This is a genomic window from Halomonas sp. GXIMD04776, assembly GCF_049808615.1.
In the GTDB taxonomy this organism is placed as follows: Bacteria; Pseudomonadota; Gammaproteobacteria; order Pseudomonadales; family Halomonadaceae; genus Modicisalibacter.
Window position 1 is genome coordinate 56,395 of the sequence record NZ_JBNCAN010000011.1, and the last position, 54,570, is coordinate 110,964.

A 54,570-nucleotide genomic window follows, 5' to 3' on the forward strand; every position below is an offset into this window, starting at 1 on the left:
GGCTATCCGGATGGCGTTGCCGCCGGGTGCATCGCCGCCGGCGGCACCTTGGGCATTCTCATTCCGCCGTCGGTCACCATGATCGTCTATGGCATCTCCACCGAGACCTCCATCGGTCGGCTGTTCATCGCCGGCGCCCTGCCCGGGTTGATGCTGGCCGGCTTGTTCATGATCTGGACATTGATTGCCTGCAAGTTTTCCGGCGGCTACGGCAACCCGCTGGCGGATGCCGCCGCGAGCGCCAAGGAAAACGTCGAGGGCAACCTCAAGGCACTGGTGCGAGTGTTGCCCTTCATTCTGGTGGTGACGGCCATCCTGTTCGCTCTCTACGGTGGTGTGGCTACTCCTTCCGAGGCGGCTGGCGCAGGCGCCTTTCTATGTCTGGCGCTGGCTATAATCGTCTACCGCATGTGGCAGGTGAAACCGCTCAAGACCATCATGCACGACGCGCTGAGTGAAAGTGTGATGATCATGCTGATCATCGCGACCGCAGAGGTTTTCGCCTTCGCGCTCTCTTCACTGTTCATCACTCAGACGGTGGCTGGCGCCATCGCGGACCTGGAAGTGAACCGTTGGGTCCTGATGGGCATCATCAATGTGTTTCTGCTGGTAGCGGGCTTCTTTCTACCGCCCGTGGCGGTGATCGTGATGACCGCGCCGATCCTGCTACCGATCATCCTGGCGGCGGATTTCGATCCCTATTGGTTCGCGGTAGTGTTGACCATCAATCTCGAGATCGGTCTGATTACGCCGCCCGTCGGTTTGAACCTGTTCATCATCAAGGGCATCGCCCCGGACATCGCCCTGCGGGACATTCTGCTGGGCAGCCTTCCCTATGCCCTGTGCATGGTGTTGGGCATCGTGCTGCTGTGCTTCTTCCCGGGCATCGCTACTTGGCTACCCGACCTGATTATCAACGACTAGGCGCACAGGATGAATACGAGCTTTCTACAGGAGTTGTTCAACACCATCACCCAACGCGATGTGCTGCGCAGAAAAGATGCCGACGAGCGTCGCAAGGTCGATCACACGCACCTGATAGAAGCCTGTCAGACACTGCTCGAAAGCGACGGTGAAGCCTCGAGCATCACTCTGGCCAGTCGTGCGCTGGCAATCTATTCACGGCTCGACGACGAACAGAAGCGGCGCTTCTTCGAGGGATTGAACAAGAAGTTTTCCGCAGATCCTTCGCAAGTCGACCAGGCCTATGAAACATATCGCGAGACCCGCGACGAGAGTGCGCTGCTAGCCTTGTTCGATGCCTGCGAGCCACGCCGTCAGGAGCTTCTGCGGCGTTTCAATCTGACCAGCGGCGGCACGCATGAACTGGTGCACATGCGCGAGGACCTGTTGGCCTTGCTGCCCGATCACCCCGAGCTCAAGGCCTTGAACGCCGATTTCGCGCACCTCTTCGCCTCCTGGTTCAACCGCGGCTTCCTGGTACTCAAGCGTATCGACTGGAATACACCGGCGGTCATTCTCGAGAGGATCATCCTTTACGAGGCGGTACATGCAATCCACGACTGGAACGATCTACGCCGCCGCCTGGATGCTCGGGACCGACGCTGTTTCGCCTTCTTCCATCCGGCGCTCGGCGATGAACCGTTGATCTTCGTCGAAGTCGCGCTGCACAAGGGGCTCCCGGATCAGATCCAGACCATCCTGGACACGCGTACCTACGACATCGACGACCCGGAGGCCGCGGACACGGCAGCCTTCTTCGGCATCAGCAACTGCCAGATCGGCCTGCGGGGAATCTCCTTCGGCAACTTCCTGATCAAGCAGGTGGTACAGGAACTCAAGCAGGAACTGCCCAATCTGCGCCACTTCGTGACCCTTTCGCCGGTGCCGAAATTTCGTCAGTGGCTGGAAATGCGGCAGGAAGATAACGACGCCTTTCTGGACGATGAGACTCGCCAGACGCTCGAAGGCCTCGCCGAACCCGGCTGGCAGCACGACGCCGGCAAGGCCGCGACGCTCAAGGACGTCATCATGCCCCTGGCGGCGCACTATCTACTCAACGAGAAGAACCGTCACGGCCTGCCAATCAATCCGGTAGCACGCTTTCACCTGGGCAATGGCGCCGAGCTCCATCGTATCAACTGGCTGGGCGACACCTCCGCTCAGGGCATGGGGCAGTCCGGCGGCCTGATGGTCAACTACCTCTATGTGCTCGACGATATCGAACGCAATCACGAGCAATACACCACCCAAGGCACGATCGCCCGCTCGTCGAGCGTGCGCGATCTCGCGCGGCGCGCCCGTAAACTGCTCAAGGGAGAGACGGCGAAATGAATCATAACCTGTTCGATATCTTCGAAAAGCGTATGCGGGCACGGGGCGACGCCGATTTCATCACGACTCGAGAAGGCCAGGGTTATTCCTACGCCGAGGCTCTGGACATGAGCGCCCGCTTGGCAGGTGCGCTAATCGGCCTGGGGGTGACGCCAGGAGATCGCGTCGCCGTGCAGGTCGACAAGAGTCCCGAGGCCATCTTGCTCTATCTGGCCTGCCTGCGCATGGGGGGTGTCTATCTGCCGCTCAATACCGGCTATACCGCCGAGGAGATTCGCTATTTTCTCGAGAACGCCGAACCGGCCCTGTTCGTGTGCCGTCCCGCCAATCTGGAGGAGGCTCAAAAAACCGCCAGTCAGGCAGGCTGTCCGCGGGCGACCACCCTGGGCGCGGACAGCGATGGAGAATTGATGGATCTCGCCCGTAGTGCCACCCCCCGGGAATCCATTGAGCCTCGGGATGCGGATGACCTGGCGGCTATTCTTTATACCTCGGGTACGACGGGGCGCTCCAAGGGCGCCATGCTCACCCACCGTAACCTGGGGTCCAACGCCGAGGCGCTGGTGAACGTCTGGCGCTTCACCGAGTCGGACCGGCTGATCCACGCCCTGCCGATCTTCCATACCCATGGCTTGTTCGTGGCCTGCAACGTCGTGTTGATGGCGGGCGCCAGCATGCTGTTCCTGCCCCGTTTCGATCTCGACATCATCATCGACGAACTGCCTCGCGGCACCACCATGATGGCGGTACCCACGTTCTATACCCGTCTGCTGCAGGATGAACGACTGACCTCGGAGCTGACCGCCAATATGCGCCTGTTTACTTCCGGCTCTGCGCCCCTCACCGCCGAGACGCACCAGGCCTTCGAGCAGCGCACTGGCCACGCTATTCTTGAACGCTACGGCATGACCGAAACCAACATGAATACCTCGAACCCATACGAAGGCGAGCGCATCGCCGGGACCGTAGGCATGCCACTGCCCGGGGTCGAGGCCCGGGTCGTCGAGCGGGAAACCCGTGAAATCCTGCCTCAGGGCGAGATCGGCATTCTCGAGGTGCGCGGCCCCAATGTCTTCATCGGCTACTGGCGCATGCCGGACAAGACCCGCGAGGAACTGCTCGAGGACGGCTTCTTCATTACCGGGGATCTGGCCATGTTCGATGAGAAGGGCTATATCCATATTGTCGGGCGGGACAAGGATCTGGTGATTTCCGGCGGCTACAACGTTTATCCCAAGGAGATCGAGCAGGTCATCGATGAGATGGACGAGGTGGCCGAGTCCGCCGTCATCGGTGTGGCGCACCCGGATTTCGGTGAAGGCGTGACCGCCGTCGTGGTGGCCCAGCCCGAAGCGCAGATCGACGAAGCCAAGGTGCTCGACTTCCTCACCGGGCGGCTGGCACGATACAAGCAACCCAAGCGTGTGGTCTTCATCGACAGTCTGCCCCGCAACACCATGGGCAAGGTGCAGAAGAACCAACTGCGCGAACGGTTCCAGGACCTCTACACCCCTGCCTGACGGCATCCTCTCGAGACGTGCACACCATGACGACCCATAGAACCTATCGCATCGGCCAGATCGTTCCCAGCTCCAACACCACCATGGAAACTGAGATTCCGGCCTTGCTGCACGCTCGAGAAGCGATTGCTCCGGAGCGCTTCACTTTCCACTCCAGCCGCATGCGCATGAAGCAGGTGACTCAGGAAGAACTCATCGCCATGGATGTGGAATCCGACCGTTGCGCATTGGAGCTTTCCGATGCCGAGGTCGACGTCATGGGCTATGCCTGCCTGGTCGCCATCATGAGCCAAGGGCCGGGCTATCATCGCAAGTCGCAGCGTCGCCTGCACGATGTCACGCAGGGCAATGGTTTCCCGACGCCGATCGTCAGCAGCGCCGGCGCCCTCGTGCAGGGGCTCGAGACCTTGGGCGCCCGTCGGGTCGCGATCATTACGCCCTACATGAAGCCCTTGACCCGGCTAGTGGTCGACTACATCGAAGCGGAGAATATCGAGATTGTCGACAGCATTTCTCTGGAGATCGCCGACAATCTCGAGGTGGGGCGCCGCGACCCTCTGGCCTTGGTGGATATCGTCAAACGCCTCGACTATCGCGATGCGGATGCCGTGGTGCTGTCAGCCTGCGTCCAGATGCCGTCGCTGGCCGCCATTCAGCCGGTGGAGGATGCCATTGGCCTGCCGGTGGTATCCGCCGCCACCTGCACCACTCATCAGATGCTCAAGGCTTTGAATCTGCGTCCGCAGGTACCCGATGCCGGGCGGCTCCTGCAGGGATCCTGAAGCCGTCAGTTGTCCGGATAACATTCACGCAGCTCCGCATCATGAGCGCCATAGCCGCGACCCAGATACACCTTGGGTAGCCACTGCAGGTCATGCCCCAGTCGGTAAAGCCAATCGCGCAATTCAAGATCCTCGATCCACTGGGTAGGAAGGCCTGGAAGACCAAAACGCAGCCCTAGCAGGTTACCCGCCAGCAGGCCGGTACTATCGCTTTTACCACTGTGATTGACCGCCCAGAGGACGCCTTGTTGATAGTCGCTGGCGGCCAGCGCGCACCACACGGCAATGGCCAACGCCTCTTCCGCGGATTCACCGCGTCCCAAGGCATCGATGCCTTCCGGGCTGGGAGCCATGCGCTGAGTATGGAAATCAAGCACCGACTCGAGCAGAAAACGAATGTGTACCTGACTGCGGGGCAACGCCTCGCGCTCTTCCGCGCTTTCAATGAAGAAATCGAGCCAGCCACCGCTGTCCATGAAATCCAGGGCGTCAGGTATCAGCGATTCCAGCGTACGCTCGTTGTCGATCATGCCGTTGACCAGGTAAGCAAAGACACCGGCGCTGAGGTAGGCGCTGGGATGGCCATGGGTGCAACGTGTCAATTCACAGGCAACAGAAAAGGCACGGTCGCGATGATGCAATAGAAAATCGCCCCAAGGAAACAAGCCGATCGGTGCCACACGCACCAGACCGTCACACTGCTTGCTACTGTTGCGTGCCTCACCACCAAGGGACGGTGCCTGGGCCAATGCCTCAAGGCTCGTCTTGGCGGGAGAACGCCGAACATGCAAACGGGGATCATTGACCAGGCCGATCTTCGTATCGATCCGGGAGTAAGCGGGTTGCTCCCCCTGGGTGATCAACCAGCGAAGCAGCGCATGATGCAAGACCACGATAGGCGCATAGATCTCGCACTCCTGAATGCGCACATAGGACCGCAGCGCTCCCTCAGCGGTGAAGAGCATCATCTGGGTGTCATCCGTGACGCATCCTACTCCGCCATAGGCGGGCGCGAAGGTCTGCAACCCTTCTTCCCCGAACTCATCGCGAATGGCCTGCCAATCCAGTGACTCGATCGGTGCACCCAGTGCATCACCGATCGCGCCCCCGTACAGACATGCCTGTGAACGTTCAATCCGTTGTACGTTTTTCATACTTCCCCCTTATCCGGGTCCCGCTTGTCTGCTCCCGGATAAGAAAGAGCATACGGCAATGTGATCGTCAGGCCATGCCTGGTTGGGAATTTTGATGATGACGGCATGCCATCCGAATTATATTTAAAGCCATGATGTAGCATCAACATAAGAAAAGATTACGAGAAAAAAGCGATAGAAGTTAATTATTTTACTGAAATGAACGCCTTGGGCAGCCTATCTGTCTGTGATAGGGAGCGTGTCACTTGCTCTTGGGTACGGCTCTGCCGACAGCGTCTAGACAGGCCCCTCGTTCCATGGGCATCGTCTTTCCATCATTGTCGAACGGCAGGGTTCCGAAATGGTCCAGCAGAATGTGGTTGTTTTCGGGGGCTCCGGCTTTCTTGGCCGAGCCATCGTCCAGCGATTAGTCAAAGCCGGGAACAGGACCGTCGTCGCGGCACGCCATCCTCGGGTAGCCCGCTGTCCTGAAGCGACCGGTGCCATCGAACACCGAGCTGTCGATGTGCGTGATGACGCAAGCGTAGCCCGGGTCCTGCAGGGCGCCGATGCTGCGGTCAACGCCGTCAGCCTGTATGTCGAGCGGCGTGATCTGCGCTTCGCCGACATTCACGTCGATGCCGCCGAACACATCGCGCGCCTGGCGTCCCAGGAAGGTGTGAAAGCCCTGGTGCATGTGTCTGGTATCGGTGTCAGCACCGACTCCGCCTCCGCCTATGTTCGCGCCCGAGCTCACGGCGAACAGGCGGTGCGGGAAGCCTTTCCCCAGGCAACCATCCTGCGCCCCAGCGTGCTGTTCGGCCCCGAAGACGCCTTCCTCGCCAATCTAAAGACCATCACCCGGCTACCGGTGATCCCTCTGTTCGGTAATGGCTCCACCCGGCTACAGCCGGTGCATGTCGAGGATGCCGCCATGGCGGTAGCGCGGGCGTTGGAAACACCTTTGGCCACTGGCCAGGTATTCGAGCTCGGTGGCGCCAATGTCTACCGCTACCGAGAGCTTCTCCTGGCGGTAATGGAACATGCCGGACGCCATCGGCCGTTGTTACCGGTACCATTTGAGTTATGGAAACTACTTGCCGCACTCATGTCGATCTTGCCAAATCCACCGCTGACCCATGACCAGGTCATTCTCATGCAGGAAGATAACGTCGTAGGTGACGGTGCCAACACCTTCAAGGATCTCGGTATCGAGCCATGCGACCTGATGGCGATGCTGCCGCGTTTGGCCAGCTCGGACACGGCGCTATAGAGGGCAGGAGGACTCAATGGCGAACCCCGGTTGGTACGACAACTTCGCTCCCATTTATGATGCGGGTACGCTCTGGGACTGGTTCTATCGCGCGCCCAGAGAATGCGCCATCGACAGCCTCGAATTGCATCAAGGCTCCTCGGTCTTCGATATATTCTGCGGCACGGGTATCAACTTTCCCCTCCTCATGCCCGCCATGGGCACAGGCGGACGCATCTTCGCCATCGATGGTTCGAGTGGCATGCTCGAAAAAGCCCAGCGCCGCGCAGACCGCTTGGAGCTGATGGAAAGCCAGATAGGCTTCTTGAAGACAGACCTCTCGTCAGGAACCGGAGTGGCGGCCCTATGCACCGCTGTGGAGCAAAGGCGCCCGAGCCATCTGCTGTTCACACTCGGCCTCACCTGCCTCCCAAACTGGTGTGAGTTTACCGACGCAGTCATCCAGGCATCCCCGCAGGGCGCGCGGTTGTCAATCATGGACGTGTACAGCGAGAAGTCGACACAGGGTGCACGCTTCATCAACTGGATCGGCGCAGCAGATTGTCGTCGTCCCATCTGGCAACCCCTGGAGCGACAATGCGAGTCGTTCGTCTGGCGTGAGTTTCGCCCCTTCAAGATACTCGACGTCTCCGTGATAGTAGCCAGTGGGACCATACCGGCAAGGGTGTGACAACATCTTTGCAGCGGCCCATCGCTCGGGCACCATAGGGCGCTATCTGTCCATGACCGCCCGCCGTGCGCCTGTCCTGTAAGGAATTGCCATGCCATTTGCCAGCACCGCCCCTCTGCAGCCCGGCTTCATGGTCATCCAAGGAAATCGCCTGGAGGATTTGCGCGGTGTGGCGGTGGAATGGATGAAGCGCTACCCGCTTGCACCGCTGGAGAACGAAACGATCCTGGTGCAAAGCAACGGCATCAGCCAGTGGATGAAGCTCGCCCTGGCGGCGGATGTGCGCGAGGACGGCAAAGGCGGCACCGGCATCGCTGCGGCGCTGGACGTGACCCTGCCGGCGCGTTTTCTGTGGCAGGCCTATCGGGCGGTGCTCACCCATTGCGAGAATGATCCACAAGCAGTACCGGCGACCTCACCCTTCGACAAGTCACGCCTGATCTGGCGTATCCTGCGGCTGCTGCCGGCACTGCTCGAAGAGGACGCTTTTGCCCCTCTCAAGCAGTTTCTCGACGGCGACGACGACCTGCGCAAGCACCATCAGCTGGCGGAACGTCTGGCGGACCTGTTCGATCAGTATCAGGTCTATCGTGCCGACTGGCTGGAGGCCTGGGGGCGTGGCGAGGATGTGCTGATCGGTGGTCATGGTGAGATCACGCCATTAGGCGCCGAGCAATGCTGGCAGCCCGCTCTCTGGAGAGCGCTGCGCGAGGACGTCGGCGGCGACGGCATCGACTCCAGCCGCGCCATGGTGCACCAGCGTTTTCTTGCCGCCGCAGAGCAACTGACCGTGGATAATCGCCCGCCTGGATTGCCACGCCGGATCATGGTATTCGGCATTTCCTCCCTACCCCAGCAGGCCCTCGAAGCCTTGGCCGCTCTCGCCCGTTGCTGCCAGGTCGTGCTCTGCGTGCACAACCCCTGCCAGTATTACTGGGCGGATATCATCGAACATCGCGACCTGCTGCGAGCAAGCCGCTATCGCCAGGCACGCAAGGCCGGCATGCCGGAGCGCCTGGATGTGCTGGGAGACGGCGATGGCGAAGCGGATCTGCATCTGCACGCCCAACCGCTGCTGGCGGCCTGGGGCAAGCAGGGGCGCGACTACCTGCGCCTGCTGGATGAACACGACGAGCGCCAGCAATACGAAGGCCTGTTCAGCGCCGAGTCGCTGCGTATCGACCTGTTTGAAACGAATGGTGAGGACTGCCTGCTGCATCAGTTGCAGGACGATATCCGCGAGCTGCGCCCACTACCCGAGACCCGGGAGCACTGGCCGGCGGTGGATAGCCGGGTCGATGACTCCATCGTCTTTCACGTTGCCCACAGCCCTCAGCGCGAGGTCGAGATCCTCCACGATCAGTTGCTTGCCGCCTTCAGCGCGGACCCACAACTGCGCCCTCGGGACATCATCGTCATGGTGCCGGACATCGACCAGTATGCGCCGCATATCAAGGCGGTGTTTGGTCAGTTTGGGCAGGGCCAGATCGATCGCGATGATCCGCGCCATATTCCCTACACCCTCTCGGATCAGGGCCAGCGCCATCGTCTGCCGCTATTGATCGTCCTGGAAAAGTTGCTGCGCCTGCCGGAACTGCGGTTGTCCGTCAGCGATCTGCTCGATCTGCTGGAAGTACCTGCCCTGCGGGCGCGTTTTGGCATCGTGGAAGATCACCTGCCGACCCTGCGGCGCTGGATCGAAGGTGCCGGCATTCGCTGGGGCCTGAACGGCGCTCAGCGCCAGAGTCTTGATCTGCCCGGCGACATGGAACAGAACACCTGGGCCTTCGGCCTGCGTCGGCTGCTGCTGGGCTATACCGTGGGCAGCGCCGCCGAGGGTACCTGGCAGGGCATCGAGCCCTTCGATGATATCGGGGGCCTGGAGGCGCAACTGGCCGGCCCCTTGATGGCACTACTCGAAACCCTGGAACACCAGTGGCGCATCCTGCGCGAAGAGACCGACGCCAGCGGCTGGGCCAGACGGCTGCGGGAACTGCTCGAGGCGTGTTTTCTTGCGGAAGACGCCCAGGATAGCCTGGTGCTGTCCCTGCTCGAACTCGCCCTGCAGACTTGGCAGGAGAGCACCGAAGAGGCCGGCCTGACCCGCGATCTGCCGCTATGCATTGTGCGGGAACACTGGCTGGCACAGATCGATGAGCAGGGTCTGTCCCAGCGGTTTCTGGCCGGTGCTGTCAACTTCGCCACCCTGATGCCGATGCGGGCGATCCCCTTCAAGCGCGTCTGCCTGCTGGGCATGAACGACGGCGACTACCCGCGCAGCCATCCGCCGCTGGATTTCGACCTGATGGGCAGTGACTACCGCCCGGGGGACCGCTCGCGCCGGGAGGACGACCGCTACCTGTTCCTCGAAGCCCTGCTCTCCGCCCGGCAGCAGCTTTATATCAGCTGGGTCGGTCATAGCATCATCGACAACAGCGAGCGCCCGCCCTCGGTACTGGTCGGCCAGCTTCGCGATCATCTCGAATCAGGCTGGCGACTGGCGATAAATGACAGCGATGAACAAGGCTCGGATAAACAAAGCTCGGCCTTGCTCGATGAACTCACCAGCATACATCCGCTGCAGCCGTTCAGCAGCGTCTACTTCCCGACGCAAGCGCAGCTCGCTGCCCGGCCCGTGCCCGACCAACGCCTGGTGACCTATGCCCGTGAATGGCGCGAGGTACATGGCCAAACGCTATCCACTCCAAACGCCGGTGAACTTGGCGAGTTCCTGCAGGAGTCACCGCTAACGCTTCATCAGTTGGGGAGCTTTCTGCGCGACCCGGCCAAGGCGTTCTTCAACACCCGGCTCAAGGTATTCCTCGAACAAGAGGACGTGACCAGCCTCGATCAGGAACCCTTTACCCTGAACGGCCTGGAAAACTGGCAGCTGCAAAATCTGTTGATTCAGGCCCAGCGGCGCGCCATCGACGACGGCGAACCTCGGGAAGTTGCGCTACATACGACGCTGGAACGGCTGCAAGGCCAGGGCGTACTCGCCTTCGGCGCCTTTGGCGAGCGCATGCGTGAAGCGCTGGTCGAGCCCATGGGCAAATTGTTCGAGGCCTATCAGGAAGCGCTGACCCAGTGGCCCCAGGCGGTCGAGGAACCGGAGACGATACGCCTCGCGCTGCCGGGCCTGCCCCCTCTGGAGGACTGGCTGGATAATCTGCGCCTGAACGACAACGGCCAACGCTGCCGCTTGCTACTGAGCAGCAGCAGCCTGATCAAGGACAAGAAATATCACTGGCGCCATCTCTTGCTGCCCTGGGTCGCGCATCTGGCGGGGCAGCTTACGGGCCAACCGCTGACCACGCGACTGCTGTCCAAGGCAGGCCACGTGACGCTACCGCCACTGGAACCGGAGATCGCCCGGGCGCATCTGCGCGAACTCATCCTCGCCTGGCAGGCGGGCATGAACGCACCGCTGCCGTTGGCCATCGATACCGCCTTTGTCTGGCTCAGCAAGAAAGGCACGCCGGAAAGCGGGCCGGACAGCGAGGCCTTCAAAGCCGCCACCAGTACCTTTGAAGGCAACGGCTTCGGTGCCGGCGAATGCGGTCGCAACCCTTACCTGGCGCACCGCTGGCCGAGCTTTGCCGCGCTCATCGATGCTCAACGGGGAACGTCCTGCTGCTTCGTTTCACTGACCGATCGCCTGCTGGCGCCGGTACATCACGTGGTGAAAGGAGGCGATAAATGAGCGATGCCACTCAATTAAACCCGTTGAAGCTACCGCTGCACGGCACCCGCCTGATCGAAGCCAGCGCCGGCACCGGCAAGACTTTCACCATTGCCCTGCTTTACGTGCGTCTGGTGCTGGGGCCGCGCTCACCCGATGATAACGCCGCCTTTCATCGCCCGCTGATGCCACCGGAAATTCTGGTGGTCACCTTCACCAATGCCGCCACCCAGGAACTGCGCGACCGGATTCGCAGGCGGCTGGTCGAGGCTGCTGGCGTTTTTCTACAGGCGCCCGAAGCCGCGCCTAGCTCCTTACAGTCGCCCACCTCCTCGCCTAATCTGGGCGGGGCTCCGGGAGTAGGCTGTAGCGAGGGTCTTTTTCCAGGGATGGAAAAAGTAGCGCCCACGGAAGGGTTTACAGCGCCCTCGCGGAGGCCTGCTCCCGGACCGGCCCCGTCAACCGGGGGGCCTTCGCACGATCCGCTACTGGTCGCGCTCCGCGACGACTATCCCGAAGCCAGCTGGCCAGCCTGCGCACGACGCCTGCAGCTTGCCGCCGAATGGATGGATGAGGCCGCCGTCTCGACCATCCATGCCTGGTGCTATCGCATGCTGCGGGAACATGCCTTTGACAGCGGCAGCCTGTTCTCGCTGAATCTGGAAACCGACCAGACCGAACTCGAAAGCGAAGTGGCGCGGGACTACTGGCGCAGCTTCTACTACGCCATGAATGCGAACGAGCTGGCCATCGTCACTCGTCACTGGAAATCGCCTGAAGACCTGCACGCTCAGGTCCGGCGCCTGCTGCCGGAATGCTCGGCATTGAACCGAAACGTCCCGCCGCCAAGAGAAACACTGCGACACACCCAAGCCGCCATCGAGTCGCGGCTGCAAGAACTCAAGGCGCCTTGGCCGCAGTGGGTGGAGGAATTGCAGACGCTGTTCGAAGAGGCCGCCAAGCAAAAAGCCTTCAAGGGCCAGAGCTTCAACAGCAAGAGCCGGGCAAACTGGCTGGGCGCACTGCGGGACTGGTGCCAGAGCGATGCGATTCGTCCGGCCCTGACCCCCGCCGCCTGGAAGCGCCTGACCCCGGACGGCATGGCGGAGATATGGCAAAAGGGCGACCCGCCGAATCACCCGGCGCTGACGGCGATTGCGGAACTACAAGCCGAACTCGACGCCCTGCCCGACCCACGGGCCGACCTGCTCACCCACGCCGTTCACTGGTGCCGCCTTCGCCTGGACCATGAGCTGGAACGCCGGGCCGAGATGGGTCCCAACGAGCTATTGACCCACCTCGACCGGGCCCTTGCCGGCGCCAACTGCGAGGCGCTGGGGGCCCAGATTCGCCGCCAGTTTCCCGTCGCGATGGTGGATGAATTTCAGGATACCGACCCGGTACAGTACCGCATCTTCGACTGCGTCTATCGCATCCGGGAAAACCGACCCGACACCGGGCTATTCCTGATCGGCGACCCGAAGCAGGCGATCTACGCCTTTCGTGGCGCCGACATTTATACCTATCTACAAGCGCGCCAGGCCACCGAAGGGCGGCATGTCACCCTGGGCACCAACTTCCGCTCCGCCACGGCGATGGTTACCGCGGTCAATCGCCTATTCGAGTTTGCCGAGCGGCACCCGCCCGGTGCGTTTCTGTTCAAGGAAGACGATGGCTCGAATCCAGTGCCCTTTCAAAGCGTCAGGGCCAAAGGCAGAAAGGACGCCTTCACCCTGGACGGCCAGCCGCTGCCGGCAATGACCCTCTGGCAACTCCACGCCGACGAGCCACTTTCCAAAAGCGCCTACCACACGGAAATGGCCGAACGCTGCGCCTCCGCCATGGTCGAGCTGCTGGAACAGGGGCAATGCGGCCGCGCCGGGTTTATGGATAGCGGCCGCGCCGGGTTTGTAAACAGTCGCGCCGGGTTTATGGATGATGATGCCCTCGACCCGGTGTCGCCTTCGGATATGGCAGTGCTGGTCAACGGCCTGGGAGAAGCGCGCGCAATCCGCCAAGCCCTGGCCCGCCGCGGCGTGAAGAGCGTCTATCTTTCCGACAAGGACAAGGTGTTCGCCTCCCCCATGGCTGGCCAGCTCGAAGCCTGGCTGCACGCCTGCGCCAACCCGAACGACGATCGCGTGCTGCGCACCGCCCTGGCCACGCCGGCGTTGGGGCTGGATATCGCCGCGCTGGATGATTTAAATGAGAACGAACTGGCCTGGGAAGACCGGGTCATGCAGTTTCGCGACTACCATCGCCTATGGCAGAGCCAAGGCGTATTGCCACTGGTTCGCCGGCTGATGAACGACTTCGCGGTGCCCGCCCGGCTGCTGGCTGGCGGCCCGGCAAGCGAGGGCGAACGCCTGCTGACCGATCTGCTCCATCTCGGCGAACTCTTGCAGCAGGCCAGCCAGGAACTCGACGGCGAACATGCGCTGATCCGCTTTCTCGCCGAGTCTCGCGACAACCCCGACGACCAGAGCGACGCCCACAAACTGCGGCTGGAAAGCGATGCGGATCTGGTGCAGGTCATTACCATCCACAAGTCCAAGGGACTCGAATATCCGCTGGTGTTCCTGCCCTTCATCTGTAGCCATCGCCCGCAAAAGAAAAACGATTCGCCCCTACGTTGGCACGACGACCAGGGCCGGCTCCACATCAGCCTGGAAGCGGACGATGCGACCCTGGCCATTGCCGACCGGGAGCGCCTGGGTGAAGACCTGCGCAAGCTCTACGTCGCTTTGACCCGCGCTCGCCACGCCACCTGGCTGGGCATGGCGTCGCTCAAGGATGGCGAGAACAGCGCCATCGGCCAGTTGCTCGGCAACGGCCAGCGCCTCGACCCAGATGCCTTCGCTGTAGCGCTGGCTACGCTCAAGGGCGACTGCCAGGCGATCACCCTCGCTCCGGCGCCGCCTATCGATTCGCGTGCGATCGTTCTGACCGAACACGCTGCCACCCTCGGCGAGGCGCAAACGCCTGTCCGCTCGGCCCGGGAGCATTGGTGGATCGCCAGCTACTCGGCCTTGAGCTTCTCCGGAGAGGCGCTTGCTCCAGATCCCGATTCCACTTTCGGCGCTATATCCGACTCTACAGTCGGGATGGCAATCGAACCGCCAATCGTGGAACCGCATGAAGCGCCGCCATTGCCCGAACCGGCAACGCCGCTTGAAGCCACCACCTTCGAGGTGCTCACGGAACCGCGAGACAGCGCCTCTCCCAACCAGCCCGCGCCATCGCTGCATCGCTTCCCAAGGGGCCCCGGCCCCGGCACCTTCCTGCACGGCTTATTGGAATGGGTCGGCCAGCAAGGCTTTGCCAGCGTGCTCGACCACCCGGCAGCACTGGAAGATACCCTGGCGCGGCGCTGCAATCTGCGCGGCTGGACCCAGTGGATTCCCGCGCTGCAGGCGTGGCTCACGTCGCTTCTACGCACGCCGCTGCCCTTGCCCGAGGCAGCGCCATCCGCTGCGGTGCGTCTGGATGGGCTCACGGTCTATCAAGTTGAACTGGAATTCTGGTTCGCCGCTCATCAGGTCGATACGCAAGCGTTAGACGATCTGGTCTGTCGGCATTCCCTGGGCAACACGCCGCGCCCGCGAGCCGATCGCGATCGGCTCAACGGCATGCTCAAGGGCTTCATCGATCTGGTGTTCGAGTTCGAAGGCCGCTATTACGTCGCCGACTGGAAATCCAATCACCTGGGGCCGGATGACGACGCCTACACCTTGGAGGCCATGCGCCTGGCGGTGGCAGAAAAACGCTACGACCTGCAATACGCCCTCTACCTGCTGGCATTGCATCGCCTGCTCAAGTCACGACTGCCGGACTACGACTATGACCGCCATATCGGCGGCTCCCTGACCGTCTTCCTGCGCGGCGCGAATGCCGAAAGCCGGGGCGTGCATGCCGAACGCCCACCCCGGGAGCTGATCGAAGGGCTGGATGCGCTATTCCAGGGCGTCGGCACCGCCCGTCCCGCTACGGAGGCCGCCTCATGAGGGATCTATTCTCGGATCTGGACGACGACGCCACCACCAGTGACGCTCCAACCCCTTTCGACGACGTTCTGGGCAGCGTTGATACGTTGCTTACGCTCCTCGAACGCTGGGTGGAGCGCGGCTGGCTGCGCGCCCTGGATCGCGCGCTGGTGGTATTCCTCTATCGCGAGGTGTCGGACGCCTCGCCGCTGTTGCTGCTCGCCGCCGCCTTGGCCAGCCATCAGCTTGGCCGGGGGCATGTGTGCCTCGACCTGGGCATGACGCTTAAAGCCCCGGATCTGGCGCTCTCGCTGCCGCCGGAAGGCGACGACCTGAATGACCCGCCGCCGCTGCCAAGCCAGGTGCTTACCGATGTGACCCTCGCGGGTTGGCGGGCCGCTCTGGATCATCCTGATTTGGTCAGTGGTGGCCGCGGCAGCACGCCCTTGGTGAAGTCCGAGACCGACGACAATACCCGCCTGTATCTGCGTCGCTATTGGCAGTACGAGCAGGATATTCGCCAAGCGCTTGCCGCCCGCCTGGCGGCCACGGAGATTGATGCGCCCGCGATCGAACCGCTGCGCCATGCGCTCGAAGCGCTATTCAGCCCGGCGGACGGCAATGCGGCATCCCTCGACTGGCAGAAACTCGCCTGCGCCCTTGCCGCCCGTTCGCGCTTCGCGGTAATCACCGGCGGCCCCGGCACCGGCAAGACCACCACCGTGGTCAAGTTGCTGGCGTTGCTTCAAGCGCTGCAGCTAGGCCAACCCGACAGTAGAGCGCTGCGTATTCGCCTCGCCGCACCCACTGGCAAAGCCGCCGCGCGTCTGAATGAATCCATCGCCAAACAGGTCGAGAACCTTTCGCTGGTCGAACTGGCCGGCATCGGTGACGGCATCGATCTCACCACCCTGCGCGAGGCGATTCCTACCGAGGTCACCACGCTGCATCGATTATTGGGTTCGCGGCCGGATACACGGCATTTCCGCCACCATGCCGACAATCCCCTGGCGCTGGACGTGCTGGTGATCGATGAAGCCTCCATGGTGGATATCGAAATGATGGCCAGCCTGCTCGCCGCCTTGCCGCCCCGCGCCCGATTGATTCTGCTGGGTGACAAGGACCAGCTTGCCTCCGTGGAAGCCGGCGCCGTGCTTGGCGACCTGTGCCAACGCGCGGAAGGCGCCCACTACACCCCGGTGACCGCTGCCCAGTTAAGTGACGCCACCGGCGATACGCTGCCCGAACGCTATATCGACACCGACGGCCAACCGCTGGACCAAGCCATCGCCATGCTGCGGGTGAGCCATCGTTTTGACGCCGCCAGCGGCATCGGCCAGCTTGCCCAGGCGGTGAATGCCCCGTTAGGCGACAACCTGCAACCCAAGGACAAGCGCCGGGCCGTGCGCCGGATATTCGATCAAGGGTTTGCGGACATTAGCCGACTGAAACTGGCCGACAGCGACGACCCGGCGCTGGACCGGCTCGTGATCGACGGCAACCCGGCAGGCTTTCTCAATGAAGGGCGCGGGCGCCGATCCCGCAATAATGAGCTGCCACCGCCTACCGGCTACCGGCATTATCTTGAGGTGCTCGCCAAGAAACGCCCTTCCCACGGCGATTTGCTCGAGGCATCGGTCGACCGACAAAAAGAGACGTTTGATGACTGGGCCCGCGCCGTGCTCGACGCCCACGGTCGCTTTCAAGTGCTCTGTGCCCTGCGCAAAGGGCCCTGGGGTGTGGAAGGTTTGAACCAACGCATTGCCAGCATCCTCAAACGCCACAAGCTGATTCCTTTCGACTACGGCTGGTATATCGGCCGCCCGGTGCTCGTCACCCGCAACGACTACAGCCTCGGACTGATGAACGGCGACATCGGCATCACCCTCGCCCTGCCCAACGCCCGAGAGCCCGAAAACCCCTGGCTGCCCCGGGTCGCCTTTCCCACAGGCGACGGCAGCGGTCGCATCAAATGGGTACTGCCCAGCCGCCTGCAAGCGGTGGAAACCGTGTTCGCCATGACCGTGCACAAATCCCAGGGTTCGGAATTCACCCACACCGCCCTGGTACTGCCGGATGCACCAAATCCGATTCTGACAAGGGAATTGGTTTATACGGGGATCACCCGGGCCAGGGACTGGTTTACCTTGGTGGAAAGCGGACGTGGGATACTGGATGAAGCGGTGCTGCGGGAAGTGACGCGAGTGAGTGGGTTGGGAGTGTTGGGTAGTTGATGACGAATCGAAGCCGAGGCGACTCAAGTGATGCAAACAGCACCCGCAATTAGAACCACACGACTTCTATTGCGCGCACCGATCATTGAAGATGCCGATGCCATTTTTGAGGAGTACGCGGCCGACCCAACGGTCACGCACTATCTGACCTGGCTTGCCCACGGATCCAAAGAGACGACAGCAAGTTTTTTGCGCGCGAAAATCCACGGTTCTCAAACCAGGAAAGATCTTTCCTGGGCGATCACGGCGCGAGACAGCGACAGAGTGATTGGCATGATCGACGCCCGCTTCCAAGGCCATAGGGTGGAAATCGGCTTCGTATTAGGTCAAAAGCACTGGGGACAAGGCTATATGACAGAAGCCACCACGGCGCTTGCTGAGTGGTGCCTTGGCCAGCGTGGGATATTTCGTGTATGGGCAGTGTGCGACACTGAAAATACCGGCTCGGCACGGGTACTCGAAAAGTCCCATTTTCAGCGCGAAGGCCTGCTGCGGCGTTGGGCCATGCATCCCAACAAATCATCCCTACCTCAGGATGTTTACGTTTATGGGCGTGTGCGGTGAGTAGCGGGTCACGATCCCAGGGCATGCGCTTAGGCAGATAGCGGAGGCAAACAAAAATGAGTGACAGAGATCTCGGTGCAGAGATTCTCAATGGGCTTGATGAAATCAATCAGTTCAAGAAAGGCAACCTGGCACTGCGAACTCACGAGCTTTCGGAACCATCACCACCACAAGTCATTCGACTAAAGCTGAAAATGTCTCAATCGGTATTTGCCGGTCTCATGGGGGTGAGTGTTCGAACCCTTCAGGATTGGGAGCAGGGGCGTCGCGAGCCCCAAGGGCCCGCAGTGGCGCTCCTGCGCATCGCTGAACAGCATCCGGAAGTTTTTGATCAGCTGCACTGATACGTCAAGGTATGGCCAAATATTATTGCTTCACGCTGACTTCTCCAGCAACGGCGGCGGGCGTATCAAATGGGTACTCCCCAGCCGCCTGCAAGCGGTGGAAACCGTATTCGCCATGACCGTGCATAAATCCCACGGCTCAAGGTTCGGAATTCACCCAGACTGCCCTGGTGCTGCCGGACGCACCCAACCCAATCCTGACGAGGGAATTGATTTATACCGGGATCACCCGGGCCAGGGACTGGTTTACCTTGGTGGAAAGCAGACGCGGGATACTGGATGAAGCGGTGCTGCGGGAGGTGGCAAGGGTGAGTGGGTTGGGGGCTTGACTACCAGACGTTAGGCGGAATCTGTCGAGTATGAAATACGCGAAGCACCTGAAGCTCTGAGCCCGCTACCCGGTAGGGCACAAGCAATGAATAGCGTGGAAGTAATAACTCTCGAGTACCGGGCACCCTGCCGGCGCGCCCCATCTCCGGTTGATCGGCAAGTAGGGAGACCGCTTGGTTGACTTCGGCCATCATCCGCCTAGCGGCAGCGGGATCATCCTCCGCGATCCAGTTCGCCATGTCATCAAGATTTCGCAACGCCTTGCGAAGCCACCTAACCCTCACGATCTAGCCACTTGCCGAACACATTCTCGACTTCGACATCATCAGCGAAATCACCGCTGTCGGCCTCTTCGATAGCCTTTCGAACCTCTCCGATCTGCCACGCCTCGCGCTCCAGATACTCGCCCAGCGCCACCTTGAGCAAGTAGGAGCGCGAACGGTGGGTCGCTTCGCAAAGCGTATCGAGGCGCCTTGCCTCGCTTTCCGAGACACGCAGCGATACAACGGTTTTACCGGACATGGATGACTCCCAGGTTCATCTTCGCATTCAGCATATACAACGTATACAAAATCTACCAGTTTCAGCGTTACATTCGCCAGCCAGCAAGAACTCACCTAGGACAGACGACCGGTCATCTATCCGCCCCTGGAATCAGAAGCTTTTGGAAGCGTGCTCGCCTCTGGTCATGGTCGCCTCGTATCGGAACAGCCTCCACATCAACTGGGTACTCCCCAGCCGCCTGTAAACGGTGGAAACCGTGTTTGCGATGACCGAACACAAATCCCAGGGCTTGGAACTCACCCACACAGCCTTGGTTCTATCGGACGCACCTAACCCGATCCTGACTAGAGAATTGGTCTGCACGGGGATTACCCGAGCCAAGGATTGGTTTACATTAGTAGAAAGCGGTCGCGGAATACTGGATGAGGCGGTGTTGCGGGAAGTGACGCGGATGAGTGGGTTGGGGGTGTTGGGTGGCCAACCATGACTCATGTGGACGCCCCGGCAAATACTGCTTACGCGTTTATCTGTGTTGAACTGTTAAGGTCAAAGGGTTACTGGAATCATGGGGAAGCACCTTTCAATTTTTTGGGTTTTGCTACTCGTCGGCTTCAGCGTCAATGCATACGCAAGAGGTGGCGTTGGCGGTAGCCCGAGCGTGCTATTTGCAGTGGTGATCGTGTTTGGGATTGGTGGTCTTGGATTTTGGCTCCACGAAACCTATCCAAATCTATTTCCGACCATCGGCGGGCTCGTCATCCTTCTCGTCGTTAGCCAATTTCTGGCGGCGATTCTTGTTGGTCTTGGGGTGGTCCCACAGGCTTATATCGCTCATGCAATGGTGATCATTGCATTGGCATTCGTTTTTGGGCCAATGGCTTGGTCGAGAATTAGAGGGAAGCCATGAGCTATCTTAACAGGGCCATTAAGTCTGTTCCGCGCCGATGGCCCTCCACCGGACGCCCTTGTCAGGGCGCCGCTTATGGCTGGCGTTATATGAATACAGACTAAATATCTACTTATGGCCGAAAGCGGTAGTGAAGTGTCCACCAAGTGGCTGTGATCCAATGAGTTCAAGGAGCTATCATCGTTGAAATTTAAGGTGAGTGTATTTACACAATGCGACGATAACCGCTAAGACGAAAGTCGGCTGATCGCCGACCGTCGGACATGGATAAATCATCCCCATCAACCCACCCTCACCGACAGCGGCATCCACACATGCTCATAACCAATCGACAAGGAAACGCCCGCCAGCAATACCGCCATCGCGAGACTAAACCCCTTAAGGATTCTTGGGTTCTCGATACGTTTACCAAGTAAGGCGCCGATCAGCGCATAGCTGCCGGGTGCCCCACTCGCCAATACCGCCAGGTCGAACGACCAGAGCATCAAACTGACGCCGTGAATCCCCACCGCGGGAAACTGAATCGTGGCGACTGGCAATGTCGCGACAATGCCCTTGGGATTGCACAGCTGCATGATCAGGCCGTCGCGAAAGCGCATCAACCGCGGCGCTTGGCGCACGCCACCCAGATCGATGCTCGATCTAGCAATCTTGATGGCAAGATAAAAAATATAGCCGCATCCCAATGCGGCAAGCACAACGAGCACATCGCCTTGCACCCAGGCGGCGCCGGCCCAGCCGAACAACAAGAACAGGATGAGCATGGCCAGCCCTACCCCGAGATAAAAACCGAATGAGGCTTTGGCCTGCCCATTCAGCCCCGCATTCAGGCCGAGCAGATTCACTGGCCCAGGCGAGTACATGACGCCTAGGGCATAGGCGAAGATGGCTAGCATGATGGAATCTCTGTTAATTAATGACGTTGCGCTGGTATTGGTAAGGCGTCATGCCATAGATGCGCTTGAAACGGCGATTGAAGTGGCTGAGATCGGCAAAGCCGTAGCGAAAGGCGACTTCATTGGGCAACGCACCACCGTCCAGCGCATGGCGCGCGGCATTAATGCGGCAATTGAGGACGTACTGGTGCGGCGTCATGGCGAACTGCTGTCGGAACAGGCGCAGGAAGTGGTATTTCGAGAGGTGGGCCGCCTGACTGAGATCGTCCAGGGACACATCCTCCTCCAGATGCGCAAGGATGTAGTCCTTGGCGCGCCTTAGCAGTGCATCCGGACGGCTGACGCTGGCAGTGTTTGTTTGAAACCTGCCCTCGCGCTGCACGAGTCGAGTGGCGATTTGATGGAGGGCGTACTCCTGATCGATGCGGCTGCCAATCTGGTGCGTCACTAGCCGGGCCAGCTCCAGAATGGCGCCGCGTAGCGCATGGTCCTGGATCAGGGTATCGGCGCTTCTGAAATGGCTGGCGTCCTCACGCCCCACCGCATTGGCAAACGGCGCCTCAAGCTGAACCGGCGGCACGTAGACCATCACGTACCCCAGCGTGCTGTCACCACCGGAGTGCCCATCGTGGACTTCTTCCGGGTTGAGCAGAACGACGTTGCCGGGGGTACTGCGGTGAAACTGGCCACCGCTGAAGAAGTCCTGGCGGCCGGCGAGGGTGACGCCAAAGGCATATTCTTCATGGGCATGGCGGTCGTAGTGAAAATCATCCATCGCCGCATGCAGCACCGTGACCTCGGACACATGCCGACTCTTCAAGAACCGAAACTGGCCAGGCGGCTTTGACATGCCACACCTCCTGAACGCTGATTCATCTAGCGTAGAGTGGTCATCATACTGGCGGCTTGGACGTTATTGCTCAAAAAGCAAACTCATCAAAATGATGACTACATATTGTCAAATAGACGTGACCATCCTATGCTGGGCTATCCATCTGCTTTAGGAGGCCCACATGAAGACTCAGGCTACCGGCATCGAGGGGGTCAGCGTTCCCGCCAAGGTGTTTACTGACCAGGCTGCCTATCTGGATACCGTCTACAAGGGTATTTCCGGCGATGTCATCCGGCAGGCGATAAAGGCGATGGGCAACAATCGCGCGCTATTCCTGCGCCTGCTGGAGGTCGATTCCGCCAATCTCAGCCGGGTTTTCAAGAAGAAGCATTTGGGGCGCACCGATACCGAAGAGGTGCTCGATACCCTGCGAATCTATCGCGAGGCGGTACGCATCTTCGAGAGTCATGAAGTGGCCCGGGATTGGCTCAGCTCCCCTCTCCGGGCACTCTCGGACCGCGCGCCGGAGGAACTCTGCGATACCTTCGAGGGCCGCTCCCTGGTACGCGCCAAGCTGCGCAAGATCGAGCAGGGTGACTTTTCCTGATGCATTTGTACCGGGTCGGCCCCAAGGCGTTTCTGGAAACCTTCAATGGCTTGGGTGGAAGCTACCAGTATGGGGGGCGCTGGAATGAAATCGGCTCACCGGTGATCTATTTCGCCAGCTCCCCCGCTATCGCTCTGCTAGAGATGGCCAATTATCTGCACTCTCCCCGGCACGTACCGCCCAGCTACAGGATGGGCGTCTACGAGCTACCGGATACCGTCACCGTCGAGACGTTGCCTGCGGACTCTCTCCCCAAGGATTGGGACAATTTTCCCTACCCTGCTTCAACTCAGGCCATCGGTTCTGAGTGGTTGGCGTCCATGTCGGCGCTAGGCCTGTTGGTGCCGAGCTGCACGGTACCCATCGTCAAGGCAGGTGAAGGGATCATTGTCGTCAATCCTCGCCATCTGGATATCTCCAGGGTCACGCTGATCGATGCGACCGAAAAGCTCTACAGCAAACGCCTGTTCTCGGGAAAGTAAGCAAATCAGATTCATGACCTTAGTGATCTCCACCCCGCTATGGATGTTCCTTGAATGATCGGTATGCTGGATCAACAGCACGGTGAATAGAGCGGACGAATTCATGACGAAATCCTCACGGACAGGGCTGCGGGGCGGACGCTGGCCACGATTATTGGCCTGGCTGAGCGTACTGGCGGTAATTGCGGCAGGGCTGCTGATGAGCGGCGCGGGGCTTTCCCATCGCCTGGAGATGACGGACCTGGGTACGGCGTTTGGCCTATTGCGCCAGGGGGCCTATCTGGCCATTGGCGCGGCAGCTCTTGGATTGATCACGCTGATCGTGGCAAGCCTGTGCAGACGCTTGAAGCCGGCGTTGGCGGGCGCTGTGGTGGTTGCCGTGGTCGCGGCGATGATGATCGCCCCCTGGCAGATGCAGCAGCGCGCCCAGGAGGTGCCGGCGATTCACGACATCACCACCGACATGCAGAATCCACCGGCGTTCGTTGCGCTGGCATCCGCTCGGGAGGCCGCGCCTAATGAGGTGGCCTATCCCGGTGAGAGCACCGCGCAGCAGCAGCGCGAGGCCTATCCGGATATTCAGCCGATTATTCTTGAGCTATCGCTGAGCGAGGCAATGGACGCCGTCGAGGCGACTGCACAAGAGCAAGGCTGGGAGATAGCCGATGTTGGCGACACCAAACTTGAGGCCACGGCCACCACGCTCTGGTTCGGCTTCAAGGACGATGTGGTGATTCGCCTGAGCGAAGTGGAAGAAGGTATACGGGTGGACATGCGCTCGGCATCGCGACTTGGGGCCAGCGATGTGGGCACCAACGCCGAGCGTATTCGCGACTATCTGGAAGCGCTACGTGAGCAAGCGGAATAAGAAGGAGCAAATCTTGTGGCTGTTACTATTTGGCTCATCTCGTGAGCCGAATAATGATGCTATTCGGCTCATTGAACAAACCGCTCACTTGAAGCAGTGCCATTAACCGTCGGAACATGCCTATGAACCCCAAAGACCTGGAACGACTCGTCACCTTGCGCATGCCTTTTGGCAGGTACGAAGGCACGCTGATCGCCGATCTGCCTGGCCCTTATCTCAACTGGTTTGCGCGAAAGGGGTTTCCCGAAGGGCAGATCGGGCGACTGCTCTATTTGATGCATGAGATCGATCACAACGGCCTGAGCCCGCTGCTCGAGCCGCTGCGCAGGGGCCAGGCGAAGTGATAGCCGCGCAGGGTTTGACAGTTTCATGTTCTGAACAAGCAGAGCTTCACCGTCAGCAGCCGCCTACTCCCCGCCTAGATGCACGTCACTGCCCATGTACTTGCCGCTCGGGAACTTTGTATCGGAGCGCTGCGCGTCGATGCGAAGCGTTACGCCGGTAGGCGTCGTGCCGTATAGGGTTTCGATTTCCGCGAAGGCCAGCAGCATGTGCTTGTCGACGATGGCCGCCATGGCGTCCTTGGTGACCAGGTAGTCGGCGATGGTGCTGTCGAGGCCGGCTCGTCTTGAATTACCGGGCTGCTCGGCGTTTGCTGATGAAGCAGCCTCGCCTTCAAAGATGCTGGCCTTTTCGCCGACATAGGCTCGCAGGGAATCGATGAGATCGTCGATCGCCTGCTTGTCGCCTTGTCTTGCGCGGGCCGCCAGGCCGCCGGCCCGGGAAAGGTTACGAATCAATCTGTCGAAATCGCTCATAATGTACTCCCCTTGTTGCCCAGAAGGCGTTTTTGCTCGTGTAGTGACTAACAAAGCGCCGACGATCTGCGCTATGTGTTACTCGTCAACGTTCTCTTCAACCAGCCGCGTATCGAAGGCCAAATGGCCGGCGATGTCAGTCATGGCATCGAACGGCCGTTCGTAGCTCCAGGCCGCATCGGCAATCTCTCCATCCTCTCCTTTGATGCTGTAGTAGCTGGCGTCGCCCTTGAACGGGCAGTGAGTCACCTTTGAAGAGCGGGTCAGGCGCGACATATCGATGTCTTCGTGCGGAATGTACTGACGTGAGGGGTAGCCGTTCTCTCGCAGTTCGATGGCGTTGCGGGTATCGGCGATGGGCGTTTCACCTACCAGCACCCGCACATGCCGAGAGTGAGGGTTCAGAGTGATGTGGCCTTCAGGGTCGTGGATCATGTTCACAAGCTCCAGGATTGGCTCTGATTCGCGCTGTTTTATTGCACCGTCACAACGAGCTTACGACCGCTACCGACGAATACCAATACGTCTGGAAATAGATACGCGACTCTCGTCGTATTTCGCCCTATTCATGAGGCATGAAAGGATAGGCGGCTATCTGGAACGGTGGTGATGCACAGCTTGATGTCACGCCATGTCGCACAAGGATGCGCTTGCATGTTCAGTACCGCTGCTATCGTCATATCGCTGCTTTGCTTGATGTTTTTCGCCTACCGGGGCTATTCGGTGCTGCTGCTGGCGCCGCTGATGGCAACGCTTGCGGTGCTGCTCTCCGGCGACATCGCCATGATGATGCCGATCTACACCGAGACCTTCATGGACGCCTTGGGGGTTATCTTCTCAAGTTCTTCCCGATCTTCCTGCTGGGGGCGCTGTTCGGACAGTTGATGGCGGATTCAGGGGCGGCCGGTACCATCGCCAACTGGATTACCCGGGTGCTCGGTGAGAGGCATGCCATTTTGACGGTGGTGCTGGCCTGCGGTTTGCTCACCTATGGAGGGGTATCGCTGTTCGTCGTGGCCTTTGCCATCTACCCCATCGCTCGGGAGCTATTCCGCGCTGCAAATATTCCCAAGCGATTGATTCCGGCGACCATTGCCCTGGGCTCGTTTACCTTCACCATGACCGCCCTGCCCGGCACGCCGGCGATTCAGAATGCCATCCCAATTCCTTACTATGGCACCAATGCCTTCGCGGCACCGGGGCTTGGCATCATTGCGGCCATCATCATGTTCAGCGTGGGCTGGTGGTGGCTCAATAGCCGCGCAAGCAAGGCCAAGGCCGCTGGCGAAGGCTATGGCGCGCATAACGAAGATGGTGAGGTCAGTCTCGACCCAGTCGAGAGCGCCGGCGCCGCCCGGGATGAGATGCCCTTCTGGCTGGCCATTGCGCCGCTGGTGCTGGTAATTGGCGTCAATGCGCTGTTCACCTACGGCATTTTTCCCAATATCGATCTCAGCTACCTGAACAATGAGTTTCCGGATCTCGAGGTGGCCAATCAGACCGGCCTCTGGGCAATCATCATTGCACTGCTCGTTTCCTGCGCCTGGCTGATCGTGACCTGTTTGAACCGCTGGCATAACTTGCAGGACACGCTCAACCGGGGGGCCACGGGCTCAATGCTGCCGATCTTCAATACCGCCTCGGAAGTGGGCTATGGCGCAGTCATTGCCTCACTAGCAGGCTTCATGATCATCCGCGATACGGTGCTGGGGATAGCGCCGAACAATCCATTGATTTCCGAGGCGGTGGCAATGACCACCCTGGCGGGCATCACCGGGTCGTCTTCCGGCGGGCTTAGCATCGCACTCGAGACCCTGGGCAGCGATTATCTGCAGCTGGCTCAGCAGGCGGGCATCAGCCCAGAGCTGATGCACCGGGTTGCGGTAATTGCCGCCGGCGGCTTCGATACGCTGCCCCACTGCGGGGCGGTAATCACCCTGCTCTCCATTTGTCGACTGACCCATCGCCAGTCCTACTTGAATATCGCCATGGTAACCATTGCCATCCCGATGCTGGCGGTCATCAGTATCATCACCCTGGGCACGCTGTTCGGCTCGTTCTAGACTGCCTCACTTGCCACCATGTAAGCGCCGGTGAAGCGCATGCACCTCCTCAGCGAGCTCGGGAATGGGGCCCTCGACGGGGACGTCAGGCGCAACGTCCTGGATGGGCAGCGGCCGCACCGGCGGTAGCGCGACATTCATATCGGATAGCCAAACCGTCAACTGCTCGGAAGAACTCACATAAACGATGCGCCCCAGCCCCACCCAACCATGGGCGGCGGCGCACATCGGGCAATGCTCGCCGGAGGTGTAGACCGTGGCCTTGGCGCGCTCATCCGGCGCCATGTTTTCCGCGGCCCAGCGCGCCAGCGCGAATTCCGGGTGCCGAGTCGAATCCCCATTGGCAATGCGGTTACGGTCTTCCGCCAGCACCTTTCCCTCGGCGCTGACCAGCACGCTACCAAAAGGCTCGTCACCGGCTTCGAGGGCTTCCGTTGCCAATTCCACGCAGCGACGCAGGTGTTGCATATCGGTCTCGTTCATCATTGCTCCCATGATGCGGCCAAGTTGATCTGATACTGTAGACCATAACCGTTTCCAAGAAGCATGAGCCGATCATGAGCTGCGTCTTCTGTGGCATCGTCAAGTGCCAGGCCTGAGTGCCAAAGGAACCGTTATTCTCGTTCGCCATCACGAAAGTTCAGGAATTCGCTTCGCTCTCTCGTCTAAGCCTCTTGACCCCTTCGATAACACCCAGGATCACTGCGCCGACGATCAGGCCGAACACCATGTTGAACAGCGTCGATCCCAGTGGCTGCAGAACGGCACCCGCGGTGGGGATTTCGCCGGCAACGTCGACAATATCTTCTATGGCGTGCTCGACGAGGGGAAGGCCGTGGGTCAGGATACCGCCACCGACCATGAACATGGCAGCGGTACCGACGAACGATAAAGTCTTCATCAGATACGGCGCGGCGGTGACGATGCCATTGCCGACGGTTTGCGCGAAGGAGCTGCTCTTTTCGCTGAGATAGATGCCCAGGTCATCGAGCTTGACGATACCCGCCACCAATCCAAAAACCCCGACGGTCATGAACAATGCGATACCGGACACGACGATGACCTGCAGCATCAGATCGGCGCCGGCCACGGTGCCCAGGGTAATCGCGATGATTTCCGCGGAGAGAATGAAGTCGGTGCGAATGGCGCCCTTGATCTTCCTCTGCTCGAACTGACGCGGATCAACATTGGGATCGGTCAACGCCTTTCTGGCGTTCTCGGCATCTTTATCCTCAGGATGCAGAAACTTGTGTGTCAGCTTCTCTGTGCCTTCGTAACATAAGAAAGCGCCCCCCAGCATCAGCAACACAGTGACCATCCAGGGGATGAAGGCACTGATCAACAGTGCTGCGGGCACGAGAATGAACTTGTTGCGAAACGAGCCTTTCGCCACCTCCCAGACCACCGGCAACTCTCGAGCAGCCTTGACGCCGGTGACCTGCTGCGCGTTTAGCGCGAGATCGTCTCCCAACACGCCAGCGGTCTTCTTCGCGGCGACCTTGGTCATCACCGAAACGTCATCGAGCATCGCTGCGATATCGTCTAGCAGAGTAAGTAAGCTGGCTCCTGCCATCGGTCATCCTCAATTGAAGTGGGCACGCGATCTACTATACAGGCGTTTCGCTGGGGCGCGATTGTCTACAGGTTATCGCGCTCTTGATTGAGCCGATGAATTTTCTCATCCGCATCCTTTTGTAGCGCATGCCTGGAGCGATTCATCTGCGCCCGAGGGGTTTCATCTTGAATACTCGCCAGGTTGGCATGGACGGTCAGCAATACAGCACTCAAATCGGCGTGAATGAGTACGCCGCCACCGCCCCCGGGGTCGCGTGCGTGATCGTGGCATCACGAAAGTTTTCCAACGACATGCTCCAGACCTGGGCACCCATGAGTGCTTACTCCTTTTGGGTCAGCACGCCTTCACGGGAGAGTTGGTAATGGGCAAGGTCATCCGCCAGAAACAACCGTCCCTGATAATGATGGCAGGCCTCGTTTTCGATATCCGCGATCGACGGTGAGGCACGACGATCGTACTGATAGCGCGGGCTGAAATGAGTCAGCACCAGATTTGCCATATCGATACGTTGAGCGAAGCTCGCCACATCGCCTGCGGTGCTATGCCGGTTGTTGGTACCCAGGTGCTCGACAACGTCCCGAGTGTAGGTGGCTTCGTGTACCAGCACATCAGCGCCTTCACAAAAATGCTCGAGCACGCCTGGAGAGTCGTTGTCGCCGGTGATCACGACCTTCCTGGGTCGTCGGCCCGGCAGTAACACCTCCTCGCTTGTCACCCGGCTACCGTCTTGCAGCACGACATCCTCGCCGCGATGAAGCCGCCCCCAGTCCGGACCTCTCTCCACTCCCAGCGTTTCCAGGCGCTGGGGATCGAGCTTGCGCTCGATATCCTTCTCGATAAAGGCATAAGCGTAGGACGCGACGCCATGAGATAGCGCCGCAGCCTCGATTATGAAATCGGGAAGGGTGAAAGGCTCAGACAGCGACTCGACATCGATGAATTCGATAGGATAGGTCAGATGCAGACCGGTCGTTGCCTGCACCGCATCGAGAAACGACTTGATCGGCTGTGGTCCGATGATCGTCAGCGGCGCTCTCCGGCCCATCATGGAAGCGCTGGAAAGAAGCCCCGGCAGGCCGTAGCAATGATCCCCATGCACATGGGTGATCAGAACGGCATCCAGCCGATTGAGGGAGAGCGGCGTGCGCAGCACCTGCTGCTGGGTACCCTCGCCGCAGTCGATCAGCACCCAGGATTTGCCCGAGGCTTTCTTGATCGCGGCGGCAGTGACATTGCGCGCCTTGGTCGGCACGCCCGCGGACGTGCCAAGAAAGAGGATCTCCACGAGTACCGCCCGCGCCTAGGGTGCCGTGGCCGTTTCGCGTTTTTCGACTACCCCGGGAATCGGGTCCGTCGGGCCTGGGAACTGCCCTTTCAGCGCATCCACGCCACGCTGCGGGTTGGCAAGCGGAATCAGATCCTGACGCTTGCGACGACGCTCCTGGGTATCGATACCCATGCGTCGATCACGCTGCTCGATGAGTTCCCCGTACGCCTGGCCAAAGCGATTGAAGGACCAGGCCAGACGCGGCTCACCCAAGGGCAACTGAACCCGTCCGCTCTGATCCGGGTTGGTATCCCAGGTATGCCAGGTCTTGCCGTAGCTGTTCATCTTGCTCTGCATCAGCGCATGATCCGCCTTGTCCGGCAAGCCGGGCGCGACGAGCTGGCCCGAGAGAATTTCACCGTTGTGAGGGTGCCAGTACTGCTTTTCTTGTTCGGGGAGCTGCTCGAACAGGCGCTCGGAAATGATGTATTCGATACCGTTGAGATTGGCCTGGGCGGTATTGCCATCGAACAACGCGCACTGAGCGAAATCCTCGTTCTTCTGGGTGCAGAAATGATGTGCTTCCATTTGATGGGCAGGGTCGTTCTTCATGGGATGAAAGCCGACCAGGTAGACATTCATCGGCCCGAGCGGGGCGGTGGTTTGTAACGCCGCGGCCCCGGCTTCAAGCACGTTAGTCTTGGTGGATTCCTGCCCTCCCGGCGGCGTGACTTGAGGCGATCGATCGCCCATGCCGGTACAGCCGGCCAATACCAGTGCCGTGGACATGACAAGCAGCGGATACCGACGCCATTGGATATGGATCATTCCTTGACCTCCTGTGCTTTCCTGGCAACAACTTATGGATAGCACTTTTTTACAAATAGCGCCCTGCGGAGCCGATCACCGTGACCAGTAGCCCCAGCGCCAGATTGATGGCGATCGTCAGACGAATCTTGTTAAGTTGGGTGCCGCCCTCGGACCAGGTCTGCTCGCTCACCGCCTTCTTTAAACGCTTGAAAGGGGCGAAATAGAGATGAGCGAAGATCAGCATCATCACGATGCCCAGGGCCAGCATCGAATGCACGTGACCACCCACGTTGGCCATGCCGCCAAAGCCAACGAAAATCAGCCAGAAGCCGGTCGCCAGCAATACTACAATCGACACCCATACCCAAGGAAAGAAACGGCGGAATACCTGGCTCCATAGCGTCAACCTCATGGGCCGTTCGAGCAGACTACCCGCCACCGGGCGCAGCGCCACATAGGCGAAGAACATGCCACCTACCCAAACCACCGCAGCCAGTAGGTGTAATGCGATTGCAATTGCCATACGTTCCTCTCGGTCTCAGTCTGTTTACTCACTCAATTCACTTGCTCACACCGGGTCTTGCGGCGCTCGAAGTCATCGACGAACTCATTCATGACCGTTGCATCGTAGGCGCGAAGACCGCTGACCACCAGTTTCTTCGACCCGCTGCCAACCGGCTCGCCCTGGCTGAGCATCCGAAACTCCAGATGCGCATCGCCCCGCTTGCCGTTGACCTCGAAAGAGGAGCCGGCAAATTCGACCTCAAGCGAGGCGATATCCAATGAATTCAGCATGAAGCCCATGCTGTCGTAGATCACCAGTGGGCGCTGGGGATTGAACATGACCCCCTGCTGCTCCATCAGCGGCTTGAGATAGTGCGGGAAATTGCGTCCGGAAAAAGCGATATAGCGGCAGGTAAAGGCTTCGATCACCGCAGGATCACGGGTTGTCTCGCCGCTACGCTCCACGATCAGCACCTCCTTGCCGGACGTGTCGCTCATGACAAGCGTGCCATCGGAGCATTCATTGATTTCCAAGGGCATGTCGGCTCCCACCATGCCGCGGAAATAGAAGCTCATTTGCTGGGACAATCCATGGTGAGCCAACACCAAGGCAAACAGGAGATCCCCTGGAACGCAAAAGCGCCGAGCGTCCGGATCGTGGATCGGGTTATAGTCATCCGCCATCTGCTTGGCGAAACGACTGGCCTGTTCGGCGGAAATGCAAAAACGTCCATCCCTGACCGTGTAGTAATCATCAAGAAACATGCAATCTGTCCATGCATTGGAAACCAAGACCAACGAACTCTTCGTCTGTCGTATCATGAAACTGAAAGGGGCTGCCACAACATGCCTGAGAATTCTGCCACAGAGTACGCAGATACACCGCTTGTTGCAGGCATGGAATCACATGACATTCTGGTTACAGAAGCCTTAGCCCGCAATCACGCTTTTTGAGGAAATATCATCATGAATGCACCCTGTAACGCGGAACGCTCGACGCTGCTCGTCGTCGATCTGCAGGAACGCCTCATGCCGGTGATCCACGAAGCCGAAAACGCCGTCGCCCGCGCCCGGGTGCTCATCGATGCGGCCAAGCTACTCGAAATTCCCGTCATCGGTACCGAACAGAATCCGCTCAGCCTTGGCCCCAGCGTTTCGCCACTACGCGAACGGTGCGATGAAATGGTTACCAAGATTCATTTTGATGCCTGCACCGAAACGCCCCTGCTCGATCATTTCGGGCAGGGACGTGATGAGGTGATCGTGGTCGGCTGCGAGGCCCATGTCTGTGTACTGCAAACCGTGCTCGGCCTGTTACGACAGAACTACCGGGTATGGCTGGTTAATGATGCCATCGGCTCCCGGAACTCACTCGACAAGGCCGCCGCCATCGAACGCGCGCGGGGTGCCGGTGCGTGGCCCGTCACCAGCGAGATGGTGGTGTTCGAATGGCTGCACCACTGCAAGCATCCCAAGTTTCGCGAAGTTCTGAAGCTGGTGAAATAAGAAGGAGGGTTCAGCGGCCAGATTCGGTCCCGGCGTCAGCCGCTCCGGCCAGCGCAGCAGCATGATGGCAAGCACGTTGCGATGCTCCCCGGCAGAAAGCCCGGTGCCGCCGTCCTCCGCCGGGATCATCCGCGCCCGCGGATCGTATTTTCGCCTCAACGCCTGTTTGATGCGCACGAGCGCGGGATCTGTCCGACGCTCCAGGAGCTGGAAACCAAGACCAACCTCGGTATAGATATCGGCCTTGGTCTCATCCAGGATCCGCTCGATATTGGCGGCGAAATAGTCCAGCACCCAGCCATACTCCGCCTCGCTGACCGAGTGCTGATAATAGTCGCTGGCGGCGATCACGAAGTGGGTCAGCCCATAGATCTTGTTGCGAAAAGAGGCTTGAGAAAGCTGCGGGTCACGCTCCGGCGGATAATGGCGACGGAAGGCATCCAGCACCTCGCCGCGCAGATCGGCAATGCCCAACTGGTGCAGCGAATAGACCATGTTGGCGACCTGAGCGGCATAGTTCTCGATGACTGCGGAATCGCTAAGAAAGGCCTTGAAGTCCACCGTCTTCAGATATGTTAGCGCCTGCTGGTGGCCTGCGAACGCAGGCGTATCGAGTAGCCCATAGTCGTTAGCCATGTCGAGCTTGAATAGCAGATTCTTGGCGAAGGCGATATCCCCCCACTCCCCCAGCATCGACTTACGCCGACGCTGCTTCTCTGAACGCGCAGGATAACCATCGACGATGGCCTGGCTGCGCCGGGAAGGATAATCGGAACGTGCGAGCCCCGCGATATCGCGTTGTGTCGTCAGCGCCAGGCGAGCCGCATAGGCCTCGTTGATAGGCACATAACGCTGCTGGGCGGTGATGCGATAGAGCCGTTGGGTATAGTGGCGCTGCTTGGACAGGCTGAGCGTGAAAAGCTCTGACTCGTAGCGGGTCTGGATGGCCTCGGCGATTGCCTGATCGTTGAGTTCGGCATCGCTCGAACCAGTCGAGGCGCAAGCCGTGAGCAACACCACCACCATGAGCGCGGCTGCGCTGTGCAACGCGCGAATGTAGCCAAGCTGAAGACGGCCAGTCTGTCGCATCGATGCCACCGCAGCCTGTTCGTGGTAACCCTCATCCTCGACCAGGCGTCAGCGTTTTTCCAGAATTGCAATCAACGCAGGCACCAGGGTTTCGCCATGCCCCGCCTCGTTGACCTCCCGATAGAGGGTCTCGATGGCCCCCGCCACCTCCCGCGACGCCCCCAGGTCCTCGGCCATGGCATTGTAATAGCCGACATCCTTCAAGGTATTGGCCAGGCTGAAGCGAAAGCCCGACGGGTCCTCGCTGGTAATGAACGGTCGCAGGCGCTCGAGGATCACCCCTCCGCCGCCACCGTTACCCAATACCTCGAGGAAGGCATCATCGGCGATACCCGCGCGACGCGCGGTGGCGGTCGCTTCAGCCAGCACGGCGGTGAAGCCCAGGGAGACGTAGTTATGCAGCAGTTTCAGCTTGTGGCCTGCCCCCACGGGTCCGCCATGCACGATGTGCTCGGCAAAGCTTTCCAGCAACGGTCGAACCTCAGCAAATAGCTCATCCGATGCGCCGACGAGAAGGTTGAGTCGCCCCTCCTCGGCTTCCTTGGGGGTGCGGGTCATGGCCGCATCGAGAAAACGTCCGCCGCGCTCGGCGACCCGCTCGGCGATGGCGACCGTCGAACTGGGAATCGCCGTGGAGCAATCGATCACGATAGCGCCCTGCTTGAGCCCCTCCAGCACGCCATCCGGCTCGAAGAGCACCGCCTCGACCTGAGGCGTGCCGGTCACACACAGGATCACCACTTCCGAGGCTTCGGCAACCTCCCGGGCGCTTTGCTTCGAAACCGCGCTCTCACCAATAAGGTCATCAACGGGCTGATTGCCCGGATGATCGAGGAAGCTCAGCATATGGCCATGGCGTAACAGATTGCGACCGATACCGTGGCCCATCAGACCCACGCCGATCAGGCCGACGTTGCAAGAACCGTTCATTGCTAGAACTCCCTATAATGAATGCTTAGCCATGACGGATGGCTATGGTCTTGATCCGGGTATAACTCTTCAAGCCTTCGAAACCTTTCTCGCGACCATATCCCGAGCGGCCGACACCCCCGAAGGGCAATTCGATACCCCCGGCCGCACCGTAGTTATTGACGAACACCTGGCCACTACGAATGTGTTTGGCCAGGCGCAACTGGCGCCCTCCATCCCGGGTCCAGATGCCGGCACACAAGCCAAAGTCGGTGGCGTTGGCCAAGTGTACGGCCTCTTCTTCGTTCTCGAAGCGCTGCACTGCCAGCACTGGACCAAACAACTCCTCGTTGAGCACCGCATGACCATCGGGAATATCGATCAGCACCTGCGGTACCACGAAGTACCCTCCGGGCGGTGCATCGTCGGCAAGGCGGCCTTTGGCCAATACTCGGATGCCATCATCGCGCGCCGCCGCAAGCAGCGACTCGAGCCGGTCGCGCTGGCGGGCATTGATCAATGGACCGCAGTCCGGATCGTTCTCGCCGACATCACAACGCAACTCGGAGAATAGAGCCGTGAGTCGCGACAGCACCGCATCGAAACAGGACGCCTCGATCAACAACCGGCTACCCGCCGAGCAGGTCTGACCGGCGTTTTGAATGATGCCGCGCACCGCCGCCGCCAAGGCGGCATCCATGTCCGCATCCGCGAACAGTACTTGAGGCGACTTGCCACCCAGTTCCAGGGTCACCGGCACATGATGTGTCGCAGCGGATTGGGCAACCAGCGTGCCGGTCGCCGGCGAGCCGGTGAAGGACAGATGATCGATCGGCGCATGCGCCGCCAATGCTTCACCGGCCTCGCTGCCCAGCCCCGGGATCACGTTCAGCACCCCCGGGGGCAGCCCATTTTCCTGGGCCAGTTGGGCCAGACGCAGCACACTCAGGCAGGCATCCTCGGCGGGCTTGAGCACGATCGTGTTGCCCGCCGCCAGAGCCGCCGCCACACAGCGACCGAATATCTGCGAAGGATAGTTCCAGGGAATGATCTGTGCGCAGACCCCGAACGGCTCGCGTAGCGTCATCACCGCATAGTCGGTCTCGAAGGGAATCGTCTCGCCATGCAGCTTGTCCGCGGCGCCGGCGTAGAAACGGAAATAGCGCGCGCAGGCCGCGATATCGCCCCTGGCCTGGCTGATCGGTTTGCCGGTGTCGGCGCACTCCAGAGCGGCAAGAGTCTCGGCATCTTCATCTATCTTGGCGGCAAAGGAGAACAGCCACTCGCCACGAAGTCGGGCCGACCAGTCATGCCACTTTACTGAACGGCTTCCCAACTGCCCCTCGAAAGCCTGGCGAGCCGCCGTGACCGCCTCCTCGACCTGCGCCGCCTGACAGCGGGCGATCTCGGTCAGCGTCTTGCCCGTGGCGGGCGCCTCGACACTCAGCGTGTGGGATGTTTGCACCCACTCTCCACCGATCAACGCGGCGCAGGGCGGCATGTCAGGATGGTGGCTCATTGTCGTTCTCTCCCATTTCAATGCAGCGTCAATACAGCAGATCGACCAGCCCCAGGGATATCCAGGGCATGTAGGTGATCGCCATCAAACAGGCCAGCACCACCAGCACGAAGCGCAGCAGCCAGGGAATGAGCTGATCGATGGAGAGCTTGGCCACGGCGCAGGCGGCAAACAGATTGACCCCTAGCGGCGGCGTGAACATCCCCAAGGCCAGGTTGACCACGACGATCAATCCAAAATGCACCGGATCGATGCCGTACTGCATCGCGATGGGGGTAAAGATCGGCGCCAGCACCAGAATTGCCGCCGAGGTCTCGACGAACATGCCGATGATCAGCAGCATGACGTTGACCGCCAGCAGGAAGGCGACCGGGCTCTCGAAGGCCTTGTTGACCCAGACGGCCACCTCGCCGGGGAGTCCTGAACGGCTGATCAAGAAACTGAACAGGGCCGCGGCGGCGATGATCAGCATGACTGCTGCCGTGGAGATCACGCTGTGGCGCAGGATCGGCACCAGCTCCTTGAAACTCAGCTCGCGATAGATCAGACCGCCGACGATCAGCGCATAGAACACCGCTACCGCCGAGGCCTCGGTGGGCGTGAATATCCCGCCATAGATGCCGCCGATGACCACTACCGGCATCAGCATGGCCGCCCAGGCACGCTTGAAGGCAGTGGGGAACTCCTGACGATCCTCACGGTCGCGCAGGCCATAGCCCCGGACCTTGCAGAACAGATAGAGGAACAGCAGCAGCGCGCCGCCAATCAACAGACCCGGCCCGATACCGGCGATGAACAGCTTTCCGATGGAGGTATCGGTGCTGACGCCATACAGGATCAACGGAATCGAGGGTGGAATGAGTACCCCCAATTCGGCGGACGAGGCCTGTATCGACGCCGCCAACGGCTTCGGGTAGTCGTGCTTGACCATCGCCGGAATCAGGATCGAGCCGATGGCGAAGGTGGTCGCCACGCTGGAGCCGGAGACCGCGGCGAACAGCATGCAGGTCAGCACGCAGGTCATCGCCAGGCCGCCCTGCAAACCGCCAACCACGGACTTGGCCAGATCCACCAGACGCTGCGAGATACCTCCGGCGGCCATCAGGTTGCCCGCCAGGATGAAGAACGGAATCGCCATCAGCGGAAAATTGTCGATGCCCACGAACATCTGTTGCGGCACCAGCAACAACGGCAGGCGGGAGAAGAATTCGATGCCGATGATCGAGGCCAATACGATGGAAATCGCGATCGGCACGCCCAGGGCGAACAGGATCACCAGCGACAAGGCGATGGCGGCATTCATCGACGCGTCCCCTCTTTATGGGTAATGGACGAAGACGCTACATCTTCCTCGTTCGTGCTGGATGACGACTCATCGGCTATGGCTTCATCGTGCGCCGGCCCTATCGCTTCGCGACCCGTGGCCTGGGCAAGCAAACGCGCCAGTATCGCGATCAGCGCGAATCCGGCACCTACCGGCATCGCCGCATAGGCCCAGGCGATCGACACTTCCAGACCGGAGAGCATCTGGGAGCGCACCCGCAACATCATGGCCGACCCAAAATAGATCAATACCAGCAACACGATGACGCAGCACAGCGCGATCAACACCTCGAGCCAGATCAAGCGTCGCGCCGGCAACAACTTGTAGATGACTTCGACGGACATCATGAAACCGCCGCGGAACCCCGCCGCAGCCCCCAGAAACACACACCAGATCATGGTCGAACGCGAGATCACCTCGGACCAGGTCGAGGGAGAATCAAGCACGAAGCGTGTGATGACCTGATAGAACCCCAGGGTGACCGAGACGATCAGCATGACGATCGCCCCCAACATCGCCAGCCGGGTCGTCTGATGCTCGACACGCAGAAACAGATTCACCATTGCCGCCACCACTTAGAAAACGCTCGACGCCATGGCGCCGCCGAGCGTAGGTTTACCTGTTTCAACAGTCGCTGGCGCGAATACGCTCCAGCATTTCATCTCCGTACTGATCGGTATAAATCTGATACGCGGGTTTGACCGCCTCCTGGAACGGCGCCTTGTCGATGTCCGTTTCCACCGTCATGCCTTTTTCGCGCAGCATCTCCACGCCTTCTTTCTCGAGCCGGGAGACTTCTTCCCGAGTCGCCTTTGCCGAGGCTTCAGCCGCCTGCTTAAACCAGCCGCGCTCTTCTTCGCTCAGGCCATCCAGCAGAATCGGCGATCCCAGCACGATCGCCGGCGAATAGACATGCCCGGTCAGCGACAGATGGTCCTGAACCTCCCAGAACTTGGTCGCCACGATCACCGTAATCGGATTTTCCTGGCCATCCACGGTGCCTTGCTGCAAGGCGGTGAACACCTCGGGGAAGGCCATCGGCGTGGGGTGCACGCCCATCTGTTCGAAGGCCTCCATGTGCACCTTGTTCTCCATGGTGCGCACCTTGAGACCTTCGGCATCTCCGGGTGTCTTCACGGCCCGTTGGCTATTGGTCATATGGCGAAAACCGTTCTCCGTCCAAGCCAGCCCCACCAGATTGTGGTCACTCATCTTGGTGAGCAATTCCTGACCGATCTCGCCATCCAGCACGCAGCGTGCCTGGTCATAATCCTCGAACAGAAACGGTAGATCGAGCACGTAGGTTTCCGGCACGAAGTTGCCCAGCGGACCAGTAGAGGTAATCACTACATCCACGGTGCCGATCTGCAATCCTTCGATCATGGCCCGTTCACCACCCAAGGCGCCGGAGGGATGCTCGGTCACCTTGAATTCGCCGTCGCTGAGTTTTTCGAGGGTTTCCTTGAAGGCATCGGCGCCCACTGAATAGTGGGAACTGTCCGACAGCGTATGCCCCAGCGTCACGTTCTGTGCCGCCTGGGCGTTCAGCGTGATCATGGTCAGGGCTGCAGTGGTAGCCCCCGCAACGGCCAGGGCGAGAGTACGGCGTACGAATCTGTCTTTCATTGTTATAACCTCGTTTTGCAGTGACACACTTGGATATCCTTCAACGCTGAGTCGAAGGATCAGGGTCGTTCGTCGAGAAACGCCTCGACGATTTCATTGAAATCCTTGTCTCCTGCGAATCCCAGTTGCCGAGCACGCAGATTTTCGAACCTGCCCGGCCAACTGCCCACGATGGCCTCGATACGCGGATCGGGTTCATGACGGACAAGGGCCAGGGCCTCGTCACCAGCATGCTTACGTAGCACCTCGAGCATAGCGGCCACGCTTACCGTAATCCCAGGCAGCATCAGGCTGCGCGAGGCGCCGAAGGCGTCGCCGGGCACTTCAGCGCCATGCAGCAAGGCATCGGTCACCCGGCGCGGGGACATCACGAACAGATCGAGATCGGTAGGTACCGGACACACCGCCTCTTCGCCATTGAGGGGTTCGCGCAGAATGCTCGAGGCAAAACTCGAGGCGGCGGCATTGGGACGACCAGGACGAATGACGATGGTCGGCAGACGCAGCACCCGACCGTCGATCAGCCCGCGCCGACTGTAATCGTTGATCAGCAGTTCGCTCATGGCCTTCTGGGTGCCGTAGGAGCTTTGTGGCGTCAGGGCGGTCATGTCATCGAGCACGTCGGGCAATGTGCCACCATAAACGGCTATCGAGCTGGCCATGATCAGACGCGTGGCCGTGAGCTCGCGGGCACGACAGCCTTCCAGCAAGGCACGCGTGGCATCGAAGTTGACCGTCATGCCCAGGTCGAGATCCACTTCTGCCGCCGAGCTGACCACCGCGGCAAGATGAAAAATTACATCTGGACACCCGCTCAGGATGTCATCCAGCGCCCCTGGTGAGGTGATATCGACGGCGTGGGAAACACTCTCGAACGGCGTATTCGAGGGTGCCTCGGCCTCCACCTGATCGATCAGGGTCAAACGCGACAGCGGTTGCCCATTCAACTTGCCACGCTCGATGAGCTTGCGGGTCAATCGTTGACCGAGGAAGCCGGCGGCGCCGGTGATGAGGACGTGCATGGCGGATTCCTTGTTGTCCTTGTGTCAGTCGCGCGGAAAACGCGCTTCGAGTTCAGCAACCTGCTCACCGGTCAGGCAGCGCGGGTTCTGGCCGCGCAGCAACAGAAACAATTTGGCGGTTTCCTCGAGTTCCTCGGTGGCATACACCGCGGCCTCCAGTGACTTGCCGGCCACCACCGGGCCATGATTGGCCAGCAGTACCGCACTGTGCTTGCCCGCCAGGCCCTTGACCGCATCGCCCAGGCTCGGATCACCAGGCACGTGATAAGGCACCAGCGGCAGCCTGCCGACACGCATCACGTAGTAGGCGGTCAGCGGCGGAATACAGTCATGAGGATCGATCTCGGGCAGGCAGGAAACCGCCACCGAATGCGTCGAATGCAGATGCACGATCGCCTCGGACTGGGGGCGCTCGCCGTACATCGCCATGTGCAGGAAGCTTTCCTTGGTCGGCTTGTCGCCGTCCAGTACCCGTCCTTCGCGATCCATGCAGGTGATACGCGCCGGATCGAGGCGCCCCAGGCAGGCACTGGTGGGGGTCATCAGCCAGCCGCCATCATCGAGACGCACGCTGATGTTGCCGCTGGAACCCATGGTCAGGCCGCGATCGAACAGCGACTTGCCGTAGACGACGATCTGCTCGCGCAGCTGATTGATGTCCCGAACGCTCATGGCTGTTCCCCCTCTGCGCTCATGGCTGTTTCTCTCCTGGCAGTGCATCGAAGGCACGGGAGAAGAAGTCGACACCGCCGAAGTTGCCCGACTTGAGCGCCAGTGACAGCGGCGCCTCACGCCCGTCGACAGTCGTCTGAGTCCAGGGCACGCCGGGATCGATCTGCTCACCGATACGCAGCTCCGTCACTTCCAACGCGGACACCACGGCCCCGGAGGTCTCGCCGCCGGCGACCACCAAGCGGCCCACGCCTTCCGTGACCAGTGTCTTGGCCAAGCCGGCCAGGGCACGCTCGACCAGTTCCCCGGCCCTCGCTGCGCCGAGCCGGTGCTGGGCGGCCTTGACCTTCTCCGGCGCTGCCGAGGCATAGATCAGCACCGGCGCCGAACTCTCTTCATCGAACAAACGCTCTCGCGCAAACGTCAATGCCTGCTCGATCTGCTCATCGCTCTCGGCAAGCGCCAAGGGGTCCAGGGCGAAACCTTCATGACGCGAGAGGAAATCCTCGACCTGGCCCAGAGTGGCTTGAGAACAGCTGCCGGAGAGCACCAGGGCGGCGCCGCTGGCAGGCGCCAGGCGCCCGGGATCAGCCACCGGGTCCAGCCAGCCGAGGCGCCGATATTCCGCAGGCAGCGCCTGACCCAGTCCGGAGCCGCCGGTAACCAGAGGAAATTCAGCTACGGCGGCCGCTATCACCTCGAGATCGGACTCATCGAGGGTGTCGCAGATCACATGGCGCACGCCTTGTTCACCCAGGGACTTGAGCCGCGCCCGCGCCGCATCGGCGCCTTCGGCCAGGATCGGGCGCGCCAGCAAACCGACCGAATGCGGGGTCTGGCGCGACAGTACCCTCACCAGGTCGGCATCCGTCATCGGGTTCAGCGGATGGTGCTGCATGCCGCTGTCGTTGAGCAGTCGATCGCCCACGAACAGATGCCCTTGGTAGACAGTGCGACCGTTGATCGGAAAGGCCGGCACCATCACGGTATGTTGACTGCCCAAACGCTCTTGTTGTGTCGCCCGAAGACGCTCTGCTTGAGTCGCCCGGAGACGCTCCAGCAAGGCATCCGCCACCGGGCCGATATTGCCCTCGTCGGTGGAATCGAAGGTGGAGCAGTATTTGAAGAAGAGTTGCCGGGCGCCCTGCTCGCGCAGCCAGTCCAGCGCCGCCAGGGAGTCATTGACCGCCTCCTGGACCGGGCAAGTGCGGGACTTGAGCGCTACCACCACGGCGTCCACGTCATCCAGCGCCAGCGCCGTCTGGGGCACGCCGATGACCTGCAGGGTACGCATGCCGGCGCGTACCAGGTTGTTGGCCAGATCGGTGGCACCGGTGAAGTCGTCGGCGATGGCGCCGAGCACGATGCTCATGATCTTATCCTCGTCCGTCGCTGTCATTGGCCGCGGGCAGCTCGAAACCGGACAGGCGCTGATACACCTTGATCACCGCCGAGTCGTCCTCACGACCAAGACCCGCCCCGCTGGCGGCGGTGAACTGCTGCAGGGCGCTTGCCGCCACCGGCATCGAAAAGGTCAATTCACGCCCGGTCTGATGCACGATATTCAGATCCTTGACGAAGATATCCACCGCCGACAGCGGCGTGTAATCCCCCTTGAGGATATGCGGCACGCGGTTCTCGAACATCCAGGAGTTGCCCGCCGAGTGGGTGATCACGTTGTACAGCGTCTCCGGGTCGATCCCCATGCGAATACCCAGCGCCATGGCTTCGGCGGCGGCGGCAATGTGCACGCCGGCCAGGTGCTGATTGACCAGCTTGACGCTGGAACCGGCGCCCGGCTCGGCGCCTAGCCGGTAGACCGTGGCGGCCATGGCGTCCAATGCCGCCTGCCCCTTGGCATAGGCCGCTTCACACCCCGAAGACATGACCGACAACTCCCCCGAACGGGCCTTGGCGGCACCGCCGCTGATCGGCGCATCGAGCAGGAGCAGGTTTGCAGCGGAAAGACGTTTGCCCAACGCCTTGGCGTAGCTAGGCGGGATAGTGGCGCATTGAATGATCAGGCTGTTCGGCGCCAACGTGTGGGCCAGCCCATCGTCTCCGAACAGCACGGATTCGACCTGATCGGCGTTGACCACCACCACCAGCACCACGTCGCATTCGTCCGCCAGTTCCGCAGGGCTCGCCACGCTGCGTCCGCCGCTTGCCATGAAGGCTTCGCGAGCCATGGCTGAAACATCGCAGCCAATCACTTCAAGCCCAGCCTCGAGCATGGCAGTCGCCGTGCCGAGCCCCATGGCACCGAGGCCGACAACACCGACGGATGAGGTGTGATGATTAGACACTCGCTGGCTCCTCGTGGCGATAAAGCGCTTGTACTCTTGTATTTCCAGGGATGTCCCTAGCGAACAGGAATATCATGGCCATCAAATGTTAGCGCTAACATAATAGATAGATTAGTCTTCAGTTCAGAGCAAGCGGGCGAGTGAAAAACGTGACCAATGTCTAACGGAAAAGCTCGGCGACAGCGAAAGAGCGTCATGCAGCCCACCCTGACCGATGTCGCCCGGGAAGCCGGGGTGTCGGCGATCACGGTATCGCGGGTGCTCAACTCTCCCGATGCCGTGCGCCCCCGAACCCGCATCAAGGTCGAAAACGCCATCGACAAGCTGGGATATGTGCGCAACATGCTGGCGGGTAGCCTGGCGTCTGCCAGTTCCCGGGTGATCGCGGCGATCGTGCCATCGCTGTCGAATGTCGTGTTCATCGAGGTGATCAACGGTCTGCAGACCGAATTCGAGCGCCATGGCTATCAGATCCTGCTAGGCAACACCGATTACGACCTCGAACGGGAGTGTCAGCTAGTCAGGACTTTCCTGGGCTGGTCGCCCTCCGCGCTGATCATCACCGGGCTGCGCCATAGCGACGCTTGCCAGCGCCTCCTGCAACAATGGGAGGGTCCCATCGCGGAAATCATGGAATTGGGCGATGCCATCGGCCTCAATGTGGGGCTCGATCATATCGAGGCGGGGCGCTGCATGGCGCGCCATCTGCTGGAGAAAGAACATCGCCGCATCGTCTATGTCGCGGCGCAGATCGAACGGGACTATCGGGCCGGTTTGCGTTATGAGGGGCATCGGGAAGTACTGCAGGCGGCCGGCCTCGAGGCACCACTACTCGACATGAACCAGTTGGGTCAGTTTGAAACCGGCGCCCGAGCCCTCGACCAGATACTGGCTCAGCACCCCGGCGCCAGTGCAATCCACTTTGCCAACGACGATTTAGCCAGCGGCGCCCTGCTACATGCCAATCGTCAAGGCATTCGCGTGCCTCAGGATATCGCCATCGCCGGCTTCAATGGCCTGCCAATCGGCCAGCACGTCACCCCCCGACTGACCACCATCGTCTCGCCTCGAGAAGCCATTGGACGGATGGCGGCCCGGGAGATCATTGTGCGCCTCGAGGGCGAACACGCGCCCCACTCGAGTCACGACGTCGGCTTTATCCTGAGAGCCGGGGAAAGCACCTGACGATCGCCAAGCCCTCTCCCGACGGGCCTCACTCCCCGAAGTATTTCTCGTGCAGTTCGTCGAAGGTGCCGTCCTCCTTGACCTTTTCCATCGCCGCGTTGAAGGACTCGACAAGCGCCTTGTCGCGCTTGCGGAAGGCCGCGCCCACACCGGGTCCGTAGATCGACTCGGGGCCGGTCACCAATTCACCGACGCGCGTGAATTGATCGTTACCGAAGAGTGTTTCCTGGGCCAGGGGAAAAGCGGTGAATACCAGATCCAGGCGCTGGGCCTGCATGTCGTTGACCACGGCGCCGGAATCCCCATAGCGGCGGACCTCGGCCTTGGGGTAGAACTGAGTGACGTACTCATCCTGAATGGTGCCCTGCTGTACGCCGATGGTCGCCCCTTCGAGATCGCCCTCCTCCGGGTCGAAGTCGCCATCGCCTGGGCGACCCATACCGAAGGCACCTGGAAGTAGGGCTCGGAGAACAGCACCTGCCGGGACCGATCCTCGGTGATGTTCATCGACGAGGCGATGAAGTCGTACTTGCGCGCCTGCAGGCCGGGAATGATGCCATCCCAGGCCTGCTCGACCCACCGGCATTCGCGCTGCATCTGCTCGCAGGCGGCTTCGATGAGTTCCACCTCGAAGCCGGTGATGGTGCCGTCGGGCAGCTTGTATTGATACGGTTCGTAAGGAATGTCCACGCCGATTCGAAGCGTGTCCTGCTGCGCCTGGGCGTTTGCACCAAGCAGCATGGTCGCGGCCACTACGCCGGCTATTATCGTCTTGTTCATCCTCATTGTGACTCTGGCGCCGCGCGCCCTGACCTGCACCTAGGGGGCTGAAGGGCCAAGAAACCTTCGTGCGCCTGAGCGGCGCCCGGGAACTGCTCGGCGGCATCATGACCCTCACCGACGACCCCATACTACCGAAGATAGCGGCCAGGAATTGCCAGGGATCGCTCACTAGTGAAGTGGTGCGATGATGGCCCGAACAAGTCTCTCGGTGATGAGGCTAGGCATCGAGAGGCCTTACCTCATGATTCCTGCAAGCTGAATAAACCAGAGAACACAAGGGCTCTGCGCAAGTTGCTTGAATAAAGGTCACAAAAGATGGCTTTTTTATATTGCTTCCTGTGATGGCTAATACATATACTCAGACAAGAAATACTCGTAATACTTTTTTACTACCAAAAACTTCATTAAATAGGAGCAAGTAATGGGGTCTTTTACTGGCACTCAATTCGACGACATTATCGATATACGCAATGAACCGCTACAAGGGCCTGAAACAGGTCACAAAGTGAACGCTTTAGCTGGCTACGATACCGTTTATGGTAGCCCATACAGAGACAATATCTGGGGGGGTGGGCATGACGATGAACTTTATGGTTTTGGTAACGACGACTTCCTGAATGGAGAAGGAGGAAGCGACACCTTAGTAGGGGGAGCCGGAGACGATTTCTTAGTAGGCGGCATCGAAAGTATTCGTAGTGACACACTGGCCGGCGGCAAGGGCGACGATCGTCTCTCGGGTAATGAAGGAGATGACTTTTACGTTTACTTTCTCGGTGACGGAATTGATACGATCAATGACGAGCTAAGCCCTACGGGAGCATCTGGTTATGGAGGCGGCAACGATACCATTTACTTTCCCGATTTCAACCTCGCGGATATTGCCTATAAGCGAGCGGGCAACTCAGATGACTTGTGGTTATCTACGCTAGCGGATCTAGATGATGGGCGTCTTGATGCCGGCGTCGTCATCGAAGACTTCTATACCGGCAATGAAGGAACCACAGTAGAAGTCCTTCTAACCGGCGACAATTACAGCATCGACCTTACCAGCCTCTTGGTATGATACAAGGAAAACGACATGAGCACGATAAACACGAGTTACTCGCAATCTCCACACCCCCAGGCCACGCGTATCCATCATTCAGAAAGAATCGGCACATTCGATCCTGGTAATGCAAAAAAGGTCGAACCATCTTTCAAACTTCATCTCGATTCACTGAGAAATCCTGATCTCAATAAAGTTGCGGACAACAGCGACGAAAAAATATATTCACAAATCGAGAAGAATGGGAAAATCGTTGCCACGATTTACGATGGTGGCATTGCCAAGCTCTCGGGCGCCTACGGTCATCTCTCCCTGGATAGCACCAGCGCCAATCTTGCGGAGCGCCGAACGCAACAGATTGCCGACCTGATTGGTGGAACCATACATTTCGATCGTGACTGAAAGCGCACAGGTGGGCATCACTGATGCCCACCTTCAAGCCATCCTTACTCCAATACTGCAGGCATCCGAAATTCGCTAAGCGAATTCACTCCCCGAAGTACTTCTCCTGCAGCTCGTCAAAGGTGCCATCTTCCTTGACCTTTTCCATCGCGGCGTTGAAGGATTCCACCAGTTCCTTGTCGCGCTTGCGGAAGGCCGCGCCCACGCCGGGGCCGTAGATCGACTCGGGGCCGGTAACCAGTTCGCCGACGCGGGTGAATTGATCGTTGCCAAAAAGTGTTTCCTGGGCCAGCGGAAAGGCGGTGAACACCAGGTCCAGGCGCTGGGCCTGCATGTCGTTGACCACGGCGCCGGAATCCCCATAGCGGCGGACCTCGGCCTTGGGGTAGAACTGAGTGACGTACTCATCCTGAATGGTGCCCTGCTGTACGCCGATGGTCGCCCCTTCGAGATCGCCCTCCTCCGGGTCGAAGTCGCCATCCGCCTGGGCGACCCATACCGAAGGCACCTGGAAGTAGGGCTCGGAGAACAGCACCTGCCGGGACCGATCCTCGGTGATGTTCATCGACGAGGCGATGAAATCGTACTTGCGTGCCTGCAGACCGGGGATGATGCCATCCCAGGCCTGCTCGACCCACCGGCATTCGCGCTGCATCTGCTCGCAGGCGGCTTCGACGAGCTCCACCTCGAAGCCGGTGATGGTGCCGTCGGGCAGCTTGTATTGATACGGCTCGTAAGGAATGTCCACGCCGATTCGAAGCGTGTCCTGCTGCGCCTGGGCGTTTGCACCAAGCAGCATGGTCGCGGCCACGACGCCGGCTATTATCGTCTTGTTCATCATCATTACCTCACTTGTTGTTGTGACACTCAAAGCCCCGGGCGAGAGCCATTGCGAATACGCCCGAAGTTATTCTTTCGTTGCCAGTTCCCCGAGAGTGATCGAGTGAACCGGCGGGCGAATGTGGTAGTAGCCCACGGCATCCGGCGTCCAGTCGAGACGCCGGGCCAGCAGCCGGGTGACGCTCTCGCCGCACTGGCGCCCCTGGCAGGGGCCCATGCCGCAGCGGGTGAATGCCTTGAGCTGATTGGGGCCCGCGCCGCCCTGGGCGATGGCCAGGTCGAGTTCGCCGCGGCTGACGCTCTCGCAGCGGCACACCAGCGTGTCTTCCGGCTGGTCATCGAGCCACGCTTCGGGCAGGCGGAACATCCTTTCGAGCAAACTGCGCGCCTCGAGATCACGACGACGTGCCTTGAGTAGCGCGTGCCGTTCTCGCTGCCATTCCGGGTCGGCTTGCCCGATCTTATCCAACACAGCCAGCGCAGCCAGTTGGCCTTCTCGCTCGGCGTTGATGGCGCCGCCGATACCACCGCCATCACCGGCGACCCAGACATTGGCCTTAGCCGCCAGATTGTCGTCACGGCGAGGCACGAAGGATTGCTGGCTACCGTGCCAGACATGCTCAAGTCCCAGGCTGCGCGCCAGCTGCGGCTCCGGGGTCACGCCGAAGTGCGTCAGCAGCAACTCGGTCGAGTGGGTTTTCCATTGCCCCCGATGGCGATACCCAATGCTCTCGACGGCCTCGCCACCCTTGGCTTCCAGCGCCATAATACCTTGATGAATGGGCACCCCGGCGCGCTTGAGGGCACCGATCATGCGTGCGCCCTTGAGCAGATAGCTTCGCGCGAACCAGGCTCGACGAGATTGTTTTACTACGTCGCCATAGCGCGTGGCCGGCGCGGTATCCAGAATCAGGCTAGGCGGGATGCCGGCACGCAGATACTGCCAGGCCAGCAGGTAGAGCAGCGGTCCGCTACCCGCCAACACGGGTGGTGTAGCAGGTACCAACGCTCCTTGCTTGAGCAGGATTTGCGCGGCGCCGGCATTCATCACGCCGGGCAACTGCCAGCCGCGAAACGGCCAGCCGCGCTCCATGGCGCCACCGGCAAGAATCAGCTGCCGGGCCTGCCAATGCTGGGTCTGCCCCTTTTCCAGCACGCCCAGGCTGGTGCCCGAGGCGTCGTTGTCCGCCCACCACACGCGAGTGCCGGGGCGATAATCGATGTCGGCGTGGGTAAATGCCTCGATCAGCTCACGGCCGCGGGCATAATCCTTGCCCATCACGGCCTCGCTTACCTGGGGAGCGCTGAGCTGGCGGTAGATCTGTCCACCCGGGGTGGCGTTCATATCGAACACCGTCGGGCGATGCCCTGCTTTTGTAAGACGCACCGCCGCCGCCATGCCTGCGGGGCCGGCGCCGATGATAGCAATATCGGTAGCGCGCGCATCAGGCATCATGAGCACCGCCTCCCTGGCGTTCGAGTCGCATGCCTTCGGCCACCGGTTCCAGGCAACCCTGGCGATTGGCGCGCCCATCGATGGTGATCAGACATTCCTGGCAGACGCCCATCATGCACAGCGGTGCTCGGAGGCTGCCATCCACATGGCGGCGATAGCCTTGCCAGCCGCGCAGCTGCAAGACGGCGGCGGCCACCGTCAGCGTGTCGGGCACCTGGTGCGGCGTGCCATCCAGCCAGATCTGCACGTGACGCACCGGCGTGCTTGACGCGTCAAGTCGCTGGAACATGAAAGCGCGCCCCCGAGAATTGCGGAAAGGATTGAGCGACCCGGTCATCGCGGATCGCATCGCTTAAGCCCCCAGCATGAAACGCCGCCAGGGTAATGCCGCTGTGGCAGTTGATGTTGTAGGCACCGGGATGGGTGGTGGAGGCCTCGTAGAGCGGATTGCCGTCCGGGGTCATCACCCGCAGCGCCCCCCAGCTGCGCACCAGACGCGCCTCGGCAAGATCCGGATAGATACGCACCGCCTTGACGGCCAGGGACTGCATCATGGCCAGGGTCACGCCCTTGTCGAGCCCTGCATCCTCGTGGGTATCGCCGATCAGGTAGCCGCCACTGGCGGTCTGGCGAATCTGCGGCGTAGGCAGTCGCGCCCCGGGTGGGCGCCGTTCGGTGACCAGCACCTGGCCGCGCACCGGATGCACCGCATCGGACAGCCCCAGCATGGGCGCGAGCGTCCGCGCACCCAGGCCCGCCGCGAGGATCACCCGGTCGGCCTCGAAATGGCCTCGAGGTGTAGTGGCACGAAAGCCGCTGGCGGTTGCCTCGAGTCGTTCGACGGGGCTGGCGGGGTGCGTGTCGACGCCCAGCGAATGGCTGGCGGCGTACAAGGCACGCAGCAGATAGAGCGGATTGCACTGGCCATCGTGGGGCGACCAGGTGCCGCCATGCACGGCCTCGCCCAATCCAGGCAAATAAGGCATTAGTGCCTCGCGATCGAGATATTCCCAGCGAAATTCCTGGGTCAGAAAGGAGGAAGCGTTCTGAAGTGTGGTGTATTCCTGCTGGCGGGAGTGGGCTTCCTCGGCATCGAGGCACAGATCGACCCCGCCGCGCTGCTCGTATTCGAGATCGATACCGGTGCGCTCGGTCAGTTCCCTGGCGAAGTCGGCCCAGGCCTTGGCCGCCTCGAGGCTCAACTCGGCGTAGCGCGGCATGCCCAGGCCCTTCCCTTGCACCCAGACCAGACCGGCATTGCCCCGGGAGGCGCGCAGCGCATCGTCGCTTTCGTCGAGCACAGTCACGCTCAGGCCGGCACGCGCCAGCCCATAGGCCACCGCCATGCCCACCACGCCACCGCCGACGATCAGAAAGTCGCGCTGCGTCATTAGACGCTCCCATCAAAGACCATGACTCGACGATATGACAGCCAGACTATACGATCCAATATCAATAATTGGTCAGCCTATAGCGTATTGTTATGCCAAAACCTTATCTCAGCGATCGGCAGATCGTGGCCTTCAAGCATGTCATGGAGTGCGGCACGGTCTCCGGCGCGGCCCAGCGCATGCTGACCGCCCAGCCCGGCGTCACGCGGCTGCTCAAGCAACTCGAACATGACATCGGCTTTACGCTATTCGAGCGCCAGCGTGGACGGCTGGTGCCGACGCCGGAAGCACGGCTTTTTTACCGGGAGGTGGCCCGAGTCTGGACCGGCAACGAGCATCTCAAAGAAACCGCACGGCGCATTCGTGACAGAGAGGTGGGCGGGTTACGCATCAGTGCCATGCCCCTGCTGGGCCTGGTCTTCATCCCCGATGTGCTGGCGGACTTCGTGCCGGTCCATCCCGACGCCAACATCGAGCTATCCACCTACCGCTCCGAGCAGGTAGTGGAAGAGGTGATCACTCAACGTTGCGACCTGGGCTTCGCCATTCTGGCCGAGAATGACGATCGCGTGGATCGGGAAACCTTTCGGTTGGAAAGCCTCTGCGCCCTGCACAAGGATCATCCCCTCGCGGTAAAAGAGACCATCACCCTGGCCGATCTCGCCGGCGAGTGTCTGATCTGCTTCGAAACGCATGATCCGTTACGCATGGCGTTGGACCGGTCGCTCGATCGGGAGGACGTACGGCCACGGCAGCGCTTGGAGGTCTCGCTGGCCTTGCAGGCGATCCGGCTAGTGCGACATGGCCTGGGGATGGCGATTCTCGACCCCATCAGCGCCCGCGCCTTCGGCAGTGACGGCGTGACGCTGCGCCCCTTTTCACCCTCTTTAGGCGAAGATTTCGCGTTGTTGACGCCGCGGGACCAGCCCGCCTCGCGATTGGCGCAGGATTTCATCGCCCTGTTTCGGCGGCATCATGCCAGATTGACCGCTACCGATGATAACCGGTAACGCCATTTTGGCCACACCCATTTCAAAGCAGTCCTTGAGGAGGGCGTGATGGTTCCAGGCAGTGTAGTCAGCATTTTATTTGGTCAAGCGGCTCATTAGCCGTACAATATTCATATAATAGCCGTACCAGAGGCACAGCATGCAAACAGAGACCGTCAAGCTGACCATCCGCCTGCCGCGCCAGGACGTGGAGTTCGCCAAGGCCTATGCCAAGGCCCATGATTTGAGCGTGACCGAGGTAATCGATCGCTATCTCAGACGCATGCGCGCCCTGGAAAGTAGCGTGCCATCACCCGAACTGGACTTCATCACCGGCTTGGTGCCATCCGATGTGGATGTCGAGGCCGAATACCGCCAGCATCGACAAGAGAAGCATGGATGATCCTGCTGGATACCAACGTGGTGCTGGACGTCATCCAACGTCGAGAACCCCATTACAGGGCATCGGCTGCGGTAATAGAAAGAATAATTCGACGCGAGACTGCCGGTGCGCTGTCTGCTCATGCCATCACGACCATTCATTTCATCATCGCTCGTCACCAGAACCGAAACGTCGCGGCTCAGGCTATCCAATGGCTGTTGAAGCACTTCACTGTAGCCTCTGTGGGAAAACCGGAGCTACTACGCGCTCAGGCGCTTGGCTGGTCGGATTTCGAGGATGCGGTCGTGGCTGCTGCGGCGGAGTCTTCGGATTGCAGCACCATCCTGTCGCGTAATGTGCGTGATTTTGACGGCTCGCCGATCCCGGTCGTGACACCGGAAGAATATTTGCTTGGCCTCGAAGAGAAGTGATGCCGTGGCGTTGTAACAACGCTGATTCGCCATTCAAGTGGCGAGGCTACGCATCATGATCGTCACGCTCATGCCGCGATAGTCCAGTGTCTCCTTGTCTTTCCAGCCCAATCGACGATAAAGCGCTTGTTGATCCGGCGTGAACAGATAGAGCCTTGTCATTCCCACTTCTTGGGCCTCACCCTCTACACACCTGACCAGCCGCGAGGCAATACCCTGCCCGCGCCACTCGGGCAGTACGAATACCGACGCCAGCCAGGGGCTGAGATCGCGACGTACCTCCATGTCCGCTTTCACCAGGCTTGCGGTGCCGACCGGCCGCCCCTCTGCCAGCGCAAGGAATACCGCGGGAACTCCACGGGCACCACATTCCCGATGCAATTCTTCCTGCCAGGCTTCCTGAGAGGTTTCCGGGTACAGGCTGCCCCACTGCTCGTATTGCCACTTGCCTACCATCAACAGATGAGGCGAGCCCGGCAGGAGCCGACGTATTTCCAGGGTTTCGATCATGGATTCATTCCTTGTCATGTCTTACACCGAACCCGGCAATGATACGATGGCCTTCAGTAATAAAGACACGCGGAACATACAGCCATGCCCACTATCGTGATGACCTTGCTGGCGTTTACAAGCACCGCCGCCCTGAGCATGACGGCCGAGGCCCAGGAGATATCCCGAGCCGCACCGGCGGGAAAGCATCCCTACGATATCGCCTTGGAATACTGCGCTGAACGCGGTGGACTTGCACATTACAACGAAAGAGGTGAAACCGTACGCTTCAGTTGCAGTGACGATCTGACGGCACTCATTACGATTTCTTCTTGAATGCCAACACCCAGTTGCCGAGCATTTGGAAAGTCATAGATGACGCCATTGATACTCTACCTGGCCGCGGCCCTGGCCGAGATTGCCGGCTGCTTCACCTTCTGGGCCTGGTGGCGGCTCGATAAATCGATGGCGTGGTTGCTACCGGGGCTAGCCAGCCTGGCACTGTTCGCCTGGTTGCTCAGCCTGATTGACACGGATTATGCCGGCCGCGCTTATGCGGCTTACGGCGGCATCTACATCGCCACGTCGCTGCTCTGGCTGTGGCTGGTCGAACATCGCGCCCCGGATCGTTGGGATATGCTCGGCGCCGGCATCTGCCTGGTCGGCGCCGGGGTGATTCTGTTTGGCCCGCGTGGAAGCTAAAGGCTCACTTCCCCCCAGTTGGAACGGATAAACGCTACCGATCTCGAGAATCCAGGGTGGGGTGAGCCGGGCAGAAATCGACGTATTTCAAAGGTCTTGATCATGTGTTGTGCCTCAGCGATGCGGCATTTGAATACCCTCGCCGAACGCATGCCAGCTTGTAAGAAGTCAATCGAAATACACCCCATCTCAATCCCCGAAAAACCATCGGAACACGCCCTTTATTAAGCAATTATTAATTGAACTCTTCCTTTAGTCTGCTCCCGGCAAGCAGGATCGTCATCACACAACTTCAAGCAGGAACACAATGAAACTCAACAAAGCCGTCATTGCCGCGATAGGCGCTCTTGCGCTGTCAGGCTGCGCCACCATCGTTGGCGATAAAGATCAAACCGTGACCATCAACAGTTCGCCCTCCAACGCCGATGTGGTCATCACCGACGAAACCAGCAATCAGATCTTCGCTGGCCAGACACCGACCACGGTTCAGCTCAACAAATCCGATGGTTCCTATTTTGGAGGCAAGACCTATACCGTCGAAATCTCCAAGGAAGGTTACGAAGAGCGCACTCTGATGATCAACGCCACGCCCAACGGCTGGTACATCGGTGGCAATATCCTGTTCGGCGGCCTGATCGGCTGGCTGGTGGTCGATCCGCTGACCGGGGCAATGTACAACCTGTCCCCGGACCAGATCAGCGCCGACCTCGGTGAGTATGTTGCCTACGACAATAACGGTGACAGCCAAATCAGCCTGGTACTGCTTGAAGACGTTCCCGCAGACCTGAAGGATGAATTGGAACTGATCGGCCGTATTTAACTCCCCACGCCCCCGTCACCTCGGGGGCAATTTTCCCGCATCGCTCTCTAGCCGGATGCCGTAAACCGGGTTGCGACGTTCTAGTCGACAGGAAGTTCAAGCCACCCAGCCCGCCAAGCGATCGGCAGGCTGGTGAGTGAATGGGCGGCACGTATCATCTATGTCAGGCTGCGTGAGGCTTTATGCCGCGGTAGTGACCGCTCCGGCGGCATCCTCGGTCAGAATCGGGTAGCTGGCATAAGGGTGTTCTTGACCGGGCTGGAATAGCCCGCGCTCGATATTCTCATCATTCAGATGAGGGGGAGTCACGCAGGTAGGTTTGCTTGGACACGCGACTCTTTAGCCGTACGCTGTGTGAAACCAGTCCGTATCAGGCCCCATGACAGTCGATGCAGCTTACCACTGCGACTGCGCAGCGATGATCACCGTCTTCGATCAATGCATCAGCCAACCATCGAGTGAACTACCGCGCTGACCCGTTGGACTGGTTTACGTAATCGCCCATGCCCGCATATCTGGGCATGGGCGAACCATTCTAGTGATATTCACTCACCCCAACTGAAATGGATAGACGTTGCCAATCGCGAGAATTTGCGTCAGTTCGTCCAGCGCCGTCAGGGTTTCCTCGGCAAGCTGCGGGTCGGCAAGGTCTTCCGGCGTCAGACGGTCGCGGTAGTGCTTTTCCACCCAGGCAGTGAGATCGCCGTAGAGCGTGTCGTCAAGCAGCACGCGGCCGGA

General features: G+C 60.2%; 59 protein-coding genes and 4 pseudogenes (2 of these 63 cut by a window edge). 31 read left to right on the top strand and 32 right to left on the bottom strand.

From position 1 onward, the window contains the following. The 4 genes in view from ACPF7Z_RS09275 to ACPF7Z_RS09290 are tightly spaced (at most 26 nt apart) and all read left to right on the top strand, a layout consistent with a single transcriptional unit that may run on beyond the window. Positions 1–924: the 3' portion of a TRAP transporter large permease gene (locus ACPF7Z_RS09275; protein WP_425192959.1), read on the top strand. The gene continues 402 nt to the left of window position 1, outside the view; only the last 924 of its 1,326 coding nucleotides appear in the window; the start codon falls outside the window, past its left edge; the stop codon is at positions 922–924. A 9-nt stretch (positions 925–933) separates the two neighbouring features. Beyond that, positions 934–2,295: a malonyl-CoA decarboxylase gene (locus ACPF7Z_RS09280; RefSeq protein WP_425192960.1), complete on the top strand. Its 1,362-nt coding sequence runs from the start codon at positions 934–936 to the stop codon at positions 2,293–2,295. After that, a complete protein-coding gene (locus ACPF7Z_RS09285; protein WP_425192961.1) occupies positions 2,292–3,815 on the top strand; it encodes a malonate--CoA ligase in 1,524 nt (507 codons plus the stop codon). The genes ACPF7Z_RS09280 and ACPF7Z_RS09285 overlap by 4 nt, the downstream gene beginning before the upstream one ends. 26 nt (positions 3,816–3,841) lie before the next feature. Beyond that, the gene (locus ACPF7Z_RS09290; RefSeq protein ID WP_425192962.1) at positions 3,842–4,597 is read left to right on the top strand and encodes a maleate cis-trans isomerase family protein; all 756 of its coding nucleotides are present in this window, start codon (positions 3,842–3,844) and stop codon (positions 4,595–4,597) included. Between the two features lie 5 nt (positions 4,598–4,602). Here ACPF7Z_RS09290 and ACPF7Z_RS09295 read toward each other — a convergent pair whose 3' ends face one another. Beyond that, entirely contained in the window at positions 4,603–5,751 is a 1,149-nt protein-coding gene (locus ACPF7Z_RS09295) for an ADP-ribosylglycohydrolase family protein (protein ID WP_425192963.1), read from the bottom strand. A gap of 340 nt (positions 5,752–6,091) precedes the next feature. On the opposite strand from ACPF7Z_RS09295, the gene ACPF7Z_RS09300 reads away from it, so the two are divergent. The 8 genes and pseudogenes from ACPF7Z_RS09300 to ACPF7Z_RS09335 all read left to right on the top strand — a co-directional run. After that, positions 6,092–7,003, top strand: a complete 912-nt coding sequence (locus ACPF7Z_RS09300; protein ID WP_425192964.1) for a complex I NDUFA9 subunit family protein — start codon at positions 6,092–6,094, stop codon at positions 7,001–7,003. Between the two features lie 16 nt (positions 7,004–7,019). Beyond that, positions 7,020–7,673, top strand: a complete 654-nt coding sequence (locus ACPF7Z_RS09305; protein WP_425192965.1) for a hypothetical protein — start codon at positions 7,020–7,022, stop codon at positions 7,671–7,673. A gap of 91 nt (positions 7,674–7,764) precedes the next feature. Continuing rightward, positions 7,765–11,376 (top strand): exodeoxyribonuclease V subunit gamma, encoded by a 3,612-nt coding sequence (gene recC / locus ACPF7Z_RS09310; protein ID WP_425192966.1) that lies wholly within the window; start codon positions 7,765–7,767, stop codon positions 11,374–11,376. Beyond that, a complete protein-coding gene (gene recB / locus ACPF7Z_RS09315) occupies positions 11,373–15,359 on the top strand; it encodes an exodeoxyribonuclease V subunit beta (RefSeq protein WP_425192967.1) in 3,987 nt (1,328 codons plus the stop codon). The genes recC and recB overlap by 4 nt, the downstream gene beginning before the upstream one ends. Then, complete coding sequence (gene recD / locus ACPF7Z_RS09320; RefSeq protein WP_425192968.1) at positions 15,356–17,572, top strand: exodeoxyribonuclease V subunit alpha; 2,217 nt, start codon at positions 15,356–15,358, stop codon at positions 17,570–17,572. Before recB ends, recD begins: the two co-directional genes overlap by 4 nt. Before the next feature lie 30 nt (positions 17,573–17,602). After that, positions 17,603–18,136 (top strand): GNAT family N-acetyltransferase, encoded by a 534-nt coding sequence (locus ACPF7Z_RS09325; RefSeq protein ID WP_425192969.1) that lies wholly within the window; start codon positions 17,603–17,605, stop codon positions 18,134–18,136. A gap of 56 nt (positions 18,137–18,192) precedes the next feature. Next, positions 18,193–18,480: a helix-turn-helix domain-containing protein gene (locus tag ACPF7Z_RS09330; RefSeq protein WP_425192970.1), complete on the top strand. Its 288-nt coding sequence runs from the start codon at positions 18,193–18,195 to the stop codon at positions 18,478–18,480. 52 nt (positions 18,481–18,532) lie between these two features. After that, positions 18,533–18,809 (top strand): annotated as a pseudogene (locus tag ACPF7Z_RS09335) (ATP-binding domain-containing protein); the annotation flags it as partial. Here ACPF7Z_RS09335 and ACPF7Z_RS09340 read toward each other — a convergent pair. Next, complete coding sequence (locus ACPF7Z_RS09340) at positions 18,810–19,049, bottom strand: type II toxin-antitoxin system RelE/ParE family toxin (RefSeq protein WP_425192971.1); 240 nt, start codon at positions 19,047–19,049, stop codon at positions 18,810–18,812. A gap of 34 nt (positions 19,050–19,083) precedes the next feature. After that, positions 19,084–19,332, bottom strand: a complete 249-nt coding sequence (locus tag ACPF7Z_RS09345; RefSeq protein WP_425192972.1) for a CopG family ribbon-helix-helix protein — start codon at positions 19,330–19,332, stop codon at positions 19,084–19,086. Positions 19,333–19,528: 196 nt separating this feature from the next. Between ACPF7Z_RS09345 and ACPF7Z_RS09350 the strand changes: the two are divergent. Both ACPF7Z_RS09350 and ACPF7Z_RS09355 read left to right on the top strand, forming a co-directional pair. Next, positions 19,529–19,801, top strand: a pseudogene (locus ACPF7Z_RS09350) (ATP-binding domain-containing protein); the annotation flags it as partial. A gap of 78 nt (positions 19,802–19,879) precedes the next feature. After that, a complete protein-coding gene (locus tag ACPF7Z_RS09355) occupies positions 19,880–20,221 on the top strand; it encodes a hypothetical protein (protein ID WP_425192973.1) in 342 nt (113 codons plus the stop codon). 281 nt (positions 20,222–20,502) lie between these two features. Here ACPF7Z_RS09355 and ACPF7Z_RS09360 read toward each other — a convergent pair whose 3' ends face one another. Together ACPF7Z_RS09360 and ACPF7Z_RS09365 are read right to left on the bottom strand one after the other, a co-directional pair. Beyond that, entirely contained in the window at positions 20,503–21,117 is a 615-nt protein-coding gene (locus ACPF7Z_RS09360; RefSeq protein ID WP_425192974.1) for a LysE family translocator, read from the bottom strand. A 13-nt stretch (positions 21,118–21,130) separates the two neighbouring features. Further along, positions 21,131–21,967, bottom strand: a complete 837-nt coding sequence (locus ACPF7Z_RS09365; RefSeq protein WP_425192975.1) for a helix-turn-helix domain-containing protein — start codon at positions 21,965–21,967, stop codon at positions 21,131–21,133. 163 nt (positions 21,968–22,130) lie between these two features. Between ACPF7Z_RS09365 and ACPF7Z_RS09370 the strand changes: the two genes are divergently transcribed. The 4 genes from ACPF7Z_RS09370 (at position 22,131) to ACPF7Z_RS09385 (ending at position 24,250) form a co-directional block, all read left to right on the top strand. After that, entirely contained in the window at positions 22,131–22,556 is a 426-nt protein-coding gene (locus ACPF7Z_RS09370) for an antitoxin Xre/MbcA/ParS toxin-binding domain-containing protein (protein ID WP_425192976.1), read from the top strand. Next, the gene (locus ACPF7Z_RS09375; protein ID WP_425192977.1) at positions 22,556–23,038 is read left to right on the top strand and encodes an RES family NAD+ phosphorylase; all 483 of its coding nucleotides are present in this window, start codon (positions 22,556–22,558) and stop codon (positions 23,036–23,038) included. Before ACPF7Z_RS09370 ends, ACPF7Z_RS09375 begins: the two co-directional genes overlap by 1 nt. Before the next feature lie 103 nt (positions 23,039–23,141). Next, positions 23,142–23,906 carry a DUF1499 domain-containing protein gene (locus ACPF7Z_RS09380; protein WP_425192978.1) on the top strand — a complete coding sequence of 255 codons (765 nt, stop codon included), beginning with the start codon at positions 23,142–23,144 and terminating at the stop codon, positions 23,904–23,906. A 122-nt stretch (positions 23,907–24,028) separates the two neighbouring features. After that, positions 24,029–24,250 (top strand): DUF3820 family protein, encoded by a 222-nt coding sequence (locus tag ACPF7Z_RS09385; RefSeq protein ID WP_425192979.1) that lies wholly within the window; start codon positions 24,029–24,031, stop codon positions 24,248–24,250. A gap of 63 nt (positions 24,251–24,313) precedes the next feature. Here ACPF7Z_RS09385 and ACPF7Z_RS09390 read toward each other — a convergent pair whose 3' ends face one another. Both ACPF7Z_RS09390 and ACPF7Z_RS09395 read right to left on the bottom strand, forming a co-directional pair. Continuing rightward, positions 24,314–24,724 (bottom strand): hypothetical protein, encoded by a 411-nt coding sequence (locus tag ACPF7Z_RS09390; RefSeq protein ID WP_425192980.1) that lies wholly within the window; start codon positions 24,722–24,724, stop codon positions 24,314–24,316. Between the two features lie 78 nt (positions 24,725–24,802). Further along, complete coding sequence (locus ACPF7Z_RS09395; RefSeq protein ID WP_425192981.1) at positions 24,803–25,159, bottom strand: DUF427 domain-containing protein; 357 nt, start codon at positions 25,157–25,159, stop codon at positions 24,803–24,805. A gap of 219 nt (positions 25,160–25,378) precedes the next feature. Between ACPF7Z_RS09395 and ACPF7Z_RS09400 the strand changes: the two genes are divergently transcribed. Both ACPF7Z_RS09400 and ACPF7Z_RS09405 read left to right on the top strand, forming a co-directional pair. After that, complete coding sequence (locus ACPF7Z_RS09400) at positions 25,379–25,609, top strand: hypothetical protein (RefSeq protein WP_425192982.1); 231 nt, start codon at positions 25,379–25,381, stop codon at positions 25,607–25,609. Further along, positions 25,606–26,787 carry a GntP family permease gene (locus ACPF7Z_RS09405; protein ID WP_425192983.1) on the top strand — a complete coding sequence of 394 codons (1,182 nt, stop codon included), beginning with the start codon at positions 25,606–25,608 and terminating at the stop codon, positions 26,785–26,787. The genes ACPF7Z_RS09400 and ACPF7Z_RS09405 overlap by 4 nt, the downstream gene beginning before the upstream one ends. 6 nt (positions 26,788–26,793) lie before the next feature. Here the strand turns inward: ACPF7Z_RS09405 and ACPF7Z_RS09410 are convergent, their stop codons facing one another. The 6 genes from ACPF7Z_RS09410 to ACPF7Z_RS09435 form a co-directional block, all read right to left on the bottom strand. After that, positions 26,794–27,270 (bottom strand): nucleoside deaminase, encoded by a 477-nt coding sequence (locus ACPF7Z_RS09410; RefSeq protein WP_425192984.1) that lies wholly within the window; start codon positions 27,268–27,270, stop codon positions 26,794–26,796. Positions 27,271–27,427: 157 nt separating this feature from the next. After that, positions 27,428–28,360 (bottom strand): DUF808 domain-containing protein, encoded by a 933-nt coding sequence (locus tag ACPF7Z_RS09415; protein ID WP_425192985.1) that lies wholly within the window; start codon positions 28,358–28,360, stop codon positions 27,428–27,430. Positions 28,361–28,682: 322 nt separating this feature from the next. Beyond that, positions 28,683–29,648 carry a ribonuclease Z gene (locus ACPF7Z_RS09420; RefSeq protein ID WP_425192986.1) on the bottom strand — a complete coding sequence of 322 codons (966 nt, stop codon included), beginning with the start codon at positions 29,646–29,648 and terminating at the stop codon, positions 28,683–28,685. Between the two features lie 15 nt (positions 29,649–29,663). After that, positions 29,664–30,458, bottom strand: coding sequence for an OBAP family protein (locus ACPF7Z_RS09425; RefSeq protein WP_425192987.1), 795 nt, complete (start codon positions 30,456–30,458; stop codon positions 29,664–29,666). 49 nt (positions 30,459–30,507) lie between these two features. Then, positions 30,508–30,963: a CopD family protein gene (locus ACPF7Z_RS09430; RefSeq protein WP_299244892.1), complete on the bottom strand. Its 456-nt coding sequence runs from the start codon at positions 30,961–30,963 to the stop codon at positions 30,508–30,510. A 32-nt stretch (positions 30,964–30,995) separates the two neighbouring features. Continuing rightward, positions 30,996–31,709, bottom strand: coding sequence for a DUF3581 family protein (locus ACPF7Z_RS09435; RefSeq protein WP_425192988.1), 714 nt, complete (start codon positions 31,707–31,709; stop codon positions 30,996–30,998). A gap of 264 nt (positions 31,710–31,973) precedes the next feature. Here ACPF7Z_RS09435 and ACPF7Z_RS09440 point away from each other — a divergent pair. Next, positions 31,974–32,318 (top strand): annotated as a pseudogene (locus ACPF7Z_RS09440) (isochorismatase family protein); the annotation flags it as partial. Here ACPF7Z_RS09440 and ACPF7Z_RS09445 read toward each other — a convergent pair. From ACPF7Z_RS09445 to ltnD, 10 genes are all read right to left on the bottom strand, one after another. Further along, positions 32,313–33,539: a DUF3541 domain-containing protein gene (locus ACPF7Z_RS09445; RefSeq protein WP_425192989.1), complete on the bottom strand. Its 1,227-nt coding sequence runs from the start codon at positions 33,537–33,539 to the stop codon at positions 32,313–32,315. The pseudogene ACPF7Z_RS09440 and the gene ACPF7Z_RS09445 overlap by 6 nt on opposite strands. A gap of 48 nt (positions 33,540–33,587) precedes the next feature. Next, the gene (locus tag ACPF7Z_RS09450; protein ID WP_425192990.1) at positions 33,588–34,469 is read right to left on the bottom strand and encodes an NAD(P)-dependent oxidoreductase; all 882 of its coding nucleotides are present in this window, start codon (positions 34,467–34,469) and stop codon (positions 33,588–33,590) included. A gap of 25 nt (positions 34,470–34,494) precedes the next feature. Further along, complete coding sequence (locus ACPF7Z_RS09455; protein WP_425192991.1) at positions 34,495–35,967, bottom strand: aldehyde dehydrogenase family protein; 1,473 nt, start codon at positions 35,965–35,967, stop codon at positions 34,495–34,497. Positions 35,968–35,995: 28 nt separating this feature from the next. Next, positions 35,996–37,270 carry a TRAP transporter large permease gene (locus ACPF7Z_RS09460; protein ID WP_425192992.1) on the bottom strand — a complete coding sequence of 425 codons (1,275 nt, stop codon included), beginning with the start codon at positions 37,268–37,270 and terminating at the stop codon, positions 35,996–35,998. After that, positions 37,267–37,854 (bottom strand): TRAP transporter small permease, encoded by a 588-nt coding sequence (locus ACPF7Z_RS09465; RefSeq protein WP_425192993.1) that lies wholly within the window; start codon positions 37,852–37,854, stop codon positions 37,267–37,269. Before ACPF7Z_RS09465 ends, ACPF7Z_RS09460 begins: the two co-directional genes overlap by 4 nt. A gap of 61 nt (positions 37,855–37,915) precedes the next feature. After that, positions 37,916–38,917 (bottom strand): TRAP transporter substrate-binding protein, encoded by a 1,002-nt coding sequence (locus ACPF7Z_RS09470; RefSeq protein WP_425192994.1) that lies wholly within the window; start codon positions 38,915–38,917, stop codon positions 37,916–37,918. Between the two features lie 59 nt (positions 38,918–38,976). Further along, the gene (denD, locus tag ACPF7Z_RS09475; protein WP_425192995.1) at positions 38,977–39,939 is read right to left on the bottom strand and encodes a D-erythronate dehydrogenase; all 963 of its coding nucleotides are present in this window, start codon (positions 39,937–39,939) and stop codon (positions 38,977–38,979) included. 24 nt (positions 39,940–39,963) lie between these two features. After that, on the bottom strand, positions 39,964–40,611 hold the full coding sequence (otnC, locus tag ACPF7Z_RS09480) for a 3-oxo-tetronate 4-phosphate decarboxylase (RefSeq protein WP_425192996.1): 648 nt from the start codon (positions 40,609–40,611) through the stop codon (positions 39,964–39,966). 19 nt (positions 40,612–40,630) lie between these two features. Beyond that, the gene (gene otnK / locus ACPF7Z_RS09485) at positions 40,631–41,983 is read right to left on the bottom strand and encodes a 3-oxo-tetronate kinase (protein ID WP_425192997.1); all 1,353 of its coding nucleotides are present in this window, start codon (positions 41,981–41,983) and stop codon (positions 40,631–40,633) included. 4 nt (positions 41,984–41,987) lie between these two features. Continuing rightward, positions 41,988–42,938, bottom strand: a complete 951-nt coding sequence (gene ltnD / locus ACPF7Z_RS09490; protein WP_425193028.1) for an L-threonate dehydrogenase — start codon at positions 42,936–42,938, stop codon at positions 41,988–41,990. Positions 42,939–43,112: 174 nt separating this feature from the next. On the opposite strand from ltnD, the gene ACPF7Z_RS09495 reads away from it, so the two are divergent. Further along, the gene (locus ACPF7Z_RS09495; protein WP_425192998.1) at positions 43,113–44,102 is read left to right on the top strand and encodes a LacI family DNA-binding transcriptional regulator; all 990 of its coding nucleotides are present in this window, start codon (positions 43,113–43,115) and stop codon (positions 44,100–44,102) included. 28 nt (positions 44,103–44,130) lie between these two features. On the opposite strand, the gene ACPF7Z_RS09500 is transcribed toward ACPF7Z_RS09495, so the two are convergent. Beyond that, positions 44,131–44,541, bottom strand: coding sequence for a transporter substrate-binding domain-containing protein (locus tag ACPF7Z_RS09500; protein ID WP_425192999.1), 411 nt, complete (start codon positions 44,539–44,541; stop codon positions 44,131–44,133). A 38-nt stretch (positions 44,542–44,579) separates the two neighbouring features. After that, positions 44,580–44,888 (bottom strand): annotated as a pseudogene (locus tag ACPF7Z_RS09505) (transporter substrate-binding domain-containing protein); the annotation flags it as partial. Between the two features lie 62 nt (positions 44,889–44,950). On the opposite strand from ACPF7Z_RS09505, the gene ACPF7Z_RS09510 reads away from it, so the two are divergent. The 3 genes from ACPF7Z_RS09510 to ACPF7Z_RS09520 all read left to right on the top strand — a co-directional run bounded on the left by ACPF7Z_RS09510 (position 44,951) and on the right by ACPF7Z_RS09520 (position 46,332). Then, positions 44,951–45,073 (top strand): hypothetical protein, encoded by a 123-nt coding sequence (locus ACPF7Z_RS09510; RefSeq protein ID WP_425193000.1) that lies wholly within the window; start codon positions 44,951–44,953, stop codon positions 45,071–45,073. Positions 45,074–45,306: 233 nt separating this feature from the next. Further along, positions 45,307–45,948 carry a calcium-binding protein gene (locus ACPF7Z_RS09515; protein ID WP_425193001.1) on the top strand — a complete coding sequence of 214 codons (642 nt, stop codon included), beginning with the start codon at positions 45,307–45,309 and terminating at the stop codon, positions 45,946–45,948. A gap of 15 nt (positions 45,949–45,963) precedes the next feature. Further along, positions 45,964–46,332, top strand: a complete 369-nt coding sequence (locus ACPF7Z_RS09520) for a hypothetical protein (protein WP_425193002.1) — start codon at positions 45,964–45,966, stop codon at positions 46,330–46,332. 85 nt (positions 46,333–46,417) lie between these two features. Here ACPF7Z_RS09520 and ACPF7Z_RS09525 read toward each other — a convergent pair whose 3' ends face one another. The 4 genes from ACPF7Z_RS09525 to ACPF7Z_RS09540 form a co-directional block, all read right to left on the bottom strand. Continuing rightward, positions 46,418–47,170 (bottom strand): transporter substrate-binding domain-containing protein, encoded by a 753-nt coding sequence (locus ACPF7Z_RS09525; protein WP_425193003.1) that lies wholly within the window; start codon positions 47,168–47,170, stop codon positions 46,418–46,420. A gap of 69 nt (positions 47,171–47,239) precedes the next feature. Then, positions 47,240–48,628: an FAD-dependent oxidoreductase gene (locus ACPF7Z_RS09530; RefSeq protein WP_425193004.1), complete on the bottom strand. Its 1,389-nt coding sequence runs from the start codon at positions 48,626–48,628 to the stop codon at positions 47,240–47,242. Then, entirely contained in the window at positions 48,618–48,917 is a 300-nt protein-coding gene (locus tag ACPF7Z_RS09535; RefSeq protein WP_425193005.1) for a (2Fe-2S)-binding protein, read from the bottom strand. Before ACPF7Z_RS09535 ends, ACPF7Z_RS09530 begins: the two co-directional genes overlap by 11 nt. Further along, positions 48,901–50,019 carry an NAD(P)/FAD-dependent oxidoreductase gene (locus tag ACPF7Z_RS09540; protein ID WP_425193006.1) on the bottom strand — a complete coding sequence of 373 codons (1,119 nt, stop codon included), beginning with the start codon at positions 50,017–50,019 and terminating at the stop codon, positions 48,901–48,903. Before ACPF7Z_RS09540 ends, ACPF7Z_RS09535 begins: the two co-directional genes overlap by 17 nt. A gap of 92 nt (positions 50,020–50,111) precedes the next feature. Between ACPF7Z_RS09540 and ACPF7Z_RS09545 the strand changes: the two genes are divergently transcribed. The 3 genes from ACPF7Z_RS09545 to ACPF7Z_RS09555 all read left to right on the top strand — a co-directional run bounded on the left by ACPF7Z_RS09545 (position 50,112) and on the right by ACPF7Z_RS09555 (position 51,821). Next, a complete protein-coding gene (locus ACPF7Z_RS09545; protein WP_425193007.1) occupies positions 50,112–51,029 on the top strand; it encodes a LysR family transcriptional regulator in 918 nt (305 codons plus the stop codon). A gap of 139 nt (positions 51,030–51,168) precedes the next feature. Then, complete coding sequence (locus ACPF7Z_RS09550) at positions 51,169–51,411, top strand: DUF6364 family protein (RefSeq protein WP_048308645.1); 243 nt, start codon at positions 51,169–51,171, stop codon at positions 51,409–51,411. Then, positions 51,408–51,821 carry a type II toxin-antitoxin system VapC family toxin gene (locus tag ACPF7Z_RS09555; RefSeq protein ID WP_425193008.1) on the top strand — a complete coding sequence of 138 codons (414 nt, stop codon included), beginning with the start codon at positions 51,408–51,410 and terminating at the stop codon, positions 51,819–51,821. Before ACPF7Z_RS09550 ends, ACPF7Z_RS09555 begins: the two co-directional genes overlap by 4 nt. Positions 51,822–51,854: 33 nt before the next feature. Here ACPF7Z_RS09555 and ACPF7Z_RS09560 read toward each other — a convergent pair whose 3' ends face one another. Beyond that, positions 51,855–52,331, bottom strand: a complete 477-nt coding sequence (locus ACPF7Z_RS09560; protein WP_425193009.1) for a GNAT family N-acetyltransferase — start codon at positions 52,329–52,331, stop codon at positions 51,855–51,857. A gap of 84 nt (positions 52,332–52,415) precedes the next feature. Between ACPF7Z_RS09560 and ACPF7Z_RS09565 the strand changes: the two genes are divergently transcribed. The 3 genes from ACPF7Z_RS09565 to ACPF7Z_RS09575 all read left to right on the top strand — a co-directional run bounded on the left by ACPF7Z_RS09565 (position 52,416) and on the right by ACPF7Z_RS09575 (position 53,832). Next, complete coding sequence (locus ACPF7Z_RS09565) at positions 52,416–52,646, top strand: hypothetical protein (protein ID WP_425193010.1); 231 nt, start codon at positions 52,416–52,418, stop codon at positions 52,644–52,646. Between the two features lie 39 nt (positions 52,647–52,685). Continuing rightward, positions 52,686–53,012, top strand: coding sequence for a YnfA family protein (locus ACPF7Z_RS09570; protein WP_425193011.1), 327 nt, complete (start codon positions 52,686–52,688; stop codon positions 53,010–53,012). Between the two features lie 307 nt (positions 53,013–53,319). Further along, positions 53,320–53,832 (top strand): hypothetical protein, encoded by a 513-nt coding sequence (locus ACPF7Z_RS09575; protein ID WP_425193012.1) that lies wholly within the window; start codon positions 53,320–53,322, stop codon positions 53,830–53,832. 180 nt (positions 53,833–54,012) lie between these two features. On the opposite strand, the gene ACPF7Z_RS09580 is transcribed toward ACPF7Z_RS09575, so the two are convergent. Next, positions 54,013–54,141: a hypothetical protein gene (locus ACPF7Z_RS09580; protein WP_425193013.1), complete on the bottom strand. Its 129-nt coding sequence runs from the start codon at positions 54,139–54,141 to the stop codon at positions 54,013–54,015. 240 nt (positions 54,142–54,381) lie between these two features. Continuing rightward, positions 54,382–54,570, bottom strand: the end of a protein-coding gene (gene astB / locus ACPF7Z_RS09585; protein WP_425193014.1) for an N-succinylarginine dihydrolase. It continues 1,176 nt past the right edge of the window; 189 of the gene's 1,365 nt are visible here — the last part of the coding sequence; its start codon lies off the right edge, out of view — the gene reads right to left on this strand; the stop codon is at positions 54,382–54,384.

Excerpts from the sequence above, each read along its gene's own strand:
- ACPF7Z_RS09455 (WP_425192991.1), bottom strand. The coding sequence starts at position 35,967 with ATGAGCCACCATCCTGACATGCCGCCCTGCGCCGCGTTGATCGGTGGA.
- ACPF7Z_RS09465 (WP_425192993.1), bottom strand. The coding sequence starts at position 37,854 with ATGGTGAATCTGTTTCTGCGTGTCGAGCATCAGACGACCCGGCTGGCG.
- ACPF7Z_RS09355 (WP_425192973.1), top strand. The coding sequence starts at position 19,880 with ATGGGGAAGCACCTTTCAATTTTTTGGGTTTTGCTACTCGTCGGCTTC.
- denD (WP_425192995.1), bottom strand. The coding sequence starts at position 39,939 with ATGCACGTCCTCATCACCGGCGCCGCCGGCTTCCTCGGTCAACGATTG.
- ACPF7Z_RS09535 (WP_425193005.1), bottom strand. The coding sequence starts at position 48,917 with ATGTTCCAGCGACTTGACGCGTCAAGCACGCCGGTGCGTCACGTGCAG.
- recD (WP_425192968.1), top strand. The coding sequence starts at position 15,356 with ATGAGGGATCTATTCTCGGATCTGGACGACGACGCCACCACCAGTGAC.
- ACPF7Z_RS09520 (WP_425193002.1), top strand. The coding sequence starts at position 45,964 with ATGAGCACGATAAACACGAGTTACTCGCAATCTCCACACCCCCAGGCC.
- ACPF7Z_RS09295 (WP_425192963.1), bottom strand. The coding sequence starts at position 5,751 with ATGAAAAACGTACAACGGATTGAACGTTCACAGGCATGTCTGTACGGG.
- ACPF7Z_RS09400 (WP_425192982.1), top strand. The coding sequence starts at position 25,379 with ATGTTCAGTACCGCTGCTATCGTCATATCGCTGCTTTGCTTGATGTTT.
- ACPF7Z_RS09415 (WP_425192985.1), bottom strand. The coding sequence starts at position 28,360 with ATGGCAGGAGCCAGCTTACTTACTCTGCTAGACGATATCGCAGCGATG.
- ACPF7Z_RS09550 (WP_048308645.1), top strand. The coding sequence starts at position 51,169 with ATGCAAACAGAGACCGTCAAGCTGACCATCCGCCTGCCGCGCCAGGAC.
- ACPF7Z_RS09390 (WP_425192980.1), bottom strand. The coding sequence starts at position 24,724 with ATGAGCGATTTCGACAGATTGATTCGTAACCTTTCCCGGGCCGGCGGC.
- ACPF7Z_RS09305 (WP_425192965.1), top strand. The coding sequence starts at position 7,020 with ATGGCGAACCCCGGTTGGTACGACAACTTCGCTCCCATTTATGATGCG.
- ACPF7Z_RS09325 (WP_425192969.1), top strand. The coding sequence starts at position 17,603 with ATGCAAACAGCACCCGCAATTAGAACCACACGACTTCTATTGCGCGCA.
- ACPF7Z_RS09290 (WP_425192962.1), top strand. The coding sequence starts at position 3,842 with ATGACGACCCATAGAACCTATCGCATCGGCCAGATCGTTCCCAGCTCC.
- otnK (WP_425192997.1), bottom strand. The coding sequence starts at position 41,983 with ATGAGCATCGTGCTCGGCGCCATCGCCGACGACTTCACCGGTGCCACC.
- ACPF7Z_RS09280 (WP_425192960.1), top strand. The coding sequence starts at position 934 with ATGAATACGAGCTTTCTACAGGAGTTGTTCAACACCATCACCCAACGC.
- recC (WP_425192966.1), top strand. The coding sequence starts at position 7,765 with ATGCCATTTGCCAGCACCGCCCCTCTGCAGCCCGGCTTCATGGTCATC.
- ACPF7Z_RS09330 (WP_425192970.1), top strand. The coding sequence starts at position 18,193 with ATGAGTGACAGAGATCTCGGTGCAGAGATTCTCAATGGGCTTGATGAA.
- ACPF7Z_RS09565 (WP_425193010.1), top strand. The coding sequence starts at position 52,416 with ATGCCCACTATCGTGATGACCTTGCTGGCGTTTACAAGCACCGCCGCC.
- ACPF7Z_RS09540 (WP_425193006.1), bottom strand. The coding sequence starts at position 50,019 with ATGACGCAGCGCGACTTTCTGATCGTCGGCGGTGGCGTGGTGGGCATG.
- otnC (WP_425192996.1), bottom strand. The coding sequence starts at position 40,611 with ATGAGCGTTCGGGACATCAATCAGCTGCGCGAGCAGATCGTCGTCTAC.
- ACPF7Z_RS09500 (WP_425192999.1), bottom strand. The coding sequence starts at position 44,541 with ATGGGTCGCCCAGGCGATGGCGACTTCGACCCGGAGGAGGGCGATCTC.
- ACPF7Z_RS09285 (WP_425192961.1), top strand. The coding sequence starts at position 2,292 with ATGAATCATAACCTGTTCGATATCTTCGAAAAGCGTATGCGGGCACGG.
- ACPF7Z_RS09530 (WP_425193004.1), bottom strand. The coding sequence starts at position 48,628 with ATGATGCCTGATGCGCGCGCTACCGATATTGCTATCATCGGCGCCGGC.
- ACPF7Z_RS09555 (WP_425193008.1), top strand. The coding sequence starts at position 51,408 with ATGATCCTGCTGGATACCAACGTGGTGCTGGACGTCATCCAACGTCGA.
- ACPF7Z_RS09560 (WP_425193009.1), bottom strand. The coding sequence starts at position 52,331 with ATGATCGAAACCCTGGAAATACGTCGGCTCCTGCCGGGCTCGCCTCAT.
- ACPF7Z_RS09360 (WP_425192974.1), bottom strand. The coding sequence starts at position 21,117 with ATGCTAGCCATCTTCGCCTATGCCCTAGGCGTCATGTACTCGCCTGGG.
- ACPF7Z_RS09525 (WP_425193003.1), bottom strand. The coding sequence starts at position 47,170 with ATGAACAAGACGATAATAGCCGGCGTCGTGGCCGCGACCATGCTGCTT.
- ACPF7Z_RS09425 (WP_425192987.1), bottom strand. The coding sequence starts at position 30,458 with ATGATCCATATCCAATGGCGTCGGTATCCGCTGCTTGTCATGTCCACG.
- ACPF7Z_RS09300 (WP_425192964.1), top strand. The coding sequence starts at position 6,092 with ATGGTCCAGCAGAATGTGGTTGTTTTCGGGGGCTCCGGCTTTCTTGGC.
- ACPF7Z_RS09385 (WP_425192979.1), top strand. The coding sequence starts at position 24,029 with ATGAACCCCAAAGACCTGGAACGACTCGTCACCTTGCGCATGCCTTTT.
- ACPF7Z_RS09345 (WP_425192972.1), bottom strand. The coding sequence starts at position 19,332 with ATGTCCGGTAAAACCGTTGTATCGCTGCGTGTCTCGGAAAGCGAGGCA.
- ACPF7Z_RS09395 (WP_425192981.1), bottom strand. The coding sequence starts at position 25,159 with ATGATCCACGACCCTGAAGGCCACATCACTCTGAACCCTCACTCTCGG.
- ACPF7Z_RS09470 (WP_425192994.1), bottom strand. The coding sequence starts at position 38,917 with ATGAAAGACAGATTCGTACGCCGTACTCTCGCCCTGGCCGTTGCGGGG.
- ACPF7Z_RS09430 (WP_299244892.1), bottom strand. The coding sequence starts at position 30,963 with ATGGCAATTGCAATCGCATTACACCTACTGGCTGCGGTGGTTTGGGTA.
- ACPF7Z_RS09380 (WP_425192978.1), top strand. The coding sequence starts at position 23,142 with ATGACGAAATCCTCACGGACAGGGCTGCGGGGCGGACGCTGGCCACGA.
- ACPF7Z_RS09375 (WP_425192977.1), top strand. The coding sequence starts at position 22,556 with ATGCATTTGTACCGGGTCGGCCCCAAGGCGTTTCTGGAAACCTTCAAT.
- ACPF7Z_RS09515 (WP_425193001.1), top strand. The coding sequence starts at position 45,307 with ATGGGGTCTTTTACTGGCACTCAATTCGACGACATTATCGATATACGC.
- ACPF7Z_RS09545 (WP_425193007.1), top strand. The coding sequence starts at position 50,112 with ATGCCAAAACCTTATCTCAGCGATCGGCAGATCGTGGCCTTCAAGCAT.
- ACPF7Z_RS09340 (WP_425192971.1), bottom strand. The coding sequence starts at position 19,049 with ATGGCGAACTGGATCGCGGAGGATGATCCCGCTGCCGCTAGGCGGATG.
- ACPF7Z_RS09365 (WP_425192975.1), bottom strand. The coding sequence starts at position 21,967 with ATGTCAAAGCCGCCTGGCCAGTTTCGGTTCTTGAAGAGTCGGCATGTG.
- ACPF7Z_RS09445 (WP_425192989.1), bottom strand. The coding sequence starts at position 33,539 with ATGCGACAGACTGGCCGTCTTCAGCTTGGCTACATTCGCGCGTTGCAC.
- ACPF7Z_RS09450 (WP_425192990.1), bottom strand. The coding sequence starts at position 34,469 with ATGAACGGTTCTTGCAACGTCGGCCTGATCGGCGTGGGTCTGATGGGC.
- ACPF7Z_RS09410 (WP_425192984.1), bottom strand. The coding sequence starts at position 27,270 with ATGAACGAGACCGATATGCAACACCTGCGTCGCTGCGTGGAATTGGCA.
- ACPF7Z_RS09495 (WP_425192998.1), top strand. The coding sequence starts at position 43,113 with ATGCAGCCCACCCTGACCGATGTCGCCCGGGAAGCCGGGGTGTCGGCG.
- ACPF7Z_RS09575 (WP_425193012.1), top strand. The coding sequence starts at position 53,320 with ATGAAACTCAACAAAGCCGTCATTGCCGCGATAGGCGCTCTTGCGCTG.
- recB (WP_425192967.1), top strand. The coding sequence starts at position 11,373 with ATGAGCGATGCCACTCAATTAAACCCGTTGAAGCTACCGCTGCACGGC.
- ACPF7Z_RS09435 (WP_425192988.1), bottom strand. The coding sequence starts at position 31,709 with ATGTTTCTTGATGATTACTACACGGTCAGGGATGGACGTTTTTGCATT.
- ACPF7Z_RS09570 (WP_425193011.1), top strand. The coding sequence starts at position 52,686 with ATGACGCCATTGATACTCTACCTGGCCGCGGCCCTGGCCGAGATTGCC.
- ACPF7Z_RS09460 (WP_425192992.1), bottom strand. The coding sequence starts at position 37,270 with ATGAATGCCGCCATCGCCTTGTCGCTGGTGATCCTGTTCGCCCTGGGC.
- ACPF7Z_RS09370 (WP_425192976.1), top strand. The coding sequence starts at position 22,131 with ATGAAGACTCAGGCTACCGGCATCGAGGGGGTCAGCGTTCCCGCCAAG.